The following is a 57,671-nucleotide window of genomic DNA, read 5'->3' on the forward strand; positions in this document are numbered from 1 at the left end:
TGTGTTTCCTTTCATAAGGAGACCCACCCCTTACACACACCATTTGACACGCTCCTGCACGAGGTCCTCGATCAGCTCCTCAAGCTCTTTCGCTTCCGCATCCAGCGCGAGCCAGCGCCGTGCCAACGCGCGGACAGAGTGACGCAAAGCATCGGCGGGAGCCTCCAGGCCGCGCGGGCGCAGGCTGGCGAGGTGGCGGGCGAGCTTGGGGCGCGACATGCGATTGGTCTCGCGACGCATCTCGTCCGAACTGTGGACGAGCATCGCTTTCATCATGATCATCGTCGAGGAACGGTTCACGACCGCGGAATCATGCACGACTTTCAACTGTCGGATCATCTCGACGGCGCCGTCGGCCGTCTTCGGGATCGCGGTTGCGAAGCCCGCGAGCACGGCTCTGGCTGCGTTCTCCGCGTCGAGAGTGTCGGACTTGCCGTTCGCTCGCCGAAGCCGACGGTCAGGCCTTCCCGCTTCGACCACCTTGATGTTGTTGCGTCGCAGGAACGATGTCAGGGTCGCTCCGTAGGACCCGGTGCCTTCGATCCCGAACGCGAGAATCCGGCCGAACCCTTCCGCCCAAGCAAGTAGCTGCCGAAACCCGCCGGTGTCGGTGGGGATCGTCAGCGTCGCCAGAATGCCGCCGAACGTGTCCATCACGGCCGCGACGTGGATGTGTTTGTGCGTGTCGACGCCGACCACGACATGGCCCGATCGCGTCGAGGTGAGATCTGTCATCGTGTCCTGTCCTTCTGCCCGTTAGCGTGGAATCACGCTGTCGCCGGCGGGTGGACAGGACTGTCACGGGGACGCTCTCAAAGTCTGCTCCAGGCTCCTATCAGGTCACGCCCGACCGACGGCAGCGCTCATTGCAAGCCCGGCCGGACGGTCGACAGATCAACGCAAAGGCACCACTCGGGCCGATCGTAAGCAAGGGTCAGACCGCGCCGGCCGGGACTACCGAATCAGTCTCGACCCGGCAGAATCAAACTGACAGTCGTAGCTGTCGCCGACCGTCCCGATGGAGGCGATCGCGCCGACGTCGGCGAGTCGTTCCGCGTAGCGAATCGCGGTGTATTGAGCGCCGGCGTCCGAATGTTGAATGAGCCCGGTGACGTCTTCACCCGCCCTGTCGCGAACCCAGAGGGCCATCTCAAGCGCGTCCAGCGGTAGCTCGGTGGGCATCCGGTCCATGGTCCGCCACCCAACGATCCGGCGGGAGAACACGTCGGTCACGAACGCGGTGAACGCCATCCCCGACCACGTTGGAACATACGTGAAGTCGACCACCCAGCGCTCGTTCGGCCGGTCCGCGGAAGCAGCGTTGCACGTGATCGGCCGGCCTGGTCGACGAGGAATCGGGACGGGTGGTCACGAACTGATTGCCGCGGCGCACCCCGCGCAGCCCTTGCTGGCGCATGAGGCGCTCGACCGTGCAACGGGCCACGACGATGCCCTCGCGGCGCAGCAGCCTCCAGATCTTCCGGACGCCGCTGATGCCTCGACCGAGTTTCTGATCCCAGAAGACACGCTCGATCTGCACGACCAACTCCGCATCCGCGGCCGCCCGCGCCGAGGCGGGGCGGGTCTTGAACGCGTAGTAACCGGACGGGGCGATCGGCACGGCGTGCTCGGTGAGCACCCGGCAGATCGGCTCGACCCCGAAACGGTCACGATGATCGTCGATGAACTGAACTACCACGGCAGTCGCGGGTCGAGCTCCCGCGCGAAGAACGAGGAGGCCGCCAACAGGATCTCGTTGGCACGCTTCAGTTCACGCACTTCGGCCTCAAGCGCCTTGATGCGCTGGGCTTCGCTCGTCGTGGTCCCGGGGCGTTCGCCCGCGTCGATCGCGGCCTGCTTACACCAGCCTCGCAGCGTATCGGGATTGACCCCGACACGCTGCCCGATCCGGACCACCGCCGCGTTCAACGACAACTCCGGATCCTCCTTACGGGCCTCGGCAACAAGCCGCATCGCACGCTCACGAAGCTCCGGCGGATACTTCCTCGGTGCTGGCATGGTCATCATCCTCTCGGGGATTCAGACCCTCCACGAGACCCGGGGCGATTCACTCCAGCACCGCCCGATCAGGCTGGAGGAGCTGTCCGACAGCCTCCAGGCCGAGCTCATCGAGTCGGCAGAACAGAGTGAGATCGAGAGTGGCGAAGGTAGCGTTGAACACGTCGAGGTCTTCCGGACGGTGAGTGTGAGAACTTCCATCCTGGAAGACCTCGACCCCTATCCGGCGACCGACCCGCGCACCCCGGCTACACCCTCAACTGCGAAGAGCCGTCAAGGCGCATTAACGCGAGTCACGGAGACCTCCGGTTCAACGATGCGAGTGTGGCAACCCACATCCTGGCCGGAGGTCTCCGCCTACCTCAACCGTTCACAACCTCCCGAGGAACTACAGCTAGCTCCTACGACGCCGTACCATGACGAAACCGCACGCGATGAGAGCCGCTGCCCCGAACCCGACCGCAAACAGCCAGACAGTGTCAGAGCCGGTCCGGGCAAGCGAACCGCTTCGGCTACTCGCGGCGCCTCCACCGTTCGCGTCTGAGGTCCCCGAGCCGGGGTCAGACGTTCCCGGCCCGGCCGACCCGGGAGCTCCCGGTCCACCGCTTCCAGGCGTTCCAGGTCCCGGGTTTCCCGGCTCGCCCGTGCCCGGCTCGCCCGTGCCCGGCTCACCGGTGCCGGGGTCGGCTGCGCCAACGAGACGGAGCGTGGCCCAACTGCTCTGCTCGTCACCCGTGCCAGCCCACATGATCTGGCCCCAATCACCGCCACCATCGTTGTCGGTACCGAGCAGCGTGAAGCCGTATTCCGTGCCGTCGGCGGGGGTCAGCTCGGTCACGCTGAGCGCAGACCACGGAATCGCGAGTTCTAACGTGTAACCATCCGATCGGATGGTAGACGCGATAGTGGCGGACGCCAACGGGTCAGTGAAATCGCCGGTGTTGTGCCCCTCGCGCAAGTACACCCGCGATTGCCCGACCGGGTCGCTCGCAGCCGCGAGAAGCGCATAATCCCCGTCGAGATATGTCGTCCCGGTCTTCTTTCCGTCCGTGTCGAGGAACAGCATGATGGCGTCGGAGACGTAAAGCGCCTCGCTGGATTCGGTGAAATTAACCACGTCGTCCTTGCGCTCCTCCGTGACGTACAGTGCCGACTCGTCCCATGTGACCCGGAAAGTCGAGGTGAGATCGGCGCGCGATTTGACTGACCCCCAGACCGTCCCGAAGGTCTTGACGTCCGCCGATTCGTCCGAAACCTCGACGGCACCCGCAGACGTCCACGCGCCTTCGTCGGCGACCCCGTCGATGACGATAGGTGACGAGGTTCTGTGAGCGGTGTAGGTTGCCGTCTCGGCTGCGCCCAGGTGGAGGTCGTCGGCACGCAGCACCTGCCCCGCTCCTTCGAAGATCAAGTCATACCGGAGCGAAGCTGCTCCGGCCGTGACCGTGACCGGAACGGCCAGCTCGGCCCAATCCGCGCCGACAGGCGCAGACTTGCGATCCTGCGACAAAACGGCTCCCGCACCGTCGAGCTGACTGAGCACGAGTGTGGCGCTGCCTGTACCGTCGCCACGGATCTTTCCCGATGCGATGAGCGAACTGCCCAGTGCAGGATCGACGGTGACCGTTTGAGAGATCGTCGCCGGCTCCGCTCCCGGGGTTACCGAAAGGCTCGGTGACGCGTCGGCGGTGAGGGACAGAACGCGTTCCGCAGCCCAGGCGGCACCCGCCGAAGTCGTGAAGTCGTCGAGCGTCGCTTTCCAGAAGTTGCCGTTCGAGAGGAGGTTCGTCTTCCAGCTCAACTTCAGCCAGACCACGGCGTTACGATCCGGATCGAGATCATCGAGGATTCCATACGAGAGATAGACCGCTCGCGATGTGGGATCTTCGAACACGGAGGGGTACACGATCTGACAAGGCTGGATCTTTCCGTCTTTACGGGGTTCCAAGGAGGAGTACAGGAATGGATTTCCCATCGGAAGACCCTCCCAGGCAGTGCTGGTCAGGTCGGCCGTGCGATAGATGCCGACGTCCCAGCGCTGGCCGACAGCGCAGGCGAGGTTGCGGTCAGCGGCCTCGACGATCTGATAGAAGTAGCCTTCCTGTTTGAGGATGCTCCCGTGGCCGACGCCGATCGACGATCCATTCCGCCACGTCTCACGCCATGTGTCGCTGTCCTTCCGATCGAAAGTGGCGTCCGCGGGCAAGCCTTCGGCTGTATCCCCCGCGATCCACGTCGTGAAGTCGGCGGTTTTTGCGATGCCACGGTAGCCGCGGATGCCGTCGAAGCCGTGGAAGGCGACCCAGTAGTAGGTGCCGTCGAATTGGAAGATGTCGAAAGTTCCCTCGTCGCGGACCGGACTGCCGGACGAGATCGATACGCAGTCATCCGTAGGGTCGTCACAGATCATCTTCCAGAGGTCGCCGCTCTTCACGACGGGACTTGTCGAGACTGGAACCCATCCGCCGCCACGGGGATCCGCGCCGTCCTTCGTCACGACGCACCCGGCCCATGTCGACCCGTTGTGACACTGGAAAAGGAAATACCACCGATTTTGATCTTGGTTGTAGAACGCACCCCCGTCGGTCGCATAGCACGACCACGCGGTGCCGGCCTCCGGCGCCACGACCGTTTCGGGCGCGCTCCACGTGGCTCCTTGGTCGCTTGACGCACGTACGACGGAGCTCAGCTGGCACGAGCCTCCCGTACCCCATGCTCGGCTGAAGCGGTACCAGGTGCCGTCCGGCGTGGCGACGATGCGCTGCCCGTCGGCCGCGTTCATGATTCCGCTATCCGTGGCGGAGGTCTTCTTGACGAGTGTCCAGTCCGCGTCGCCGTTCCAATAGTCCTGCAGAGTCGGCGGATCGGCGGTCGCGGCATCCCCGGGTGTCACCACCGCTGACGCACCGTTAGCGGGCGCCGCCACGAGCGCGCCTGAGAGTGCGACGGTCAACACTGCCAGGGCCGCCCAGACCCGGTGGCGACCTCGAGTTGTTCGGACAGATGGGTTCGACGCTATTCGTCGCATGCGTGCTCCCTTGCAGAGTGCGATAGAGATTGAGATCGTCAGTGATCAATCGAGACAACGTTATTCCCATGAAACATCGTTGTCTAGAGTGTGAATGAATCGAATCTTTTTCGAGCCCGATGCTGGACGCGCCTCGGTGAAGAGTTACATCACTGATCTCATCCAGGCGTCTGCATGAGGCGGCGGCCGAACGCTGTCGGGTTCACGTCGTCCGCGGCGACCGCGGCAGACCCCGCGTGCGCAAGTCGGCAGCGATCATCCGCACGAAGCCGTCGCCCTGCGACGCGCTCATTCAATTGCGCTGTGCCACTCGTTCCGCTTCAGCTACGACGCTCGTCAGCCGCCGCGCTGCATGGCGGTTGCGTGCGCAGCGCACCCGCGTCGGGCAGCGCCTTGAGCCACGTTTCGACGGGCTCCTCTGTGGTGGCGGCACATGAGTGGACGAGGGTCTCGTCGCTGCGTCGCACGGTGAATTGCGTGGGCGCGTCGAGCGCGAATCGTAGCTCGCCCTTCGTGCCCGTCACGTCGAGGGTGCAGGTGTTGTGTCCCGCATCCTCGACATGTGACGACGAGGCCGTTGCCACCACTCCGCTCTGGAACAACATCGAGATGATCGAATTCGTGTCCAGGTTTCGTCCGTGGGTTCGCCCATATGTGGCGGATATTGCGATCGGGTCTTCGTCGACGAGCTCGTTGATCAAGTAGACCGGATGGCACCCGAGGTCGCCCATCGTCCCCACCACAGCCTCATCCGGATCGTCGAAACGAGGCGGAAGCCAGCCGGCCGTGACGCCATCGATCGAGAGATTGGCCCGGATCGCGGTGATCTCTCCGACGGATCCCGCGCGGGCCGCAGCGATCATCTCGACAAGGGCGCGGCGGCCCAGGAACGGCATCGCGCACGACAGACTTGCGTGGTTCGCATCGGCGATCGAGGTCAGCGCGTCGAAACCGTCGACCGAGAGCGCGACGAGCTTTTCGCTGAGCACGTGCTTGCCTGCTCGAAGACATGTCGCGAGCGTCTCGTGCTTCCGACTGGGGGCTTCGGTGACGACGACCCCTTCGACCCCGGGGCTGTTCAGCAGGGCGGTGAGATCATCGACGAAGGCAACTCCGAGTGCGTGCGCGATGGCCGCTCCGCGCTCCCTGTCGTCATCCCATACCGCTTCCAGGCGCGCGCCGGAGGCCTCGCGCACCTGTCTTCCGTAGTCCTGGGCGTGAACGTGCCATCCGCCCACGACCGCGACACCCAGCGGGCGCTGATCGGCGTTCACAGCAGAACCGTCGTGCCGCTCGTATCGGCCTCGTATGCCGCGAGCACCACGCGCACCGCAGCGGCGCCTGCCTGCTCATCCTGGCGCGCGGGCCGACCCGCCGCAACCGCATCGCTGAAGTCGCGGATCAGATCAGTGAATGTGTCTGGGGGGCGAAGCTCGAAGCGCTCGGATGTGCCGTCATCGCGCAATAGGAGCACCCCTGCGTCCGAGGCGGAGAGTGCCCCATGACTGCCGGCGATGGTGATCAGCTCTGACCCCTCCGCGTCTTGCGATGCCCAGCTGGTCGAGACGTGGCCGACGGCGCCGCCGTCGAATCTGACGAGAACCTGGGCGGAATCTTCGCGGTCCATGAATCCCCGCCGGCCGTTCGACAGCATCGCAGACACGGCGCGTGGCTCGTCGCCCATAAGGTGCAGCAGCAGGTAGACCGGGTGGATTCCGCTGTCGATGAGCTCGCCGCCTCCCGTGTGACGAGCGTCGGCACGCCATCCGAGGTCGGTGGTTTCAATCTGCAGGCGAAAGGTGCAGGTCACAGAGATGCGGTGGATGTCGCCGATGATGCCGTCGTCCAGCAACGACTTGACGAGCTCGACGGCGGGCCGGAAGGCCTGATTGTGACCTGTGGCGACACGCACATCGGCGCGATCCGCCTCGGCCAGGATCGCCGCGAGATCTGCTTCGTCAGTGCCAGGGGTTTCTCGCACAGCACGTGCTTTCCGGCGTGCACCGCGGCGATCAATACTTCTGCGTGCAGATGGTGGGGCAGACAGATATCGATGGCGTCGATGTCGTCCGAGGCGAGCAGCTCGCGATAGTCCGTCCAGCCGGGCACGTCGAGTTCTTGCATGCGACGGCTCAGGGTCTCGGGGTTGACGTCGCTCACCGCCACAATCTGGCCGGCCCCCGACTTTCGGTAGGCCTCGATGTGGGCGAAGGCGATCCCGCCGCCTCCCACGAGGCCGACACGGAGCGGTGTGATCTCGCGCTGAGAGGATGCTTTGTCATCGGTGGTCGCAGACGCCGAGGCGTCCGCGGCGGGCAGGGGGGCGTGGGTCATCTCAGTCATCTCCGTTGATGAGTGCAAGGGTTTTATATGGTCAGGTTCGTTCCATAGGGCACGGAGGTCTCGACACCGTCGACGACTACGCGGTATTCCGACTGGTGGAGGAAGACATCGACCAGCCGCGATCCGTGGCGGTAACCCCGCAGCGCTGATCCGACCGAAGACGGATGCTGCGACAGGGCTACGGTCAGCCCACCGGACGCATCGGGGCGGATGCCGAAAAGACCGAAGATCACGGCCTGGATGCCCGCCCCCGCGGCGACCTCGACGGGCTGCTCGATGTTCGCGGTGCGAAGGCTGTCGGTGTAGATCTCCTGCGGAATGTAGGGAAACGCGCGGGTCCAGGTGATGCACCGGTTCAGAATCTGCCACGCGGCATCGGGCTCGCCCTGGCGCCACAGCGATTCGGCCACGCGCAACGGCATCCCGGTGTACTGCCCGCCGCCGCCCCAGTCTGCGTCGTCGAGATCCCAGTGCACCTCGTCGGTCTTCGCGATCGAGTACATGCCGTGCGGCCCGAGGAAGACACCGTCGACCAGGTGCGAGACGAGGGCGGCGCGCTGGTCGGGTGAGATCGCGTCCGTATCCAGCGCATCGAAGAGGTGGTAGCTCCACATCAGTTCGGTGCTGCCGTCTGCCAGACGGTTGGCGTACCATCCCTCGTCGGCGCGCCACAGGTGCTCATCGACGGCTGCGCGCACGCGGCGAGCCGAGTCGACGTGCCGTGAGGCGTCGTCGCCCCTGGCCCCGCAGAGTGCCGCCAGCCAGGTCAGGGCGTCGACGAGCATGAGGCTCGAGAGGGCGATCCGGCTCTGGTAGCCGTCGGTACGCGTCTCGAGGTAGTCGTTGCTGTTGCTGCCGAAATCCACGAGGCCGTCGTCGCCGATCCGCTGTTCGACCACTGAGGTGAGGTCGTCTCGAATGGTCTCGAACACCGAGCGGCCATCATCCAGTGCTCGATCGAGAAATGCCCGGTCGCCGGTCACCCGCAGGTAATCGCGCAGCAGGCGTACGCCGGCGAACACGGTGTAGGCGTAGTGATGCCCGAGCGTGCCGTTCCATCCGATGTAGCTGTGCTTCATGAGGCCGGCGGTCAAGAACCGCACGACCTCTTGTCGCAGCCCGGTGGGGTCCATGAGTGCGACGGCAGCCGATGAGAACGAGAGGTCCCACGCGAGGGTGAACAGCCACGATCCGGCGCAGTAGAACGGACTCAACTGCCAGTCGGGGCGATCCCATCGCGCTTCGAGCACCGTCGTGATGCAGCGGTTGTACAGCTCCTCAAGGCCCTCGACGGGCGAAGTCACGGTCGGCAGCGCAGAGGTCGCCGCGGCGAGCCGATCGATCGTGGCGATGCCGGCTGCGCGCGCCCGCGCGGCGACCGACGGATCGGTGGATGCCGGGGCCACCGCGTCGCCGGGTGCGAAGACGATTCCCACGGTGAAGGTGCGCTCCTCACCAGGGGGGACGACGAGCGACCAGCCGGTCTCGGTCTCGGGTAGGTCTGAGACAGCGGCCGAGCTGAAGCTCACGTGCTGCTCTTGGCGCCCGCCGGGCCACTGCCATACCGGGCCTGTGATGGCGCGATGCGAGACGTGGGCGGCGACGTCGTTCTCGGCGGGGTTGACGCGCTGAGGGTCGGCGATCGATTGATGGGCCTGCACGGTCAGGGCCAGTTCCTCGACGGCTCGGTTTCGGATCGTCACTTCGAGGTAAGCCTCATCGAGCGTATCGCTCACCCTCGCCTGCGAACGGATCGAGAAGCTGATCAGGCGGCCCGAGATACGCTTGTGAAACGTGCCCGTGCGGGTCAGCTGATTGGTCTGCCAGGTTGCGCTCTGCAGCACTAGGGCGCGGATCGGCTCGAACACGACCGGGTCGTACGAGGCCGTGCCCACGGCATCGGTGAAATTGAGACCCAAGGGGTGCGACCCCTCGCCCGTCCGCTCGTGGTACTCCCAGATGCGATCGACGGAGTCGAGGATGGTACAGCCGGTCTCGTCGTGCACGAACTGGAGATTGAAGTGCCAATCGGGCTGCTCGTACGGCGTGAACTGGAGAAACTGCAGGCCCGTCACGCTGTGATCGCTGAGCGAGACCGCTCCGCGCCCGCTGAACGCCCGAATCATACGATCAGGCAGGGCCATCTCGTGGCGGTTCATGGAGACCTGGGCGGGAGGGGTGGGCGGCATGAATCGGCTCCGATGGAGATTGCAGAAGAGGTATGCGAGGGTTATCACCCTAGCGTAAACAACGTTGTTCCACGGAGGAAACCTCATGTACGTCGACCTATCGGAAATGACCTGGCAACTCGAGGGGTGGCGCCCCTGGGAGTGGGCCCTGGTGCCGTTCGAAGCGAAGAAGGGCCTGGGTCCTGACGTCGGGCCAGTCCCCGCGAGGATCCCTGGTAGCGTGCGCGGAGCGCTGCTGGCCGCGGGCCTCCTGCCCGACCCGTATGTGCAAGACAACTCGCTGGCCGGCGAGTTCATCGAGCATCGCCACTGGATCTTTCGCACAGACCTGAGTTCGTACCTCGATCGCGCAGACGACGAGCTGCAGCTCGACCTCGACGTGATAGACGGACCCTGCATTGTGCGCTGGCGCGGTCAGCAGGTCGCCCGTCACGAGAACGCGTTCGTTCCGCTGTCGGTGCGGCTTCCGGCCGCCGAGCGCGCGGATGGGGCGGTGCTCGAGCTCATCTTTCTCGAAACCCCGCCCGGCCTCAGCCAGATCGGCCGGTCGTCGACGATCAGAGCCCTCAAGCCGAGGTTCTCGTCGGGATGGGACTGGATCCCGCGACTCGCTCACATCGGCGTGGCGAACGTGGCGCGCGTCGTTTCGCGCAGGCGCCCCCGCATCGTGGGGATCGGCGCGGACGCCGCACCACGAACGGGCGGCGGAGGCGAGGTAGAGGTTTCGGTCACCGTCGACGGCGGCGAAGGATGCGACGTCGTGGTGCGGATCAGCGGGCCTGATGGAGCATCCCTCGCAACCCGGACCCTCCACGCCACGGGTGACGAATCGACGGCCGACGTACGCTTCGAATTCGATTCCGTCGACCTGTGGTCATTGGATCATCCGGCGCTCTATCACGTCTCGGTCACGGTACAAGACGGCGAGCCCGGGCACGACACTGCAGAGCGCGCATTCGGTTTTCGATCGATCCGATGGGAGCATACGGTCAGCGCTGCCGCTGGCGCAGAGCCTTGGATCGCGATTTTGAATGAGAAAACTCTGTTTCTCGCGGGGGTGAATTGGGTACCGATTCGCGCGGACTTCTCCGATGTGCCCGACGAGGTCTACGGCGAACGGCTGCGCCTCTATCGAGACCTGGGGTTCAACACCGTGCGGGTGTGGGGCGGTGCCGCGCGAGAGCGCGACATCTTTTACGACCTCTGTGATTCGCTCGGGATGCTCGTCTGGCAAGATCTTCCGCTCAGCTCGTCAGGGTTGGACAACTACCCGCCCGATGACGGAGCGTTCTCGCGAGATTTCGGCGCGATCGCTGCCTCGTATCGCACGCGCCTATCGCACCACCCGAGCCTGATCGTGTGGGCGAGCGGAAATGAGCTGTCGGGCTCTCCCGAGTTGAAAGTGCAGCCGGGCGCGCCCCTCGACTTCGCGCATCCCGCCCTGGCTGCCGCGAGGTCGGTGCTCGAAGATCAGAGTCGATGGAAAGTGGTCGCCGCGACTCCGTCGGGGCCGAGCTATTCGGCCGAAGAGGCGGAGTACGGTCATGGCCTGCACCACGACGTGCACGGGCCGTGGGCGCACGAGGGCGACCTCGACTCGTGGCGTCGATACTGGCACTCCGACGATGCGATGCTGCGCAGCGAAGTCGGCATCGCCGGCGCCAGCCCCCACGACCTGCTGGTGAGCAGTGGCCTGCTTCCCCTCGATGAGCGGCGACGTCTCACGTTGTGGCGACATTCTTCGAAGTGGTGGTTGAACGGCACGGAGCAGCCGACGCCGGAATGGATGGCCGAGAGTCAGGCCCGACAGGCAGAACTGCTCGCGCTCGCGATGCAGGCGACCCTCGACCGCTTCCCGAGTTGCGCGGGGTTCTTCGTCTGGATGGGGCACGACGCCTTCCCGTGCGCGGTGAGCCTCTCCATTGTCGACTTCTGGGGTCGACCCAAGCCGGCGGCGATTGCGATCGGGCGCGTGCTGTCGGAATACCGCCCCCTGCTCGGGCGCGAGATGTCAAACTAGACAACGTTGTCCGACTTCGTCTATGCTCACTCGCAGAGGCGGACGATCTCTGTATCCACATTTAGCAAGGGAGCTACACAGTGAGAAATTCTGTGCTCAGATATGTAGGACTCGCCGTCGGCGCGGTTCTGGTGGCCAGCACGGCTGCGTGCAGCGCGTCGAGTGCGGACACCGGATCGATCCGGGTGGCCGTGACCTACCCGGACGTCTGGGGCGAGCCGATGAAAGCAGCAGCCAAGCTGTACGAAGAGGCCCACCCCGGCACCGAGATCAAGATCGAAGAGCTGCCCGCAGACTCTGCAGACGACTCGCTCCAGACCTCGTTCATCGGCGGGGCCGCACCGGACCTCGTGCAGCTATCGCCGCCGACCCTGACCGACTTCGGCGGACGAGGATTCCTCGAGCCGCTGACGACGATCCTCGATGAGAACGCCGAAGGCGGAGCGCCGTGGCGCGAGAGCTTCACCGGGACCACGCTGCCGTCGCTGCGGGCGCAGAACGGCGAGGAGTACGGCATCCCGTGGTCGCAGATCAACGTGCAGCTGCTGACGCGTGCCGACTCGCTCGCGGCGATCGGTCTCGACGCGCCGCCGGCTACCTGGGACGAGTCGCTGAAGGCCAACGACGCCTGGCTCGCGAAGGGGATCCAGCCGCTGTATGCCGGGTTCGCGGGCAACGACGGCGCACTCTGGTGGCGCACGACCCTGATGCTGAACGCGCTGTTCCGGCCGTACACCGAAGACATCAACCTGCTGCACGCCGACGGATGGACCTACGACTCGAGCAATCCAGACACCGTCGCCGGCGAGGTGTATTCCGCCGACGAACTCTATGTCGCGTTCAAGAAGGGCATCACCGACCCGGCGAAGTCGCCGGAGTACAGGAAGGCCATTGAGCTGATGCTTCAGCTGAAGCCCGCGGTGCAGTCCGACGTGGCGTCTTGGACGCCGGAAGAGTCGCACAACAAATTCGATCGCGGCGAGGTGGCGCAGGGCTACGGACTCGCATCCGACATCGCGGCTCGGGTCAAGGCATCCGAAGATGCGGGGCTGGGCACGCCCACGCTCGTGCAGTCCAACTTCCCGACTATCACCAAGGAGGACTGGCCCGGTTTGACCGAGGGCGGATCCAACCCCCTGGCCTCGGTGCGCTTCGCGTGGAGCGTCAACGCCGCCAGTAAGGACAAGACGCTCGCCGAGGACTTCCTCAAATTCATCACGCAGCCCGAAGTCACCACCAAGATCTATGCGGCCGGGTTCTTCCCCGAGGATGGCACGTACGGCATCGGTGACACCACCGCGATCGATGGCGTCGTCTACCCCGAGGGCTCGAACCTCGACCCCACGCCGGTCGAGACCATCCCCGAGCTCACCGTGTACGGATTCGGCCTGCCGCCCACGTACGATACCCAGGACTTCGACCAGTGGAACTCGCAGTTCCTCAACCTGTGGACGGGCGTCATCACCCTCGATGAATTCCTCGCTCAGCGCAGCGAATCCAACCTCGCGGCGCTCACGCGCAACCTGGACGTCTTCGCGGCCGACATCGACCAGAAGTTCATCGACGAGAACACCAAGTAGCACGAGGATCACTTTGTGCTACAGCATCCTCGTGTCGAATCCTCACGGAAGGTCAGGGAGTTGAGTGCTCCGACAACCTCTGGTTCCCAGAGAACGGCCCGCGAGGATTCGCCCGCCGGCACCGGTTCCGACGACTCCGTCGGAACCGGTGCTCCGGTGACGATCCGCAAGACCCCTCGATCGAAAGTCCGTCGCAGGCAGGCACTGTTCGCGTACGCGATGCTCATTCCGTCGGCGACCGCACTGCTGCTCTTCCTGGTGTGGCCATTCATCCAGGGGGCATCGAAGGCATTCTTCAAATACAACGGCGGCAACGTCGACATCTTCGTCGGGTTCGACAATTTCGTCCGGCTCTTCTCCGACCCGCTCTTTTTCCTGTCGCTGCGAAATGGGCTGCTCCTGACGGCGGTCTGGATGGTGCAGGCGGTCGTCGTGCCGCTGTGGTGCGCATGGATGGTGCACCACTTCACGTCCGAGCGGCTCAAGTACACGTTCCGCGTGCTCGTGATGCTGCCGGTCATGGTTCCGACGGTCGTCGTGTTCCTCCTGTGGATCCAGTTCCTCGCGACCGACGGGGCGGTCAACCGGGTCCTCGAAGGCGTCGGGCTGGGCGCCTTCACCCAGTCCTGGCTGGGGGACCCGAATACGGTGCTGGTCGGCCTCTTGCTCGTCGGTTTTCCCTGGCTCGGGGGAATCAACTGCCTGCTCTACCTCGCGGCATTCGGCAACATCCCCAAGGAGTTGTACGAGGCCGGTGCCTTGGATGGCGCCCGGGCGGGTGTGCTGTTCCGCAAGGTCGAGTATCCGTTCGTCGCCCCGCAGACCCGCATTATTCTCGTGATCACCCTCGTGGCGGGGCTCCAGAATTACGAGAACGTGTTCATCATGACCCACGGCGGACCCGCCGACGCGTCGGTCGTGCCCGGCATCCTGCTGTTCAGAAACGCGTTCGCCTATGGGCAGTTCGGCTACGCGACGGCCATCGGCCTCGCCACCGTCGCCGTCATCCTGCTGATCGTGGGTGCTGCACTGCTGGTGCGCCGACTCGTGGGAGGCCGCAATGCGGACTAACTTGCTCGGGCGCCTCAGCGCCGGGATGAAGATCGCCATCGTCTTCGCGCTGCTCGCGCTGGCGCTCTTCCCGCTCTACTTCATGTTCGTGACCTCGCTCAAGTCGAAAGAGGACTACACCTACAACTACTTCCTGCCTCCGCTGCAGGGCATCCAGTGGGGTAACTGGGCGCGGGTCATCCCTGGCGTGATCGCTCCGATCGGCAACTCGGCGATCGTGGCGGGCGGCGCAGTGCTCGTGGTGCTGCTCTGCGCGATTCCCGCGGCCTACGTTTTCGCGTGGCACCGCTTCCCCGGCAAAGAGCGCATCTACGCGGCCACGATCGTCACGATCATGTTCCCGGCGATCATCATCCTCGTTCCGCAGTTCGTGCTCGTGAAAGAGATGGGCCTGCTCGACACCCTTCCCGGTGCCTACTTGCCCATCGCGGCCGCGAACATCGGCGTAGCGGTCTTCCTGCTCCGATCGTTCTTCGTGGCGCTACCTCTCGAGTTGATCGAGGCGGCGCGCATCGACGGCGCGTCAGAGATGACGATTCTTCGGCGCATCGTGCTGCCGCTGAGTGTGCCGGCCGTCATCACGGTCTGCGTCTTCGTGGTCGTCGCGGCGTGGAACAACTTCCTGTGGCCACTAGTGGTGCTTCCGTCAGCGGCCAACCGCACGGCGTCCGTCGCCGCGACGTTCTTTGCGGGCGACCCCACCTATGGATCGTCCCTCCCCATCTTGATGGCCGCGTACATGGTGGTATCCCTGCCGCTCATGCTGATCTTGGCGGGACTGCTGCGCTACTTCATGGCCGGTCAGCTGCAGGGCGCGGTCAAGGGGTGACCGAGCACGACTACGAGATCGCCCCGACAGCCCGTTTCGCGATTGTCGAGCATCCCGCGGCGGGCCGCACGATCGAGGCGGGCGATCATCTCCAGTACCTGATCCGTCCGCGCCCCGAGGCCGATGTCGTGCGCTTCGCGGGCTGCGCGGTGAGCGTCGACATCGTCTTCGCCGACGGCGGGATGCTGTCGGCATCGGGCGCGACCGACCAGAACGGGTTCGTGGCAGAGCCCGAAGCGCAGGGCAAGAGCTCGACCGTCTATCCCGGGCAGTGGAACTACCGGAGGATCGACCTCGCCGCCCACGTCGGTCGCACGATCCAGACCCTCGGCGTGCGATTCGGTCTGCACGAGCGACCCGCCGACCACGTCGCGGTGGGCACGCTCGCGAACGTCAGCGTGGGTGTGCCGGCGTCGTATTCGTCCCCTCCGGCATGGGCAGACGGTGACGAGCCCACCCCGGCCGATTTCGTGCTCACCACGCGCGGAAGCAACTCGACATTCGAGTACTCGCGCGGCAATTGCTTTCCTGCGACCGCGGTGCCTCGCGGGGTGAATCACTACGGCCCGGTCACCAACGCCGATGCCCTCGACTGGACCTACGAATACTTCCAGGGCGAATCGGCGTCCGCCCCGCCGATTCAAGGGTTCGCCGCCTCGCACCTGCCCACCCCGTGGATCGGTGATCGCAACGTGGTGCGCATCATGCCGACCGCGGCGACGAGTTCGGCGGTGCTCCCCTCAGACCGTGAGTCGCGCTTCGATCACACTTCAGAGCGGGCCCGCCCCTACTCGTACGAGGTCGCGCTCGAGGACGGGATGGTCGTGCGCATCGCCCCGACCTCGACAGCTGCCCTGTTCGCCGTCACGTTTCCCGGTCCGGGCGCTCGGTTCATCGTCGAGGTGCCCGAGGAGGGGCACCATCGCCTGACGCAGTCAGGGCGCACGATCCTCGTCGAGACGACCGGTGCCAGCTCCGCGTCGGCCGGCGTGCCGAACTTCTACGCGGTGCTCGAGTTTGCGGACGACATCGTCGTGACGAGCACGGATGCTGCGCACCGCGTCGTGGTGCAGCTGCGTGCCGCATCCGCCGGCGAGGAGGTCGTGGTGCGGTTCGGCTCATCGTTCGTGAGCCACGCCGCGGCGGCCGACAACCTGGCCCGTGAGATCGCCCCTGGCCGGTCTGTCGAGCAGGTCGCCGCTGCGGCACGGGATCAGTGGAACGGCCTGCTCGGGCGAGTGCAGGTGCCGACTGCGACCGATGCGCAGAAGGTCTCGCTCTACTCGAGCGTCTATCGGATGTTCCTCTTCCCCTCGGCCATGCACGAGCTCGACGCGACCGGCCAGGTCGTGCATCCGAATCTCTCGGCCACACCTCCGGGCTCGACCCACAGCGGTGGGCCGCTGTATGTCAACAACGGATTCTGGGACACCTATCGCACGGTCTGGCCCGCGTACGCCCTGCTCGATCCGCACGGCGCAGAAGAGCTCGTCGAAGGTCTGGTCTCGCATTACCGCGACGCCGGATGGATGCCGCGCTGGGCCTCGCCCGCGGCCGTCGACATCATGGTGGGCACGAGCTCCGACGTGATCTTCGCCGATCTGCACCAGCGCGGGGTGCGTGTCGACACGTCGCACGCGCTCCTCGCCTCGATCAAGAACGCCACGGTCGTCTCGACCGAGTCATCGGTCGGTCGCAAGGGAGCGCGCTGGTCGATGTACCTCGGCTACACCCCATCCGAGATCACCGAGGGACTCTCATGGACGATGGAGAACTGCCTCGCCGACTTCGCGCTCGCGGCATGGATCGAGGAGGTTCTGGCGACCGAGCAGGATGCCCCGCAGCGGGAGCGCCTGGCCGCATATCAGCAGTACCTGCTGCGTCGCTCCACCTCGTTTCACCACCTCTTCGATCCGGACTCGGGATTCTTTCGGGGCAAGACGCGTCAGGGCGCGCTGCGAGAGGTCGAGGGCGGCTTCGACCCACTGGAGTGGGGCTTCGACTACACCGAGACGAACGCCTTCAACATGGCATTCAGCGCGCCGCACGATGCGCATGCTCTGGTCGCGTTGCATGGCGGCGACGCGGGATACCTCGCGAAGCTGACGGAGCTGTTCACCGAGGCCGAGGTGTCGCCGAACACCGGCTCATATGGCCGCGTGATCCACGAGATGTCCGAGGCCAGAGATGTTCGACTGGGGGCGGTGGGTATGTCGAACCAGCCCTCGCATCACCTGCCGTTCATGTTCGCGTACGCCGGCCGCCCCGATATCGGGCATGGCTACACCGCGACGATTCTGAGGTCGCTGTTCACCGGATCGGAGATCGGGCAGGGCTACCCGGGCGACGAAGACAACGGCGAGATGTCGGCGTGGTTCGTGCTGGCCAGCGTCGGGATCTACCCGCTCACCGTGGGATCGCCGTACTGGCTGCTGACTCCGCCGCTCTTCGATGACGTGTCGATCCGTTCAGGCGACCACACGACGCGGATCTCCACGACGGGCAGGGCGGGTCCCGATGCGCAGCTGCAGACGGTGCTGGTCGATGGTCAACCCTGGCGATCCGCCGCGATCGATCACCAGACGCTCACGCGTGCGGCATCCATCGTCTTCGTATTCGGCGACGAGCCGAGTGAGTGGGGGCGCGACCCTGCGTCGCTTGTCGGCGTGAGCCGGCGCGGAGCTGACCCCGTCCTGCCGTATCGCGACGCAGCCATCGCGCCAGCGGTGTTCCGGGATGCCGGTGGCACAGCGCTCGCGCAGCTCACGGACGATGATGCACTCGGGGGCAGCCACTCGCTCGCACCCGGTGAGGCCTGGGGCATCGACCTCGGCGAGCCTCGTCACATCGAGATGTACACGCTCACGTCGCAGCGATCGGCGACCGCGCCGCGCGCGTGGATCGTCGAGGGATCCGACGACACGGTCACCTGGCGCGTGCTCGACGAGCGAGACGAAGAGGAATTTCTCTGGGATCTGCAGCTCGTACCGTTCGCCGTGGCACACCCATTCCCCGCGAGGCATATCCGTGTCACGAACACTCACCCGGACCACGACTTCGAGCTCTCGCAGATCGAGCTGCTGGAGGGCACCCGGCCATGAGCCGTATGAAGACCTATCCGGCGCCCGACCTGATCGTGCGACAGCAGTGCCAGGTGGGCGAGAGCCCGATATGGCTGCCCGACGCGCAGAGCCTCGCGTGGGTCGACCTACTCGAGGGAACCATCACTTCGTATTCCGAGTCGACGGGGGTCGTCGCCGAACTCGCGAACGCGGGAACATCGATAGGGGCGATTGCCGCGTTGGACGGGGAACGCAGCGGATTCGCCGTCGCGAGCGGGCTCGGGTTCGGATATGCGATCGACGGTCGCCTGAAGATCGAGCACGACGTGCTCCCCTCGCGCCGCTTTCGAATGAACGACGCCAAGCCGGATGCCCGCGGCCGCCTGTGGGCGGGCAGCACCGAGCTGGACTTCGCTGAGGCGGCGGGCGCGCTGCACGTGTGGAGCGGCGCGGCTCCCGGCGAGCCCGTCGCCTCGGGCTGGACCCTGCCGAACGGACTCGGGTGGAACCCCGCGAATACGCGGATGTACGTGGTCGACAGCATGCGCGGGGCAGTCTTCTCCGCGGATTTCGACTTGGACGACGGCGTTCTCGGCGAGTTCGTCGAAGCGTTTCGCATCGACGGGGGATTACCCGACGGCATGGCGGTCGATGCGGATGGATGCCTGTGGATCGCCATGTGGGGCGGCTCTGCGGTGCGCCGATACACCCCGACCGGCGAGCTGATCGGCTCGATCGCGACGGCCGTGTCACAGCCGTCCAGTTGCGCCTTCGGCGACGACGGTGTTCTCTACATCACCTCGGCACGGGCAGGTCTGTCCGCAGACGCGCTGCCCCGCGAGCAGCTGGCCGGATCGGTGTTCGCCGTCGATGTCGGGGTGCCGGGGCTCACCGTGGGCGCGTTCGCCGGCACACCCGTGAACGACGTGGCACGCGAGGAGATCGAACGATGACGACGACAGAGAATTTCGGCCGAATCGTGGCCGTCACCGGCGCGACGAAGGGGATCGGCCGCGCGGTCGCCCACGACCTCGCGGCCCAGGGGGCGCGCGTAATCGTGCACGGACATACGACCGCGACCGCCGACGCGGTGGTGCGCGAGATCCGCGAACTCGGGCGAGAGGCGATCGCCGTCGCCGGACCGATCGAAGAACTCGAAACAGCCGATCGCATCGCGCGGCAGGCGATCGAGCACTTCGGCGGGCTCGACGGGCTGGTCACCAGCGCAGGCATCCAGCGGTACGGCGATGCCACGTCGACCTCGAGCGAGACCTGGGACGAAGTGCTGAACGTCAACGTCAAGGGCGTGTTCTTCGCGATCCAGCAGTGCCTGCCCGCCATCCGTCAGAGCGCGAACGGCAGCGTCGTGATCGTTGCATCGGTGCAGGCTACGGCGACGCAGACCGACGTGGTCGCCTACACCGCGAGCAAGGGCGCTCTCGTGGCGCTGGCGCGAGCGGTAGCGATGGATGAGGCGCGCCACGGCGTGCGCGTCAACTCGGTCAGCCCCGGGTCGGTCGACACCCCGATGCTGCGGACTGCGGCCGAGACCCACTCGGACGGATCACCCGGGTCGGCCGACCGACTGATCGAGCACTGGGGCTCGTCGCATCCGCTGGGTCGCGTCGGCCAAGATACCGAGGTCGCGGCCGCCGTCTCGTTCCTGCTCAGCGCGCGTGCCTCGTTCGTCACCGGCACCGACTTCAAGGTCGATGGCGGGCTCCTGGCCCGTCTTCCCGCACCCCTGCAGGACGCGTGAGCATGATCCTCAGCGACCTGCTCTCACCTCGAGTCGATGCCACGTGGCAGCTCATCAGGCAATGCGGGGTCGAACAGGTGACCTCGCTGCTCGACGGCGGCGAGCAGGATCAGCGCATGTTCCAGTCGGTGGGAGCGCACGGCGCAGGGTCGACTCTCCGGCCCACCTCCGGTGACCGCGCACCGTGGAGCGAGGCGTCGATCGCGGCTCACCTCGAGCTGTACGCCGACCACGGGTTCGGTGTTGTGGCGGTCGAAGACACCCCGCCCCTCGACTTGGTGCGACTGGGCCGTGCCGGTCGCGACGAGGAGCTCGAGCACGTCGCCGTGCAGATCGAGGCGATGGGACGCCTAGGTATCGGCATCCTCTGCTACAACTGGATGGCCCTCTCGAGCTGGGCGCGCACCGATATCGCGCGGTCGGCGCGCGGCGGGGCGTTGGTCACCGCCTATCGCGAGACTGACGCGGCGGGGCGCCTTGCGCCGGATGCCCCGGATGTCGACGATGACGAGCTCTGGCAGGGCCTCGAGTACTTTCTTTCTACGATGGTTCCGGTCGCGGAGCGCGCCGGAGTGCGGTTGGCGATGCATCCGGATGACCCGCCTCGCCCGCGCGTGCGCGGCGTCGCGCGCATCATGAGCAGCGTCGATGCGTTTCGTCGGCTGCGCCAGCTCGACGCGAGCTCAGCGAACGCGATCACTTTTTGTCAGGGAAACTTCGCGCTGATGGACGAGGATCTCCCCTCGCTCATCGAAGAGTTCGGCCCGGCGATCGCATTCGTCCACTTCAGAGATGTGCGCGGAACGGCGACCGACTTCGAAGAGACGTTCCATGACGACGGCCCGACCGATATGGCGGCATGCATGCGCGCCTACGCCCGGATCGGGTTCTCGGGGCCGATGCGCCCCGACCATGTACCCACGATGTTCGGCGAATCGAACGCGATGCCGGGGTATGGAACGCTGGGCCGGCTCTTCGCCCTCGGGTACATTCGCGGCCTCGAACAGGCCGCGTACTGAACTCTCGGAGCCTACTCGACCACCGGTGAAACGGGCCGGGTGGCCTCCTCGAGCAGTTCGAGCAAGTGCCGATAGTTCTGCCCGGTCGCCCGAGACATCCCGATCTCACACGTTCTGTTCGCAGACGCGTAGTGGTCGAACTCGCGCGAGGCGATCTCGTGCGCCTCGCGCTCCGTCGCGGCGGCGGTCAGTTCGGGGTGCAGCATCCCCCGGTCGCCGGCGAATGCACAGCATCCCCAGTCCACCGGGGTATAGACGTCGTCGGAGATGAAGCGGGCGATCGAATCCATCGAGCCGTTGATCCCCAGGTCGACGGTCGAGCACGTGTGGTGCAAGGCGACCGACCCGGCGGGCGCCGTGACCGTGAGCCGATCCAGCATCACCGTGTCGACGAACTCGACGGCATCCATGAAGACGAGATCGGTGAACGGCGAGCCGGGCTCTGCGGCGATGGCGCGCATCGTCTCGAGTCCTTCGGTGCAGGAGGCGGCGTCGCACACGATGGGCAGCTGCCCGTTGCGGCTCGCCTCCTGGAGTGCGGGGAGCACCTGCGATGCCATCTGCTCGTACCCCACCGAGTAGCCCTTGGACTTCCATGGCGTTCCGCAGCACAGCGACGGCAGGTCGTCCGGGATCGCGAGGCGAACCGATGCGCGTTCGCAGAGTTCGAGGAACGCGTGCGACACACCCCCAGAACCTTCTGCGGGCCCGAACATCGTGTTGATGCACGCCGCAAAGTAGACCGCCTGAGCGCTGTCATCGATTCGGCCCTTCGGCCGACGAGACCCACCGCCCGGCAGCGCCCGGTCGTACAAGGGCACCGTTTCGTGGCCCAGAATCGCGCGGCCGACCTTCGTCGCCATCGTGGGCAGCAGCGAGGGCATGACTTTCGCGGCAGTCATGGCCACGCCGCCCGCTACGGTCACCGCGCCCCACTGCCGGGCGGCAGCATCCCACACACCCTGCTCGAGGCGCCCGCGCGATTCCTGCCGCAACCGGCGCACCAGGTCGCCGGTGTTGATGTCGACGGGGCAGGCGTTCTTGCACATGCCGTCCACGGCACATGTCTCGACGCCGTCGTACTCGTAGTCGTCTTGCAGGTCTCGCAGCAGTTCGACGTTTCCCTCCGCCTCCGCAATCTGCATCTCGCGACGAAGAGCAATGCGCTGCCGCGGAGTCAAGGTGAGCGTCTTGCTGGGGCAGGCCGGTTCGCAGTAGCCGCACTCGACGCACCGATCGACTTCGTTCTCGACCGACGGCACCCGCTTGAGGTCGGCCAGGTACGAGTCGGGGTCATCAGAGAGCAGCACTCCCGGATTGAGCAGCCCGGTCGGATCGCACAGGGTCTTCACGGTCGTCATGACGTCATAAAGCTCGGCGCCGAACTGCCGCGCGACAAACGGTGCCATGATGCGGCCCGTGCCGTGCTCCGCTTTGAGTGAACCACCTGAACCGAGCACGAGGTCGACGAGGTCTTCGGTGAACTGTCGGTACCGGGCGGTCTGGTGCGGGTCGTCGAACCGCTCGTTCAGCATGAAATGGATGTTGCCATCCTTGGCGTGACCGAAGATCACGCTGTCTTCGTACCCGTGTTCGTCGAAGAGTGCGGTCAGCGACTCGCACGTGCCGAAGAGCTTCTCCACCGGCACGGCGATGTCTTCCAGCAGCGCCGTGGTTCCGCTCGGACGTGCTCCCGCGACGGTGGTGTAGAGCCCCTTTCGGGTGTGCCAAAGGGCCGCGCGCCGTGCGCTGTCCGAGGTCAGCACCGCCGGCGTCGACAGGTCGAGCTGGCGGAAGAGCTCACCGCCGAGCTCTTTCTTCTCGTCGAGATCGTGCGCCGTGCGGGCCTGGAACTCCACGAGCAGGGCGGCGTTGCCGTCGATATCGAGCGAGGCCACCTCGGTCGGGCAGTCCGGCTGCAGCTTCGCGACGGCCAGACTGGTCGCATCCATCAGCTCGACGGTTGCCAGGCCCACCGCGACCAGTTCGGGCAGCACCCGCGTCGCTTCGAGCAGCGAAGGGAACACGAGCAATCCCGTCGCGGCGTGGGGCAGGACCTCGACGGTGCGAAAGACCGCCTCGGCGACGAAGGCGAGCGTGCCCTCGCTGCCGATGATCAGGTGGGCCAGCATGTCGATCGGCCGCTCGAAGTCGACGAACGAGTTGAGCCCGTACCCCATCGTGTTCTTCATCGAGTACTGGCGGACGATCTCGGCGACCGACGTCGGATCATCGTGGATGCGGCGCCGCAGTGTCGCGAGACCTGAGTACAGGTCGGGCTCCAGTGTGCGCAGGACCTCGTCGGCGTCGGTCTCCGCGGTGTCGATGATGGTCCCGCTCGGGAGTACGAACGTCATCGATTCGAGCGTGCGGTAGGTGTTCTCGGTGATTCCGCACGCCATGCCGCTGGAGTTGTTCGCGATCACCCCGCCGATCGTGCAGGCGATCTCGCTGGCCGGGTCGGGTCCGAGGCGTCGGCCGTGACGAAGCAGATGGGCGTTCGTCTGGCGAACCGTGGCGCCCGGTTGCACCCGCACCCGCTCACCGCCATCGAGCACCGCGATCCGTTGGAACTTCGCGCGGGTGTCGACCAGGATGCTGTCGGAGATCGCCTGACCCGACAGGCTGGTGCCTCCCGACCGGAACGTCAGCGGCCGTCCGCTGGTGTGACTGGCGCGAAAGATCTCGGCCACGTCGCCGCCGGTGGCCGGAGTGGCGATCAGCTCGGGAATCTGCAGATAGTGCGATGCGTCGTGAGCCATGGCGAAGCGGTCGATCGACCTGGCCTTCACCGTGACATCGGCGGTCGACGACAATCCTTCGAGAGTGTTGCTGAGTACGGCGGGCATCAGATCTCCTGCTCGCGGCGAGCGGTGCGGGCGCCTTCGCCGCCGAAGGCGATGCGCAGCGCGTGGTGACGTGTCTCGCCCGGGTCGAGCATCGGGGCCCCGGCATGGGGCGCCTGCCTCTCATCGCCGAACAGCGGGGCGCCTGCCGGTTCGAGGGCGAGTGCCCAACGACCCCGGGTGGGGAAGACCCACTGGTAGAGGCGCGGCAGGGTGGCCGCGGTCCACGACAACTCGACCGACCGGCGGGCGTCGGGGCTGGTCACCACGGCCCGCGCGTATCCCTCAGCGTCGACGTTCGGCCCGACGTGCTCGAAGACCGCCTGCGTCACGAACGACGCCGGCTCGGGCATCCGGCGCCAGTCGGTCACCGCCGCACTGGGCAGACTGTCGAGCACCGCGTCAGCGTCCACGCGCACCTCGCTCTGTGGAACGACGAGCGGTGGCCCGAGATTGACGTGGTACATCAGGCTCAGCGGGGCAGGTTCGGGCCCGACGTTGGTGACGGCATCCGTCAGCGTCAGTACCGAACCCTCCGCGTGCTCCTGCGCGTCGATCGTGCGCTCGACCCGGAACGAGGGGCCGAACAGCGAGACGCTGTCGATCGTGGCCGAGAGCCGCGCGAAGGGACCGGCGTCGTTGATGCCGGTGCGAGTGTGGATGCTGTGGGCGGCCAGGTGGCTGTAGCTCCCGTGTTGCCCGGCACCGTGCGCCGGCTCGCCGATGTTGTCGAGACCGCACGTCGTGACCAGCCCGCCGTTGAACCGGGCGAGCCAGTCGAGGCCCTGGGGCACCGGCAGCGCCCGCGCATCCTGCACGGGCGAGAACCACGACATCGGGGTGCCGGCCCGAAAGGTGTCGCCGATGTCGAAGCCCCGGCTGGGCAGCACCTCGAACTCGAGACCATCCATCAGCCGCACCATGAGGGTGCGCTCCGGCGCGCCGCTGCCCGGTACGGCCAGTCGCTCGCGCACCGATGCGACTGCGACGGTGCTGCCGAGCAGGCCTCGGTCGACCAGGTCGCCGGCGGTCGTGCCGCTCAGGCGGTCGCTCTGCACGGTCATCACGGCAGCGGCGGGCGAGCCACGAGCACGCGGCCGTCGCCGTCCAGCCGCAGAGGACCCGCGGCGAACGGCACCAGCACCGTCATGCCCCGCACGAGCTCGATCGCCTCATCGTTCCAGCGCAGCGTGGCAGGCCCCTCGACGGCGATCAAGACGGCGAATCCCGCGGGCAGCTCGGCGGTCGTCGGGTTGCCCGGCAGCACGGAGTCGAGGCGGAAGAACGGCGCGGCACCATCGGCCAGCGCATCGCCGGCGCCCACATCCCGCCGCACGAGCGACTCGATATCGGCGTCCGACCGACCTGTCAGTTCGACCGCATCGAACGCCGTGTCGAAGCCGAGCCCGAGATGGCCGTCGATCGATCCGTCGATCTCGAACCCGTCCCATTCGAGCAGGATCGACAGGTCTTCGGGCTCTTGCACCTCGGCGAGCAGCACCCCGCTGCCGATGGCGTGCAGCAGACCGGGCGGCACGAACACGGTGTCGTTTCGGTGCACCTCGACGGCATGCATCCTCGCGAGCAGCTCGACGGTGTCTTGCCGGGCGACGATGTCGGCGACCTCCGCGCGACCGATGTCGTTGCGCAGTCCGAGGTGCACGGTCCCGGGTTCGAGGATGTACCAGGCTTCTGCCTTGCCGTGCGCGGCGCCGAGGAACGCGGCGGCGAAGGTCGAGTCGGGGTGCGCGTGTACAGGAAGCCGCTGCCCGGCATCCAACAGCTTGACCAGCAATCTGGTGTCGCTGCCGAAGCGAGCCACGTGCTCGGGGCCGAGCCACGAGAGGGGCGAGCGGGTCACCGCATCGGCGAGCAACTCGCCGTGGTCGAGCCGAGTCATGCCGACGCCGGGGTCGTTGCGCACGCTGGTCACCGACGCGACCCAGTCCTCGGGCGTGTGGGGCGGCGACGGGGGCGACGAGCGGAACTGCGAGATCTGCCCACCGCCCTGATAGAACCGCCCGGTGGGTTGATTGGACTGCAAGACGATCGGACGCGCGGCGACACCGGTGTGCGTGTGCGAGGTAGGGGTGTTCATGCGAATGTCCCGTCCAGAACGGTCGAAAGGTCAGGCGACAAGCCGAGCAGCACGTCGGGCGTCGGCCGCCTGCCACTGATCAGCGCGGCCGAACAGGTGCTCGCCAGGAGAAGGGCCTCTTCGAGGGTCGCCGAGCCGGCGACCGCGAACGCGAGCCCGGCCGACGAGGCGTCTCCGGCGCCGTTGGTCGTCACCGGATTCTCGACCGTGAGCGCAGGTTGGTGCAGTGAGCGATCGGCCCAGGAGTCGGCTAGCCCTCGCATCCCGCTCGACGCGCCGTGGAATCGCGACGCGTCCGCGGTGCGCACGAAGAGCCCGGATGCCCCGGCCGAGATGGCGACGATGCCCACACCAGCATCCACGAGCCACTGCGACAGCCTGTCGACGAGTGCGATCGAGAACCCCTCGTCGATCTGCAGGGCACTGGTCAGGTCGTCCAGGCTCGGACTGAGCAGGTCGATCGACGGGGCGAGGGTCTCGAGCGTGCGTCGCCAGTCGACGGCGCCCATCGGAGAGCGCGGGTCGACGACCGACAGATCGACCGACGTGGTCGCGCCGCGCTGCCGGGCACCGTGCAGCAGGGAACGCAGGGGGGATGCTCCGTCGGCCACCAGGGCGGGCAGCAGCGCGGGGTAGCCGACGTGCAGCAGGTCGACCGTGCTCGTCGCCAGAGAGGCGCCGTCGAACAGCGCATTCGCGCCCGTGTGATGCCAGAACGCCCGGTCGACGCCGGGCTGTTCGAGCACGAGGCTGTATGAGGTGGATGTGCCGCCATGGGCCTCGATGTGGGTGGTGTCGATGCCGGTGTCACCCAGCAGCGACGTGAGCAGGCCGCCGAGCCGGTCGTCGCCGACCCGTGCGTGGGCGTGCACCTCGGCGCCGAGGTTGGCTAGCGCCGTGCCGGTGTTGGCCACCGACCCACCGAGGGTGAGGGTGAGCTCGCCAACGTCGGTGAGCGTGCCGGGCACCATCGCTATCGCGTCGCCCAGGCGAGGTGCAAGATCGATGCAGAGGTGTCCTGCGACCGCAATGGATGGCACATTCGCCCCCTTCTTCAAGCTCGCGAACACCCGTGTGCGCGGCTAGACAACGTTATCCCATTGCGGCTACTCTGACACAGCCACGTCAGAAAGACCATCTCATTACGCACGAGGAGAGAACTCGAATGCACCACTTCCGATTGAACCGACTATTCAACGCCGACTCGGGGCGAGCCCTCGACGTCGCCGTCGACCACGGCTTCTTCGGCGAGTCCTCCTTCGTCACGGGCATCGAAGACATGCAATCGGTCGTCAGCACGCTGGTCGCCGCGAACCCCGACGCGATCCAGCTGACGATGGGGCAGGCGCGGCTGCTGCAGCAGATTCCCGGCAAGAGCAAGCCCGCCCTCGTGCTGCGCACCGATGTGGCCAACGTCTACGGCAATCCGCTGGACTCGCACATCTTCAGCCATCACGTGCCCAACGCCATCGAGGTGGCGGTGCGCATGGACGCGGTCGCCGTCTGCGCCAATCTCATGCACCTGCCGGGGCGCCCCGAGATCCGCGAAGCCAACATCCGCTCGATCATGGCGCTGCGCCAGGAGGCGACCCGCTACGGCATGCCACTGATGGTCGAGCCGCTCGTGATGCAGGACAACGCGAAGGCGGGCGGCGGCTACATGGTCGACGGCGATACCGACAAGGTGATCGCCCTGGTGCGGCAGGCCGTCGAGCTGGGCGCCGACCTGGTGAAGGCAGACCCGACCGACGACATCTCCGACTATCACCGGGTGATCGCCGTCGCCGGCGACATCCCCGTGCTCGTACGCGGAGGCGGGCGAGTGGACGACCGGACGCTGCTCGAGCGGACGGAGGCCGTGCTGAGTCAGGGAGCGCGAGGGATCGTCTACGGCCGCAACATCATCCAGCACGAGAAGCCGGGTGGCATCACCTCGGCGCTGATGTCGATGCTGCACGAAGGCGCTTCGGTCGAAGACGGGCTCCGCACGATCGCAGAGGCGGCATCATGAAGACCGTCAACGTCGCGATCATCGGCGCCGGACTGATGGGCAAAGAGATCGCCGCCGCGTTGCAGCGCTGGCCGGCACTAGTCGGTCATCCGGTGCGGCCGCGGCTGACCGCCGTCTGCGACATCAACCCCGACGCGCTGACCTGGTTCCGCGACATCGACACCGTCACGACCACCACGACCGACTATCACGAGCTGCTGACCGATCCTGACGTCGATGTCGTCTACGTCGCAGTGCGCCACGATCTGCACGAGCAGATCTACCGAGATGTCATCGCGGCGGGCAAGAGCCTGCTGGCCGAGAAGCCCTTCGGCATCGACGCGGCCGCGGCCGAACACATCATGGATGCGATCGCCGAGCATCCCGAGAGCTTCGTGCGCTGCTCGAGCGAGATGCCCTTCTTTCCGGGCGCGCAGTGGGCGATCGACTACGTGCGAAGCGGCGCGCTCGGCACGATCATCGAGGCCCGTAACAGCTTTCTGCACTCCAGCGACGTGGATGTCACGAAGCAGATCGGCTGGAAGCGGCAGAACGAGTTCTGCGGCGAAGCCGGCGTGATGAACGACCTGGGCCTGCACACGTGGCACGTTCCGCTGCGCCTGGGCTGGAAACCCGCGAGCGTCTACGCAGTCCTGCAGAACATCGTTCCCGAACGCCCCGATGCGCAAGGACGCATGGTGCCCTGCGACACGTGGGACAACGCGGTGCTGCACAGCTGGGCAGAACACGACGGTGTCGAATTTCCCCTCGCCACCGAGACCAAGCGCATCGATCCGGGCCAGAAGAACACGTGGGAGTTCGAGGCGATCGGGCTCGATGGCGGCGTGCGTTTCAGCACGAAGAACCCCAAGCGGGTCGAGGTGTTCACGTTCGCCGATGTGCCGGGAATCGGTCGTGAGCAGGTGTGGCAGCAGCTCGATGCGGGCAGCCAGTCGGCCTGGCCCACGGTCACGGGGGCGAACTTCGAGTTCGGCTTCTCGGACTCGATCCTGCAGATGTGGGCGGTCTTCCTGGCCGAGCGCGAGGGGCAGCTGGGCGAGAAGTTCGGTGCGGCGACTCCGTCCGAGGCGGCTCTGACACACTCCATCTATCGCGCGGCGATCGAATCGCACACCCAGCGCGCCGCGATCGAGCTGTGACTCCCGCCCGGTGAGCAGGCAGATGGAGACGAGATGAGACTGGCCAGGCTCGGCGACCGCGGACGCGAGAAGCCGGTGCTGATCACGGATGAGGCGGTCTACGATCTGAGCGGAATCGTCAGTGACCTCGATCCGACATCGATCGCCGACGGCGCCATCGATCGCATCCGAGCCGCCGCCGAGGCCGGTGGTCTACCGAAACTGCGCGACGCCACGGCAGCGCGCATCGGTTCGCCGATCGGGCGTCCAGCGACCATCCTGTGCATCGGGCTCAACTACGCCGCCCACGCCGCCGAGTCGGGCGCCGCGCCGCCATCCAGTCCTGTGCTGTTTCTCAAGACGCCCAACACGGTCGGCGGGCCGAACGACCGGGTGGATGTGCCCCGCACCAGCACGAAGACCGATTGGGAGGTCGAGCTCGGGGTCGTCATCGGAAAACGGGCGCTGTACCTCGACTCGCCGACCGACTCGGCCGCGCACATCGCGGGGTATGTCGCCGCGAACGATCTGTCCGAACGCGCATTCCAGCTCGAGGTCTCGGGCGGCCAATGGAGTAAGGGGAAGAGCGCGCCCGGATTCACCCCCCTCGGCCCGTGGCTCGTCACGCCTGACGAGGTGGATACCGGCAACCTGCGTCTGCGCAGCTGGGTCAATGGCGAGCCGCGCCAAGACTCGAGCACCTCAGATCTGATCTTCTCGGTCGAATACATCATCTGGCATCTGAGTCAGTTCCTCGCCCTCGAGCCCGGCGATGTCGTGCTCACCGGCACGCCCGAAGGTGTCGCTCTGTCGGGTCGCTTCCCCTACATCACCGCCGGTGACGTCGTAGAGATCGAGATCGAGGGGCTGGGTCGTCAGCGCCAGGAGTTCGGGCAGGCCTGAATTGCCCCGGAGAGCAGGAGACGTGCCGCAGGAGTTCGAGGGGCTCATCGCCATCGTGACGGGCGGGGCATCCGGAATCGGGGCCGCCGTCACCCGCCAGCTGCTCGATCGGGGCGCCCAGGTCGCGGTGCTCGACATCAACGTCGACGGTGCGAATGCCGGCGCCCTTGCAGTGGCGACGGACGTCGGCAACGACGCGTCGGTGCGCGCTGCGGTCGAGGCGGTCGCCGCGCGCTTCGGGGGCATCGACATCCTGATCAACAATGCCGGCATCGGTGCCCAGGGCACGGTCGAAGACAATCCGGATGACGAGTGGGCGCGAGTGTTCAACGTCAATGTGACGGGTATGGCGCGGCTCAGCCGCGCCGCGCTTCCGCATTTGCGCGCCTCGTCGCACGCGGCCATCGTCAACACCTGCTCGGTCGCAGCGACGGCCGGCCTGCCGCAGCGCGCGCTCTACAGCGCCTCGAAGGGTGCCGTACTCGCGCTCACCAGAGCCATGGCCGCCGACCATCTGCGCGAGGGGGTGCGCGTGAACTGCGTGAATCCCGGAACGGCCGACACCCCGTGGGTGGCCCGCCTGCTCGATAGCGCAGCCGATCCCGCCGCCGAACGGGCCGCCCTCGAGGCACGTCAGCCGCACGGGCGCCTGGTGTCGATGGACGAGATCGCCGATGCGATCCTCTATCTGGCGAGCCCGCGCTCGTCATCCACCACGGGTGCGAGCATTGCGGTCGATGGCGGCATGCAGAATCTCAGGCTTCGCCCGCAGGAGCCGGCGGCCTCGTAGTTCCGCAGCAGCTTTCGAACGATCTGTGCGGCGGCGACCCTTTTTCGCGACGGGTTGCCGGGTCCGCGTCTGGGTGCCGGCTGGAACACTGAGAAGACGTGGCTCGACCTCCCCCGACATCGGCCGCGCGTCTGCTGCCCGCGCTCAAAGGAGTGATCCATGTCTCTCATCCGTCATCACATCGGGGGTGTCGAATCCGGCGCTGCTGAGCGGAGCGGACCAGTGTTCGATCCGGCGACCGGGCAGTCCCACCGCCGTGTCGCTTTCGCGAGCCCCGTCGAGGTCGACGACGCGGTCAGAGCCGCCAAGGCGGCGCTCCCCGCCTGGCGAGCGACCGGTCTGATCAAGCGCGCCGATGTGTTCTTCCGGCTGCGCCAACTGCTCGTCGAGCGGCAGGACGAACTCGCGCAGATCATCACCAGTGAGCACGGAAAGGTGCTCTCCGACGCCAAGGGCGAGATCAGCCGGGGCATCGAGAATGTCGAGTTCGCCGCCGGGCTTGCCCACCTCTTGAAGAGCGAGCACTCCGAGCAGGTCGCTCGAGGTGTGGATGTCCACTCCGTCAAGCAGCCCGTCGGAGTCGTCGCCGCGGTCACACCATTCAATTTCCCCGTGATGGTGCCGTTGTGGATGACGGCGACCGCAATCGCCTGCGGCAACACCGTGATCCTCAAACCCAGTGAGAAGACGCCGAGCGCCGCGATCTTCCTGGCTCGGCTGTACGAAGAGGCAGGACTCCCGCCCGGAGTGCTGAACGTCGTCCACGGCGACCGGGTCGCGGTGGACACACTCCTGGAGAGCCCGGACGTGCGCGCGATCAGCTTCGTGGGTTCCACGCCGGTGGCTCGCGACCTCTACCAGCGGGCCGCGGCGAAAGGCAAGCGCGTCCAGGCACTCGGCGGCGCCAAGAACCACATGGTCGTCATGCCGGATGCCGAAATCGCCCAGGCGGCCGACGCCGCGGTCTCGGCCGCGTACGGCTCGGCCGGCGAGCGGTGCATGGCAGTCTCGGTGCTCGTCGCCGTCGGCGCCCAGACCGCGGACGATCTCGTCGCAGCAATTGCGGAACGGGTCGCGGTGCTGCAGATCGGGCCCGGGACGGATGCCGCGTCCGACATGGGACCGCTCATCACGGCCGAGCACCGCGATCGGGTGGCGGGCTACGTGACAGGCGCCGAAGCGGAGGGCGCGACCGTCGTGATCGACGGCACGACCGAGCAGTTCGACGGCGATGGATTCTTCCTCGGGGCGAGCCTCATCGATCACGTGCGCCCCGGCACGAAGGTCTACGACGATGAGATCTTCGGGCCGGTGCTCGCGGTCGTGCGGGTCGAGTCGTACGACGAGGCCGTCGCGCTCGTCAACGCGAGCCCGTACGCCAACGGGACCGCGCTGTTCACGCGCGACGGTGCCACAGCCCGAAACTTCGAGTTCGACATCGAGGTCGGGATGGTGGGTGTCAACGTCGCGATTCCCGTGCCGGTCGGGTCGTACTCGTTCGGCGGCTGGCGGAATTCACTCTTCGGTGACACCCATATCTACGGGCCGGAATCGATCAACTTCTACACCCGATCCAAGGTCGTCACCTCGCGGTGGCCCGACCGCTCACCCTCCGCCGTCTCGCTCGGCTTTCCCAGCAACCACTGAGGCACACATGAACTCCACTGTCATCGACGCCTTCGCCGTCATCGACCCCGAAGCGGAGGTGAGGATCAGGTCTGACGACCGTCGCCATGTCTTCCACTCGTGGAGCGCGCAGGGTGCGATCGACCCGCTTCCCGTCGCTTCTGGTCGTGGCGCGACCTTCTGGGACTACGCGGGCAATTCCTACCTGGACTTCTCGTCGCAGCTGGTCAACCTGAACCTCGGGCACCAGCATCCTGATCTGGTCCGCGCGATCCAGGACCAGGCGGGCCGGCTCGCCACCATTCAGCCGTCGGTGGCCAACGACGTCCGCGGTGAGCTCGCCCGCCTCATCTCGGGCGTTGCCGGCGACGGATTCACGAAGGTGTTCTTCACCAACGGCGGCGCCGACGCGAACGAGAACGCCGTGCGGATGGCTCGCCTGGTGACCGGCAAGCGCAAAGTGCTGTCGGCATACCGCAGCTACCACGGCAACACCACGACGGCCATTTCGCTGACCGGTGACCCCCGCCGGTGGGCGAACGAACCCGGCGATGGTTCGGTCGCGCACTTCTTCGGGCCCTACCTGTATCGATCGGCATTCCATGCGACCACGCCCGAGGAAGAGTCCGAGCGCGCGCTGGCGCACCTCGAGCAGGTCATCGTGCTGGAGGGGGCCTCGACGATCGGGGCCATCGTGTTGGAGACGATCGTCGGCACGAACGGAGTGCTCATCCCGCCGCCTGGTTACCTCGAGGGTGTGCGCGCACTCTGCGACAAGTACGGGATCATCTGGATCGCCGACGAAGTGATGGTCGGGTTCGGACGCGTGGGGGAGTGGTTCGCCTTCCAGGCGTTCGGCGCGACCCCCGACCTCATCACCTTCGCCAAGGGCGTCAATTCGGGCTATGTGCCGCTGGGCGGAGTCGTGATCTCCGACCGGATCGCCGCGCACTTCGACGCGGTCCCGTTTCCGGGGGGCCTGACCTACTCGGGTCATCCGCTTGCCTGTGCGGCAGGCGTCGCCACCTTCGGCGTCTTCGAGCGCGAGAACATCCTCGAGCGGGTGCGCGATCTCGGCACTCGGGTCGTCGCCCCGCGTCTGGCGGCGATCGCCGAGCGCCATGAGTCGGTGGGCGAGACACGGGGGATGGGGCTGTTCTGGGCGATCGAACTCGTCAAAGACCGAACCACCAGAGAGCCGCTGGTGCCGTTCAACGCGAGCGGAGCCGACGCTGCCCCGGTCGCGGCAGTCGCGGCAGCGTGCCGGAAGGCCGGGCTGTCTCCATTCACGCACTTCAACCGCGTGCACGTGGCGCCACCTCTCGTCATCTCGGAATCCGACCTCAGCGATGGCTTGGACATCATCGACGACGCACTGGACGAAGCAGACAAATACCTCGCGTGAGAAACCGACCCGCCCCGTGCGGGGTCTGCACCTGAGACAATCGAGCCACAAGGAGAACGACATGGGATCCATCGTCTTCGAGCGAGAGCGCCCGGCAGCTTCCGAGGTGGCGCACAGCCTCGCCGACACCGCGCAAAGAGTGTTCTGGCTCGACGACCTCGGCACAGTCGCTCGCTACCCCACCCTGCACGGCGAGGTCGTGGCAGACCTCGTGATCGTGGGGGGCGGGTACACCGGCCTGTGGACGGCACTGCTCGCCAAGCGACGAAATCCTGACGCCCGGGTCATCGTCGTCGAGGCCGCCACCATCGGGTGGGCGGCGTCCGGGCGCAACGGCGGGTTCGTCGAGGCCAGCGTGACGCACGGTCGCGACAACGGGCTCTCGCGCTGGCCCGACGAGATCGAGCTCCTCGACGAACTCGGACTGCGGAATCTCGACGGCATCGAGGCGGATGTCGCGTCGTGGGGCATCGACGCGGATTTCGAGCGCGTGGGCTCGCTCACCGTAGCGATCGAGCCGCACCAGCTCGAATGGCTCGATGAGGCGGCGAAGGATGCTGCGGCCCGCGGGGATGACACGCTCGTCTCCCTGGACCGATCCGCCGTGCGCGCTTCTGTCGCCTCTCCCACGTACCTCGGCGCCCTGTGGGACACCCGCGGCTGCGCCCTCGTCCACCCGGCGAAACTCGCCGCCGAGCTTGCCCGAGTGGCCACGGAGCAGGGGGTGCAGATCTTCGAGCGATCGCTCGTGAAGGGGATCGAGACTCGGCAGAAGAGTGGTCCGCTACGCGTGAGGACCGCAGACGGCGTCGTCAGCGCAGCATCCGTCGCCCTGGCGACGAACGTGTTCCCGTCGCTGCTTCGCCGCAACGCCCTCATGACCGTGCCGGTCTACGACTACGTCCTGATGACCGAGCCGCTCTCCGCTGAGCAGCTCGCCGACATCGGATGGCGCGATCGCCAGGGGATTTCCGATATGGCGAATCAGTTCCACTACTACCGGCTCACGCGCGACAACCGCATCCTGTGGGGCGGATATGACGCGGTGTACCGGTACGGGCGCAAGGTGCGGGCGCAGTACGAGGATCGGCCGCAGACCTTCCAGACCCTCGCCAGTCACTTCTTCACGACGTTCCCTCAGCTGGCAGGGCTCAGGTTCAGCCACAAATGGGCGGGCGCGATCGACACCTCCACGCAGTTCAGCGCGTTCTTCGGCGCGGCGCGTGGCGGCCGGGTCGCGTACGCGACCGGGTTCACCGGGCTCGGTGTGGGCGCCAGCCGGTTTGCCGGCGACGTCATGCTCGATCTGCTCGACGGCGCGGACACCGAGCGCACCCGGCTCGAAATGGTGCGCAAACGCCCGCTGCCGTTCCCGCCCGAACCCGCCGCCGCGATCGGCGTCACCGTCACGAAATGGTCGCTCGATCGCGCGGACCACAACGAGGGCAGGCGCAACGTTCTGCTGAAGACGCTCGACGCTCTCGGCCTCGGGTTCGACTCGTGAGCGCCGAACTCGTTGCGGGCGTCGCCATCGACGCGAGTTCCATCGATGCCGCGTTCGAAGCTCTGCCTCCGGAGCAGGTCGTGAACGGAGCGCCACTCGCCCGCGCGCACGACCTCCTGGCGCTCCCTGGCGGCGCGATCGGCGTCTGGGAGATGACGGCCGGGGTGGCCACCTCGATCGAAGAAGACGAAGTCTTCGTCGTTCTCGGGGGATCCGCCACGATCGAGTTCGACGAACCGCCGCTTCCGCCCGTGGACCTGGGCCCCGGAGTGATCGTGCGGCTGGCGGCGGGCATGCGCACCACCTGGACGGTGCGCGAGACCATCTCGAAGGTCTACATCACCCTCTGACGCGCGGGCCCGCGACGTTGCGTGCGAGCAGCGCCAGATGCAGCGCGGTCAGTGTCTCGCCGTCGTCGAGGTCGACGTCGAGGAGGTCGCTGATGAGCGCGAGGCGCTGGTAGAACACCGAGCGCGAGAGATGCGATCGGGATGCCGCGGCGGTGCGGTTGCCCGGATGCGCCAGCAACGCGGCCAGCACGGTGAGCAGATCGCCTCCGTGTGCGATGTCGTAGTCGACCAGGGGGGCCAGGGTGCGCTCCGCGTGCTCGCGAAGGCGATGATCATCGCGCAGGCTCGTGACGACGCGCGCCATCGGCCGGTCGCCGGTGCGGCGGATCCGGTCACCTGCGTGCGACTCGCCGGCCAAAAGGATCGCCTGCTGGAGGGAGGCGATGGCGCCATCGACATCGCGAGCGCTGTCGCCGACAGAGATCGTCGCCGTGTCGGCGGCGCCGACGGCGTCGGAGAATCGCCGCGCCGCAGCATCGTCGAAGACGATGTGCTCGGGAAGCGACAGCAGGATGATGGTGGCCGGAGATGCGAGCTCGGGCGGTGCCGGCGCGCTCAAGGCCCGTCCGGTGAGCGCTCGCGCTGCAGCATCCGTCCGTGCCGCCGAGATGGTCGCTCCCGCGATGACGATCCCGTACAACCGCGCACCCCGGACCGGAAGCCCCGACGCACGAAGTCGCTCCGCCGCGCTCGCCGCATCCGAATAGCGCCCGTCGAGCAGACTCCCGAGCAGGCGTCGCCGGCCCATCTGCGCCCATTCGTCGTTGCCTCCTCCGGCGAGGCGGCCCAGCGCGAGGGCGATGGCGCCTTGTTCGAGCACGGCGAGTCGTCCCGCGGCGTGGGGCGGTCCGGGCAGCGCGATGAGGGTTGCCCACCGCGTTCCCTGTGCCTCCACGGGAACGAGCAGCCACCCGGGGGAGGGATCGGCCCGAGTCTGCGCGCGATGCGCGAGCCGTGATCGCGCCTCCCAGTCGGCGAAGAGCCCCTCGTGGGCGAGTGGGACGTGCGCGGCGATGATCTCGTGCGAGAGATCCTCGAGGATCACAGGGGAGGCGAGGGTCGCGCCCAACTGCTCGACGACGAAATCCGCGGGAGAGCCTCGGAGAGCGAGCGCGGTGAAGCGCTCGCGCACCTCATCGCGGGCGCGGAGGGCCGCCATCTGCTCGGCGATGATGCGACTGTGCACCGCTTCGGTGATGGTGACGAACTTCACTTCGCGGTGCAGCGCGATCACAGCGAGCCGGGCGGTCTGCGCGGTCTGCACGATGACCGGGGGGACGGCGCTGTAGTGCGTGCCCAGTTCCAGGACGATGCCCGAGAGGCCGGCGGTCACCAGGTCTTCGACGAACGACGTGAGCAGGTCAGGATCGGCAGGCCAGCCCGACCCGGTCGATAGGAGCAGTTCTCCGCCGACGAGCAGGCGGGCAACGCCCGGGCTGTCCGAGGCGTGCACCCAGCGCACTCGCGCCTCGAGTGCGTCTGCTCCGACGAGCACTTCGGCGAGGCCGTCGGCGAAAGCCGGGAGGTCGAGCACTTCGCGCACGGAAGGGAGCCCTGCCGTCCAGGGCGGCCGTGAGTCGGCAGTGGCGGGCGAACTCATTCGAAGCCCGGGCGGTAGACCCACTTGACCGTACGGACGAAGGACAGGGTCTCGGTGCTGACGACCCCTTCGATAGCGCGGATGGTCTCGGTCACCGCGAGCAGATCCGAGCGATCGTGGGCCATGAGTTCGACGACGACGTCATAGCGTCCGGTCGTCGTGACGACGTAGTAGACCTGGGCGATCTCGGCGATCCGCTCACTCACCTCGCGAATGCGGGAGTCGGTACGCACGCCCAGAATGGCGGACTCGCCGAAGCCGTGCGTCTGCGGGTGAGTCATGGCGCTGATCGCGAGTATGCGCTCACTCAACAGGCGGTTCAGCCGCTGCCTCGTTGCGGGGTGGGAAAGGCCGACGCTGCGAGCCATGTCGGAGACCGACTGGCGCCCGTCGGCCTGCAGAAGCCGCACCAACGCCTTGTCGACCTCATCCAAGTCGCTCGGCGTCAGACCGTGAAATTCTCCGCTGCTCACGTACCCATCTTTCGTCATCGCGCCCCGATCTCGTTCTCGCCACTGGTGCGTTTCTACCACCAGCTACCAGAAAGGCCGTCGCGGTGGGTCAAATTTTACAAGAATGAAACTTCAAACTCTTGTACACCTCTATTTGTGTGGGATACGGTGCTTTCAAGCTACGAGAGTGAAAGCAGGCAATGATGCAGAGCATCACTACGGTCGTCAACGCAGGACGCCTCCTTGATGGCAGAGGCGGCGTGCTGGATGACGCGACGATGGTCATCCGCGACGGCGTCATCGTCGGTGTCGGCCCACGCGGGACGGTCGACGAACCCCGTGACGCGAGGGTCATCGCCGCGGACGGGTTCACGGTGATGCCCGGCATCATCGACTGCCACACGCACCTGGGTGGGGCCTCCAGCGCGGACTACTCGACGTGGGTCATCGAAGACGATCTCCGTCAGGCGGTGCTCTCGACCACGCAGATGCGCGACCTCATGGACTGGGGCGTCACGACCATCAGAGACATCTCGCGAAACGGCATCCGACTGAAGTGGGCCGTGAACAACGGCCATCTCGATGGGCCGCGGATCATCGCGTGCGGCCCAGGACTCTCCCGCACCGGCGGCCACGGCGACGCACACAACCTCAGCATCGATATGGTGCAGCGAAGCCACCCGTGGGGGATGATCGCCGACGGCCCGGAAGAGCTCCGCAAGGCGGTGCGCACGCTCAGCCGGATGGGAGCGGACGCCATCAAGGTGTGGGCCACCGGTGGAGGCATGTGGGACAAAGAACTCGAGACCGACCAGCACTACGACCTCGAGGAGTTGACCGCGATCGTTCGAGAGGCCGATCACCTGAAGATCCCGGTGCTCGTTCACGCCGAGTCGATGCCCGCGGCCAAAGACAGCATCCGTGCAGGGATCGCGACGCTCGAACACGGCGAAGAACTCGATGACGAGTGCCGATCGATGATGCTCGAGAAGGGCATCATCCACGTTCCCACGCTGCAGCTGTTCATCGGTCCCTGGTTCGACCAGTACCCGCCGCCTCCGCGCGTGGGTCTCGAAGATTGGCCAGGCGAGACCATGGCCCAGAAGGAGAAGAACCGAGTGATCGCCAACTTCACCGCATCCCGAGAGGCGGGCATCACGATCGCCGTCGGCAGCGACAGCTTCTCGAGCATCGAGGTTCCCTACGGGGCATCGACGATCGAGGAGATCCATGCCATGGTCAGAGTCGGGATGCCGGCTCTGGAGGCGATCACCGCCGCCACGTGGAACGGCGCCCGAGCGCTTCGGATCGACGGTGTCACCGGCACGCTGCAGGAGGGTTTCGCCAGCGACTTCCTCATCATCGACGGTGACCCGCTCGCCGACATCACGCACCTGACCCGCGACCGGATGGTGCACATCCAGCGCGGCACCCAGGTATGGCACGATGAGCTTTCGCCCAAGCCCGCCTACGCAAGACGCAACGACACCGGTCGTACGGCGGGGAGCGTGCAGTGATGTCGCGCACAGCATCCGAGCCCGCTCAGGGCGGGCTCCGCCGCTCCGGGCTCGGCACCTTCGATCTGGTCTTCTTCGTCGTCGCGGCGGCCGCGCCCTTGACAGTCGTGGCGGGGGTCGTTCCGCTGGCGATCCGCACCGGCGGACTCTCTGCCGCGTACGGATACATCGTTCCGGCGGTCGTGCTCGTCCTCTTCGCGATCGGGTTCACCGCGATGAGTCCGTTCATCCGCAACGCCGGCGCGTTCTACTCGTATATCTCGCAGGGGCTCGGCAAACCCATCGGCGTCGGCGGCAGCATCCTGGCCGTCGTCTCGTACAACGCCATGACGATCTGCCTCATCGCGGCGTTCGCCGTGTACGGCCAGGGGGTGCTGGCCAACTTCTTCGGCATCGATGTGCCTTGGTGGGTGATCGCCGGGATCGGCCTGGCGGGTGTCGCGCTACTCGGCTACTTCAAAGTGACGCTCGGCGCCAAGGTTCTGGGCATCGCCCTTCTTCTGGAGGTCGTCGTTCTGGTCATCTACGAGATCGCAGTGTTGACCTCTGGCGATCGGGCTTCGGTCGGCGCCGAGATCTTCTCTCCTACGGTGATGTTCGAACCGGGTTTCGGCGCGATGCTGGTGCTGACGGCGGGGGGCTTCATCGGCTTCGAGGCCACGGCGATCTACGCGGAGGAAGTGCGCGATCCCGCACGGACCGTGCCGCGAGCGACCTATATCGCGATCGGATTCCTCGCGATCTTCTACACGTTCTCGGTGTGGTGCGTTTTCATGGCGTTCGGCTCGCAGGGTGCTCTCGAATACGCCGCGAGCGACGACGTGGCCCAGATGGTGTTCACGTCGATGTCGCAGTTCGTCGGGGCATGGCTCTCGGATGTCGGGCAGGTGCTGCTGTGCACGAGCGCCTTCGCGGCGTCGCTCGCGTTTCACAATGCCGCAGCGCGCTACCACTACACCCTCGGTCGGGAGGGGATCTTCCCCGCTTCGATCGGGCGAGTGAGCGTCCGGCACGGATCACCGGTGGGTGGAGTCCTTCTCCAGGTCGTCATCACCGCCGTCGTGCTGGCGTTCGCCGCGATCGTCGGTGCAGACCCCTACCTCGTGGTCTTCCTGTGGTCCGCGGCGCCGGGAGTCCTCGGCATCCTGCTCCTGGAAGGCATCGCTGCGGTCGCAGTCGTCGCGTACTTCCGACGCGACACTCGGGGTCACAGCCGCTGGCGGGTCACCGTGGCGCCGGCCGCGGCGGCGATCGGCCTCTTCGCGCTGGTCGCTCTCAGCCTCGGGCAGCTCGATCTGCTCACGGCGGCGAGCCCTCTGGTCAACACCCTTCTGATCCTGCCGCTGCCCATCGCGATTCTGGCGGGAATCGGCGTGGCGATCTATCTGCGCCGCCGGCGCCCGGCCGTGTATGCGAACCTCAACTCGCTCGACGTGGACGAGCCGGTCGAATCCCCGCACTAGGGGCGATCAGTCGGCGGCGCGCGTCTGTCGGTGTGCGGCGCCCTCGGCGGATTCGATGATGAGTTCGACGCCGTCGAGGTAGGCCGCGACATCCGTGAGTGTGTTCAGTTCATCCCGAGCAGAGTGCACGCGCGGATATTGCGACGCATCGACATCGAGGTCGCGATCCACCCACAGAGTCTCCGACTGCGGATCGACCGAGTGCATCCGGTCTTGGGCGGCGCCCGCAGAGAACGACAGGGCGTAGATCGACCAGATGCCGTAATAGCGCACGACCTGGCGCTCATCCAGTCCGGCCGCCTCGAACGCCGCGAGGATGCCTTCCATCTGGCGCAGCTCCTGCGACCCCTTCGAGCTGAGGTGTGTCGCCTGCGAGCCGATCGCCGGATAGCGCAGGAATACGTCGAGAGTTCCGGTCGCCGATTCGCGCAGGTACGCCTTCCAGTCCGACGGCGGCACGGTGATGCGGTCGGCGGAGAGCCCGATGAGGCGGTCGATGAGCAGCCGGATGAGGTCATCCTTGTTGTCGACGTGGCGGTAGATCGCCGTCGGGTCGGCCTTCAGATGGGCGCCGAGCTCGCGTACCGAGAGAGTCTTGGCGCCGGGACGAGCCGCGATCTCCAGACCCGCCGCGACGATGGTCTCGAGGTCCAGTCGCCCGACCGGACCGCGCGATCCTGACCTGGCGCGCACTGGTGTGGGCATCTGCGCCCCTCCCTCTCGTTGGTCCGAACATATCGAACATATCTCGACCATGTTGCAATCAGTCAACACTGTTGACCAATCCAGTCAACAGTGTTGACTAATTATGCACGGGATGCGTATTCTCTCCCTCAAGCTCCAGCGACTGGGGCGCTGGCGCTTCAAGGAGGAAAGCCGTGGCAGTTGCCGATGTGGTCTTCACCGGTGGGTCGGTGTTCAGTGCCGGCGACGAGTCGTCGTCGCCCGCTGACGTGGCGATCGCCGGTGGTCGGATCATTGCGATCGGATCGCCGGAGGCGGTAGCCGAGACCATCGGCCCCGACACACGGATGATCGATACCGCCCGGCGCCTCATCGTCTCCGGCTTCCAGGATGCCCACGTGCATCCGATCATCGCGGGGCTGGAACTGCTGCGGTGCGACCTGAGCACCGCGACGAGCGCCGATGAGTGTCTGCAGATGATCTCGACGTACGCCCACACCCATCCGGACGAGCCGTGGATCACCGGCGGCGGATGGTCGATGGGGTACTTCGAGGGCGGCACGCCCACTGCAGCCGCGCTCGATGCGGTCGTCTCCGACCGCCCGGTCATCATCGTCAATCGCGATCACCACGGCGCCTGGGTCAACTCGCGGGCGCTCGAGATCGCGGGGATCACCGCCGAGACGCCCGATCCGGCCGACGGGCGCATCGAGCGACTCGCCGACGGCTCACCCTCGGGGACGCTGCACGAGGGTGCCATGGCTCTCGTCCAGCAGCATCAACCTGCGGTTGACGCTGATCTCGCCTATCAGAGCCTCCTGCGGGCGCAGGATGAGTTGCTCAGGTTCGGCATCACCAGCTGGCAGGACGCGATGGTCGGCGACGCCTTCGGGGTGTCCGACATCCTCGCGGTGTATCTGCGGGCGCAGTCGGAGGGCACCCTGAAGGTCCGCGTCACCGCCGCTCTGTGGTGGGAGCGCGACCGGGGCCTCGAGCAGGTCGAGGAGATGGCCGCACGCCGCGCGGAGATCTCGGCGCTCGGCACGCCGGAGCGGCTGCGTGCCGACACCGTGAAGATCATGGTCGACGGGGTCGCCGAGAACTTCACCGCTGCCATGTCGACTCCCTATCTCGATGGTCACGGTCACCCCACCGGCAACTCCGGCCACTCGTTCCTCGACCCGGCCGTGCTCTCTGACACGGTTGTCGCGCTCGATGCGGCCGAGTTCCAGGTCCACTTCCACGCCCTGGGCGACCGGGCGGTCACCGAAGCGCTCGACGCGCTCGAAGCCGCCGCCGCCGCCAACGCGCCGCACGAGCGCCGCCACCACCTCGCCCACCTGCAAGTGGTCGGCGAGGCCGACGTCGCGCGCTTCGCCGAACTCGGCGTGACCGCAAACCTCCAGGCGCTGTGGGCGGCCCACGAGGACCAACTGGATGAGCTCACCATTCCGTTCCTCGATCCCGCGCTGGTCGAGCGGCACTACCCGTTCGGCGACCTGGAGCGCGCCGGGGTGCGCCTCGCGGCCGGGAGTGATTGGCCCGTGACCTCGCCCGATCCGGTCGCGGCCATCCACGTCGCGGTCGGCCGGGTCGCGCATGGCTCGACGGCCGAGCCGCTCGGCCCGGAGCAGAGCCTCAGCCTCGCGAGCGCTCTTACCGCGTATACGGCGGGCAGTGCGTACGTGAACGGACGCGAGGACTCAACCGGCCGACTCGCCGTCGGCCTGCTGGCCGACCTCGTGGTCTTGGACCGCGATCCGTTCGCGCTGCCCAGTGAAGCCATCGCCGAGACCCAGGTCGTCAGCACCTGGATCGACGGCATCCCCGTCTACCAACGCGCATCAACCGACTGATCCCGTCACCCGCACCCGTCTGGAATCGAGTACACATGTTCACTGCACACCCGTCCTCCCCGAGGCGGAAGGCACGCATCGTCGCCTCCGTCGGAGCCCTCGCCGTCGCGGTGACGATGCTCTCCGCGTGCACGTCACCCGACCCGAATGCGACGGCGAAGGCCGTCGACTTCGAGCTCACCGCCCAGACCGCGCAGCCGTCGGGCGACCTCGACTCGTTCACGTGGTCGCTGTCCGCCGAGCCGACGAGCCTCGCGTACACGTACGCCTTCGACTACCCGCCGAACCAGATCCTGGCGAACGTGTGCGAGTCGCTGCTGCGCTGGAATCCCGATCTCTCCGTCTCGCCCGGGCTTGCGACCGCGTTCTCGAACCCGACTCCGACGACCTGGGTCTACGACATCCGCGAGGGCGTCACGTTCCACGATGGCACTGCCCTGACAGCTGCGGATGTCGTCGCCTCGTTGAAGCGCAACCTCGATCCGGAGGTGGGATCGTACTGGGCCAGCGCCTACCAGAACGTCGCCTCGATCGATCAGACGGGGCCGATGCAGGTCACCGTCACCACGACCGTGCCCGACTCGCAGTTCAACAGCTACATGGCGGCCACCCCCGGCGTGGTCGAGTCGGCGGCGACCCTTGCGAAGGACGGGGCCGACTACGGCAACCCGACCACGGGCGTCAACTGCACGGGCCCGTTCTCGTTCGGCAGCTGGAGCCCTGGCTCTTCCATCACGCTGGAACGATACGACGGCTATTGGGATGCCGATCTCGCCGCCCATTCGAAAGAAGTGAAGTTCGTATTCCTCGGCGATCCGAGCGCCCGCGTCACCGCGTTCCAGTCCGGCGACGTCGACGGCGGATGGCAGGTGCCGACGAGCGGAATCGAGCAGCTGAAGGCATCCGGGGCGGGCGGAGTGTATTTCGGCGTGAACACCGCCGTCAGCAGCGAGATCGTCAGCGATCTCAATGGGCCCCTCGGCGACAAGAACGTCCGCCAGGCGCTCCTCATGGCCACCGATCGCAAGGGTCTCATCTCCGCCGCCGAGAACGGCTACGCGTCCCTAACCGACGCCTTCACCACACCGACCGTGTGGACCGATGCCGGAGCGGATGCCAAGGCGAAGGCCTTCGATGACCTGAAGACCTACGGCTACGACGTGGCGGCCGCCAAGAAGCTCGTCACCGACGCCGGCGTGTCGGGCCAGAAGATCGTCATCGCGATGTCGCCGGCTTCGGTCGCGGAGAGCATCATCGCGCAAGCGGTGTCGTCTGCGGCCACGGCGATCGGGCTCGTTCCCGAGATCAAGACCATCTCACCCGACAAGTACGGTGCGCTCTTCGTCGATCCCGCGGCTCGGGAGGGGATCGACCTCTTCTTCACCAACTTCTACAACTCCACGTCCGATCCGCTCGACACCCTGGCCGTGCTGCAGTCCGACAACTTCAGCAACTACGGCGGCTGGTCCAACAGTGAGTACGACGCCGCGTTCGCGACTGCGACATCCGAGCTCGACCCGATCGCTCGCGGAACCAGCGAAGCGCAGATGCAGGTGATCGCGAACGAGGAGCTGCCCTGGCTGCCGCTCTACTCATCGCCGACCACCGTCTGGCTGAACAAGCGCATCACCGGCGTCGCGCCGTCCATCGCGTTCCTCTACTACCCGTGGGCCGCAATGATCGGCGCGGCCTGACCATGTCGCTGCTCTGGAGGATCGCGCGCCAGCTGGGAACACTGCTGCTCACCCTCGTGGTGGCATCGTTCCTCGTGTACTACTCGCTCTACCTGATCCCCGGTGACCCCGTCAGCTACCTGATCCAGGGCCGCGATGTCGATCCCGCGGCGATCGCGTCGATCCGCGCTTCATATGGCCTCGACCAGCCGGTCGTGGTGCAATACGTGAACTGGCTGGGGGGCGTGCTGCACGGGGATTTCGGTCGGTCACTCCAGTTCCGCGACAGCGTGGCCACTCTCATCGGCGCCCGCCTGCCCACCACGCTCGGGCTGGTCGCGCTGTCGGGGATCATCATCGGCGTCGTAGGGCTCGCTGCGGGCATCATCGCGTCGCTCCGGCGCAACCGCCTCACCGATCGTGGAATCCTCGTCACCCTCAGCGGCTTCTCGGCGATCCCTTCGTTCGTGGCGGCGATCGCGCTGATCTCGGTCTTCGCGGTGCAGCTGGGGTGGTTCCCCGCCTTCGGGGCGGGAGTCGGGTTCGTCGACGGGCTGTACCACCTGACGCTGCCGTCGATCGCGCTGGCCATCACCTTCATCGCCCTCGTCGGACGGGTCACCCGATCGTCGATGATCGAGCAGTTCCACCGTGAGCACGTCGAGGTGGCCACCAGCCGCGGCATCCCCCAGCCCGTCGTGGTGCGCCGTCACGTCCTGCGCAACGCTCTCGGTCCGATCGTGACCGTCAGCGGACTGGTGGTCGCGGGTCTGCTGGTCTCCAGTTCCATCGTCGAGGAGAGCTTCGGGCTCTCCGGCATCGGATCCCTCCTCATCGAGGCGGTCGACCGAAAGGACTTCCCCGTCGTGCAAGCCATCGTGCTCATCGTCGTGGTGGCATTCGTCGTGGTCAACGCGATCGTCGACCTGCTCATGCCGTTGCTGGATCCGCGGGCCGCAGCGGGCGAGGCCGCCCGATGACCGCCGGAAGCGCCCTGGCACCCCGCACCCGCTTCTCCGGGCTGCGGATCGGCAGCGGACTGTACTGGTTCGCCGTGATCGTCCTCGTACTCGTCGTGGCCGGGGCCATCCTCGCGCCCTTCATCGCTCCGTACGACCCCGATGCCCTCGACCTCGCCAACCCGTACGCGGGGCCATCTCCGGTCCACTGGCTCGGAACGGATGCCTCGGGTCGCGACACCCTCTCCCGCCTCCTCTACGGTGGTCGGATCTCGCTCACCGGGCCGGCTGTCACCGTCGTCATCACGACCGTCGTCGGAATGCTGCTGGGCCTGGTCGCAGCGTGGATCGGCGGCCCGGTCGACTGGGTGCTGACGCGCATCTTCGACATCCTGTTCAGCTTCCCCGGGCTGCTGCTGGCCATCCTCTTCGTGGCGATCTTCGGTGCCGGCGGTGTTTCCCCGGTCATCGCCATGTGCATCGCCTACATCCCGTATGTCGCCCGGCTCGTGCGCTCGCTCGTCCTTTCAGAGCGGTCTCGCCCCTATGTCGCCGCGTACCGCGTGCAAGGCTTCAGCGGGCCGTGGGTCGCGCTTCGCCGCGTGCTCCCGAACGTGTCGCCGACGGTGCTCGGCCAGTCCGGTCTCAACTTCGGGTATGTGCTCATGGATCTCGCGGCGCTCAGCTTCCTGGGCATCGGGGTTCAGCCGCCTACCTCCGACTGGGGCTCGATGGTCAGGGACGGCGCGGCCGGCGTTCTCTCGGGGCATCCTCTGCCCTCGCTCGTGCCGGCCGTCGCGGTCGTCGTCGTGGTGGTATGCGTCAACATCGTCGGCCAAGAATTCGCCGACCGCATCTCAGGAGGGAAGCGCGCGTGACACTTCTGCGTATGAACGACGTCGGGATGCGGCTGGGTGAACTCCGCCTGCTCGACGGGATCTCGCTCGAGGTCGCCGAGGGTGAGACCGTCGCCATCGTCGGAGAGAGCGGATCCGGCAAGTCGCTCACCGCCCGTATCGCGCTCGGCCTGTTTCCCGATCGCGTGCAGATGTCGGGATCGGCGCTGCTGGATGGCGTGGAGATGATCGGCGCGTCGCCGAGCGTGCTCCGCCGGCAGCGCAGCACCGTGGCATCGATGATCTTCCAAGACCCGCGATCCGGCATCAATCCGCTGCGCCGCGTCGGCGACTTCCTCACCGAGTCGCTCCGCAACACCGGCGTCGCGGCGACCGAGGCATCGGGCCGCGCGCGCCGGCTGCTCGCGTCCGTGGGCCTGCCTGACACCGATGAGACTCTGCATCGGCATCCGCACGAGTTCTCCGGCGGCATGCTGCAGCGCATCATGATCGCCGCAGCACTTTCGACCGAGCCTCGGCTGCTGCTCTGCGACGAACCGACCACAGCGCTCGACGTGACGACGCAGGCCGAGATCATCAGCATCCTGCGCGAACAGAAAGCGGCGCGGAGGATGGGGATGCTCTTCATCACCCACGACCTCAACCTCGCCTCCGACTTCTGCGATCGCGTGTACGTGATGAAAGCCGGCCGCTTTCTGGAGGACGGCCCGGTGCGGCGCGTGTTCGGACAGCCGTCGGCCGAGTACACCAAAGCGCTGCTCGCCGCGACGCCCTCGCTCGACGGCCCGACACCGGCCCGGACGCAGGAGAGGTCGGCCCCGGAATCCGAGCCTGTTCCCATCGTGAAGGTCACCGGCATCAGCAAGCGCTATCGGCTGGGAACGACCGATGTGCAGGCGCTCGATGATGTGTCGTTCACCGTGCAGCGCGGTGAGAGTCTCGGCATCGTCGGTGAATCAGGCTCGGGCAAGTCCACCATCGCGCGGATGCTGGTCGCGCTCGAGGCTCCCGATTCCGGCGAGATCGTGGTCGACGGACTCACCATCGGTCGGCGTCGTCGCCTGCGCTCGGCGGAGCGGCTGCTGCGGGCGCGGTCGACCCAGATCGTCTTCCAGGATCCGTACCTCTCGCTCGACCCTCGCATCCCGGTCGGCGCGGCTATCGCCGACATGATCCGCCTTCACGACCAGGGCAGGGGAGTGGATGTCGCGTCGCGCGTCGCAGATCTCCTCAGCGACGTCGGGCTGGCTCCGAACATGGCGCGTCTCGTTCCGCGCGCCCTCTCCGGAGGGCAGCGGCAGCGGGTGGCGATCGCGAAGGCGCTCGCCGTAGAACCCGAGCTGCTGGTGCTCGATGAGGCCACGAGCGCGCTCGATGTCTCGGTGCAGGCTCAGCTTCTGGAGACGCTGCGCCGCATTCGCGCAGAGCGTTCCCTTTCGATGGTGTTCGTGAGCCACAACCTCGCGGTCATTCGCGAGACCTGTGAACGCACGCTCGTGCTCAAGAGCGGTCGGGTCATCGAGCAGGGGGAGACGGCGCGGATGCTGCGGGCTCCGGTTGAGGCGTATACCCGGCAGCTCATCGCGGCGGTGCCGCGGGACTACTGGGCGGCAGAGCGCCCGCCGGCCTGAGGCGCTTCGCCGGCGAGTTGCAGGGTGGCGCCGGTCTGTTCGGCCAGCGCGGTCGCGGTGTCGGTGATGGTGCGCTGCATGACTCGGACTGCCGCAGTGGGAGACAGATCGGCGGGCCGAGCGACACTGATCGTGCGCGTGAACGGTTGTTCGGTGAGTCGCACCGATTGCAGCCCCGGTCGGTCGATGAGCACCATGGCCGGAACGATGGCGACACCCATTCCTCGCTCGACGAAGCGGAGTGCCGCGTCCATCTCCACACCCTCGATCACGGTGTGGGGGTGAAGCCCGGCGGCCTCGAACGCGGCATCCGTGGCGATGCGGAGGTCGTAGGTCGAGTGGAGGGCGATCTGCGGGAGGCGCGCGATGTCGACCAGGTCGACGGTGGGATGCGTGGTCACCGGCTCAGCGCTGCGTGAGGAGATCAGCACGAGCTCTTCGACCAGCAGCGGGGTCACGGTGAAGTGCTCCGTCGACGTCGCAGCAGATGTCGTGATGAGCGCGAGATCGAGCTCGCCACCTGCCAGTTCTTCGAGCAGACGGCGGGATCCGTGCTCGGACACCTGCAACTCGATCGCCGGATGGGCGGCGCGGAAGGCGCTGAGCACCTCGGCGACGAGGCTGATGCACAGAGTCGGTGTTGCTCCCAACCGCACGCGCCCCCGTCGGAGTCCCGCGATTTCGGCGAGGTCGCGGCGGATCGAATCCGCGTCGGCCAGCATTCGCCGAGCCATCGGCAGGAGCGACTCGCCGGCGAACGTCAGTGTGCTCCCGCCGCGCGAGCGGTGGAACAGCTCGGCGCCCAAGTCGTTCTCGAGGGTGGAGATCTGACGGCTGAGCGACGGTTGCGCGAGGTGGAGGTGCTCGGCGGCGCGCGTGAAACTGCGCAACTGCGCAACGGCAACGAAGCTTCGCATCTGCTCGAGGTTCACGCTGTATAGCGTATCGCTATCGAAGCGATTGTAACTATGCATTGGACAGATGCAATCCGGCGCACGAGGCTGGACGCGTGACCATTTCAGAACGCCAGCTGTCCACCACTGTCCTCGTGATCGGCGCCGGAGGCTCGGGCCTGCGGGCAGCGATCGAACTCGCCGAGGGCGGCGTCGATGTGCTCGTGCTCGGCAAGCGTGCCAAATCGGACGCGCACACCTCCCTCGCAGCCGGCGGCATCAACGCGGCCCTGGGCACGATGGACGCCGACGATACCTGGCAGCAGCATGCTGCGGACACCCTGAAAGAGAGCTACCTGCTCGCCAATCCCCACACGGTGGAGATCGTGACCTCTGGCGCGGCGCGCGGCATCGACGACCTGGAACGTTATGGCATGCCGTTCGCGCGCGAGGAGGACGGGCGCATCTCGCAGCGCTTCTTCGGCGCACACACCTACCGGCGGACGGCGTTCGCGGGCGACTACACCGGTCTCGAGATCCAGCGCACCCTCGTCAATCGAGCAGCCCAGCTCGACGTCCGCATCCTCGACACGATCTATGTCACGCGCATCCTGGTCAACGATGACGGGGCCGTCTTCGGCGCCTACGGCTTCGACCTCGAAGACGGGACGCGCTATCTGATCCACGCCGACGCCGTCATCCTCGCCGCCGGCGGCCACAACCGCATCTGGCGTCGCACATCGTCGCGCCGCGACGAGAACACCGGAGACTCGTTCCGACTTGCGGTCGAAGCCGGTGGCCGACTCCGTGACCCCGAGCTCGTGCAATTCCACCCGAGCGGCATCATCGAACCCGAGAACGCCGCCGGCACCCTCATCTCGGAAGCCGCGCGGGGTGAGGGCGGCATCCTGCGCAACGGCATCGGCGAGCGCTTCATGCACCGGTACGACCCGGAGCGGCTCGAACTCTCCACTCGCGATCGCGTCGCGCTGGCCTGCTACACCGAGATCAAAGAAGGTCGAGGGACGCCGAACGGCGGCGTGTGGCTGGACGTGTCGCACCTGCCCCGCGAGACCATCATGACGAGGCTGCCGCGCGTCTACCAGACGATGCTCGAACTGCAGATGCTCGACATCACCACCGACCCCATCGAGATCGCGCCGACCGCGCACTACTCGATGGGTGGGGTGTGGGTGCGCTCATCCGATCACGCGACCGACGTGCCCGGCCTCTACGCCATCGGCGAGGCGTCCTCCGGCCTGCACGGAGCCAACCGGCTCGGCGGCAACTCGTTGATCGAACTCCTGGTCTTCGGGCGCATCGTCGGGCAGGCGGCCGCCGCCTACGCCGCGTCGCTGCCCGCGCAGACTCGGTCGGCCGCCGCAGTCGCGACGGCCCGAGCCGACATCGCAGACCTGCTCGCAGCCGACGGCACGGAGAACGTCCGGGCATTGCAGCGTGCCATCAGGAACACGATGACCGAGCACGCCGGTGTCGTGCGAGATGAAGAGGGCCTGCTGGCGGGCCTGGCAGAACTCGACCGGATCGAGTCGCGGATGGCGGGCATCGGCGTGCACCCCGATATCGCGGGGTACCACGATCTCGCCCACGCATTCGACCTGAAATCCGCGGCACTGGCCGCACGGGCCACGCTCGAAGCCGCCCTCGAACGACGTGAGACACGCGGATGCCACAACCGCAGTGACTATCCCGAGCTCGACCCCGCGCTGCAGGTCAACCTCGTCTGGTCGCCGAGCACCGGCATCCAGCGCGAAGAGATCCCGCCGATCCCCGCCGAAATCAGCGACCTGATGCGCGAGGTGTCGGTCGTCGGAAAGCTCGTGGAGTAGCCGCGTCGCGGGTCACCGGGTGCTCACACCGCCGCGATCGTGACGACCGCCGCGTGCAACGAGGGTGAGGCGTTTTCGGCCGACCACCAGTGATCGCCCGTCGGCAGATGCACGACGAGCGCGGGCGCCGAACCGGCGGATGCCGCGGGCGCCGAACTCCCCGCGACGTGCTCGCCGATGCGGAGCGCCCCCGTGACCACACCGCGCCGCAGGAACAGATTGAGATCGCGCGATGATCCGCTCGAGTGTGAACTCACAATCGCTTCGCCCGGGAACGCGATCGGCACATCCGGCTCGGCGATGACCAGGCTGCCGTCGATCAGGAGCTCTACCGGGTCGTCCTCGAGAACGACGAAGACCCGGTCGAACCCCGGCAGCACCGAGAAGGCCGACGGTCCGTCGATCCGCGCGATGCTGAGCCGCCAGTCGGCGGCGAACGACCGCGCTCCGTCCAACGCGAACACGTCGCCGCGCGCGAAGTCCGATGCAGAACCCGCGGCAAGAGTCGTCGTGACCCCGCCGCCGTTGACCCATCGCACGGCTGCGAGGGAAGTGAAGCGGCGGGGGGATGCTGGTGTTCCGACGGTCATCGGGGGCTCCTAGTGAAATCCGCCGCGCAAGAACGGAAGCGCCGGTGCGCGGTATTCGAGTGATGGCGGGTGACTCGGCTCGAGGACGAACTCCGCCTGACCGAATCGCCATAGCCGGTTGAAGAGGAACACACCGATCACCACCGCCTCATCCGCCGGCACCTGCCACGTGCCGAGACCCCACTGCACGGGCTGTCCGCGCCCGCCGATCACCAGCGTCGGCCTGACCCCGCCGTAGAGCGCGAACCAGGGCTTGTGCAGCGTGAGCTCGATGCGCCGATTCACGTGCTCGCCCCGCTCGCTCCGTCACCCGCAATGTGATGCTCGCTGAATCCTATGCGGACTCTCGCTCAGAGGTCGACGCGGACGAAGTAACGTTGATCGCATGCGGATCACGCGCGTTCAGGTCTTCACCTACGATGCCGCCTACCGCGATGGTGTGTACGGCATCTCCGGCGGACGGGCGGCGAGTTCACAGCGCTCGTTGGTCGTGCGGATCGACACCGACCGAGGCATCACCGGGTGGGGTGAGATCTGTCCCCACGGGCGCACGTATCTTCCGTCGTTCTTCGAGGGCGAGTTGGCGGCCTTGGGCGTTCTCGCTCCGGCGCTGATCGGGCAGGATCCTCGCAATCTCGGCGCCGTCGGCCGAATCATGGACCATCAACTGCTGGCGAACAATCCCGCGAAAGCCGCCCTCGACTCCGCGTGTTGGGACATCTTCGGGAAGGTGGTCGACCTGCCGGTCAGCGAGTTGCTCGGCGGGCGGCTCACCGACACGCTGCCGCTGTTCACGTCATTGCCCGTTGCGGGTGCCGAGACCCAGGCGCGGCACGCGGTTGACGAGCTTCGCGCTGGTTTTCGCGTCTTCCAGGTCAAGGTCGGCGACGACCCGGTCGAAGACTCTGACCGCGTCCGCGCGGTCGTCGACGCGGTCGGACCGAATTGCACCGTGCTGGTCGACGCGAACGGCGGGTGGACCCTCACCTCAGCGCTGATCGCGGCGAACCGGCTCGCCGATCTGCCCGTGCGGCTCGAGCAGCCGTGCCGCTCCATGGCGGATTGCGCCGAGCTGCGCGCGCACACGAACCTCCCGCTCATCCTCGACGAGAGCGTCGTGACCTTCGCCGACCTCGTGCACGCCCGACACGTCGTTGGTGCCACCGGGATCAATCTCAAGCCGAGCCGGGTGGGCGGTCTCACTAAGGCGCGGCTCATGCGTGATGCGGCGCAAGCTCTCGGCATGACCTTCACGGTCGATGACACCTGGGGCAGTTCGCTGGCGACGGCTCAGATAGCCGCCGTCGGCGCCGGGGCGCAGCCGGAGTTGCTCACCGGTGTCACGAACTTCGCAACCGTCACCACCCCGCAGTTGGGCGCAGGGGTGGACCAACTCCAGGGCGGCCGGTCGACGGTTCCCACGGCCAGTGGCTTGGGCGTAGACATCGACGCCGAGCGTTTCACCGATGCGCTGGTGGACACCGCGGCCTGCATCCAGAGCCCTAGGGGCTAGGCGAGGTCGAAGATCGCCGTCCCCTCGCCCAGACGTCGTAGGTGAGGTCCATTCCGGGGCGGTATGCGAAGTGTGACACCGACGGCGCGTCGATCGCGTGCAGATCGGCACGGTGGCCGGGGATGATCGCGCCGATCGGCGAATCTCCGCCATCACGGCGAAGAGCCCGTGCGCCCCCAGCGGTGGCCGCCCAGATCGCCTCCTCGATCGTCAGGTGCATCTGCAGCACAGCCGTCGCCACGCAGAACGCCATCGACGTGGTGTTCGAGGTACCCGGGTTGCCGTTGCTCGCCAGCGCGATCGTCGCTCCGGCATCCAGCAGTGCACGAGCGGGCGGAAACGGCTCACGCGTGCTGAGATCGCACGCGGGCAGCAGCGTGGCAACCGTGCCGCCCGAGCCGAGTGCCTCGATGTCGCGCGGACCGAGGTGGTTGCAGTGGTCGACGGATGCCGCGCCCAATTCCACCGCCAGCCTCACGCCATCGCCCTCGCCGAGCTGATTGCCATGAACGCGCAGCCCCAGACCCGCCGCTCTGCCTGCCTCCAAGACGGTCCGCGACTGGTCGGGATCGAACGCGCCGCGCTCGCAGAACACGTCGATCCACGCGACGTAGGGCAGGACCGCGGCGAGCATGTCGCCCACCACGAGGGCGACGTAGTCGTCGGCATGCGTGTCGGGAGGAACGACATGTGCACCGAGGAATGTGACATCGGACGTCACCTCGGCCGCGAGGCGCGCGAGTCGCGTCTCTTGGGCGACATCGAGTCCGTAGCCGGTCTTCACTTCCATCCACGTCGTGCCGTTGCGCTGTGCCGTGCGACGGCGCGCGGCGAGGCCCGCGCGCAACTGCTCGTCGGATGCTTCCGTCGTCGCGCGGACGGTCGTGCGGATGCCGCCGGCCTGGTAGGCGTTGCCCGCCATCCGGTATTCGAACTCCTCGGACCGGTCGCCGGAGAAGATGAGGTGCGTGTGGGAATCGACCCAGCCGGGCAGCAGGGCGCGGCCGCCGAGATCGGTGCGCGTATCGGCTGCGGGGGCATCGGCGGCAGGCCCCACCCACGCGATGGTGTCGCCATCGATCACGACGGCGGCGTTCTTCACCCGCCCGAGTAGGCCCCCGCGTTCCGGATCGTTCGTGGTCAGTTCGCTGATGCCGGTGACAAGTTCTGTGGTCATCTATCCTCCTCGAACAGTGCGGTGATGCCGCGCTGGAGGCGCTCGGCGATGCTGGTCTGATCGTGCGTGATGACGCGGCCGCCCACGATCGTACGGCGGACGTCTGCGCCGGTGGCGGTCAGCGGCAGCTGCTCGCTCCTGCTGCCGGCCGTGCGAAGGGAACCCGCATCGAGTTCGACCAGATCCAGCGGACCACTGACCCGCGCGGGCGCGGCAAGACCGAGCGATGCGTATCCGTGGGCCGATCCGATGCGCCAGAGTCGTTCGGGCGCGATGCGGCCGCGTCGGAGCGACCGCAGCCTCTCGCCCGCTTCGAGGCCGCGCAACTCCAGCAGCGGATCGATGACGGCGTTCTGGTCGGATCCGATGGCGATGTCGACTCCCGCATCCATCAGCTCGATCGCCGGCCCGATACCGTCGCCGAGATCGGCCTCGGTGGTGGGGCAGAAGACCGCGTGCACCCCCGCCTCGCCGAGCAGACGGATGTCGTTCTCGGTGAGATGGGTGGCATGCACGACCGATAACCGCGGCGCAAGGACTCCTTCTGCGGCGAGTAGCTCGGTAGGCGTGTGACCGAACGCCGCGACGCAGTCCTCATTCTCGGCGGGCTGCTCGGACAGGTGGATGTGAAGCGGAATGTCGCTGGGCAGTTCCCGGGCGACACGGGCCAGCGCCTCTCGCGGAACCGCGCGCACGGAGTGCAGCGCGGCGCCGAGCGTCACGAGCGGTGAACGGCCGTCGAGAGCCTCGTGCAGCGAGCGCCAGCGACTCAGCCACTCGTCGACATCGGCATCGCCGAAGCGGGTCTGCTCCTTCGACAGGGGTCTGCCGATTCCCCCCGCGAGGTAGCAGGTGTCCAGCAGCACGAGCCGGATGCCCGCCTCGGCCGCCGCGTCCGCGAGCGCGATCTCCATCGCGTGGTCGGGGTAGGCACTGCCGTCGGGGCGGTGGTGGACGTAATGGAACTCGCCGACGCTCGTCCATCCCGTTGCGACCATCTCCGAGAACACCGCGGCCGCAAGAGCGCGATAGGAGTCTGGGGTGAGACGGCCGGCGGCGCGGTACATGAGCTCGCGCCAGGTCCAGAACGAGCCGGACTGGTGGGTGCGTCCGCGCAGGGCGCGATGGAAGGCGTGGGAGTGCGCGTTCGCGAAACCGGGAGTCGCCAGATCGAGCGACGCGGCGTCGGGGGGCGCGTCGACAGCGGAGTCTTCGGATACCACCAGGCCCGCAGCATCCGCTTCGAACAGCACGCCTCGCTCCACCACTCCCTCACGAAGCAGACGGTCGACCCAGATCTTCACGCGAGATCCTCGATGGTGCGCACGAGGGCGTCGACGCCGGCGTGCACGGCCGCGTCATCCGCGCCCTCTTCCGGAGCGTGCGAGATCCCCGACGGATTTCGGACGAACAGCATGGCGGTCGGCACGTGCGCGGCGAGCACTCCGGCGTCGTGACCGGCACCGGTGGGCAGCACCGGGACGGCGCCGAGGGTGGCGGCGATGCGGTCGCGCAGCTGCGGGTCGAACCGCACTTCGCCGCTGTACGATTCCTCGACGACGGATGCGTCGCAGCCTTCGGCGGCGGCGGCGTCGGCGACAGCGGCCTGAACCTCGGCCACGATGTCGCGAGTGTCCTTCTCGGTCTCGGCCCGCACATCCATCCACGCCGATACCCGCGACGCGATCACGTTCGTGCCGCCGGGCACCGGCTCGAGCCGGCCGATCGTGGCGCGCGAGCCGCTGCGGAGGCCCGCGGCACGGCGGGCGGCGAGCACGGCGGCCGCGGCCGGAAGCATCGGGTCGCGTCGATCGGCGATCTCGGTCGTTCCCGCGTGATTGCCCTGGCCGCGCACGTCGATGCGCCAGCGCCCGTGCTCGAGGATCGATGAACCGACCGCGACGGGCGCGCCGAGATCGATCAGGCCCTTGCCCTGTTCGACGTGCAATTCGACGTACACGCCGATGCGCGCGAGCGATTCGGCGTCATAGCCCGGGTCGGGGAGAGATGCGTCACGTGCCACATCGACGAAGCGCCGGCCCGCAGCATCCGTCAGTTCTCCGAAGCGGGAGGGGGTGATCGCGCCCGACAGGAGCCTGGACCCGAGACAGGCGATGCCGAAGCGAGAGCCCTCCTCTTCGGCGAACACGACCACGGCGATCGGTCGGGTGGGCACGAACCCTTGGGCCTGCAAGCGTTCGACTGCGGCCAGCGCGCTGACGACACCGAGTGGTCCGTCGTGGGCTCCTCCGCCGGGCACCGAATCCAGGTGACTGCCGGTCACGAACGCGTCGGGGCCGGGCGTGCCCCACCACGCCCAGAGATTGGCGTTGCGGTCGATCGTGACCTCGAGCCCGAGGCGCACCGCACGTTCGATGAACCAGTCGCGCAGATCGCGGTCGGCGTCATCGAGAAGATGCCGCGAATAGCCGCCCCGCCGCGGATCGCGCCCGATGTCCTCGATCTCCCGAAGGAGCCCGAGGGCGTCGAACTCGGTCACCGGCTCAGTCACTCGCCCTCCCACATCGGTACCCGAAGGCCCCGTTCCCTTGCGATGTCGGCGGCGTGCTCGTAGCCGGCGTCGACGTGACGCATCACACCCGTGCCGGGGTCGTTGGTGAGCACGCGCTCGAGCTTCTGCGCAGCCAGAGCGGTGCCGTCGGCGACGGTGACCTGGCCGGCGTGGATGCTGCGACCGATGCCGACACCGCCTCCGTGGTGAATGGACACCCAGGTCGCGCCGGAGGCGGTGTTCAGCAGCGCGTTCAGCAGCGGCCAGTCGGCGATCGCGTCGGAACCGTCTTTCATGGCTTCGGTCTCGCGGTAGGGCGAGGCCACCGAGCCGGAATCGAGGTGGTCGCGGCCGATCACGATCGGGGCCGAGATCTCACCCGAGGCGACCATCTCATTGAACTTGAGCCCCGCAATATGACGCTCCTTGTAGCCAAGCCAGCAGATTCGCGCGGGCAGTCCTTCGAAGTGCACCTTCTCGGATGCCTGCGTGATCCATCGTGCGAGGGCCTTGTCTTCGGGGAAGAGTTCGAGCACGGCGCGATCGGTCGCAGCGATGTCTGCGGGGTCTCCCGACAGGGCCGCCCAGCGGAAGGGACCGCGACCCTCTTCGAACTGCGGGCGGATGTAGGCCGGGACGAAGCCGGGGAATGCGAACGCGCGGTCGTAACCGGCGAGCTGCGCCTCGGCGCGGATCGAGTTGCCGTAGTCGAAGACGGCGGCACCGGCATCCTGGAACCCGACCATCGCCTCGACCTGCTTGGCCATGCTGCGACGCGACCGCGTGGTGAATCCCTCGGGGTCTGCGTCGGCGGCGGCCTTCCACTCCTCGAAGGCGATGCCTTCGGGCAGGTAGGCGAGCGGATCGTGCGCGC

General features: G+C 67.0%; 47 protein-coding genes, 1 pseudogene and 1 other annotated feature (1 of these 49 running past the window's edge). Of the genes and pseudogenes, 25 read left to right on the forward strand and 23 right to left on the reverse strand.

Features of this window, described 5'->3' with window-relative positions; genetic code table 11:
- Nucleotides 1-30: 30 nt before the first annotated feature.
- The 9 genes and pseudogenes from ACFE6Z_RS13750 to ACFE6Z_RS13790 all read right to left on the reverse strand — a co-directional run bounded on the left by ACFE6Z_RS13750 (nucleotide 31) and on the right by ACFE6Z_RS13790 (nucleotide 9,579).
- Nucleotides 31-699 (reverse strand): transposase, encoded by a 669-nt coding sequence (locus ACFE6Z_RS13750; RefSeq protein ID WP_375386260.1) that lies wholly within the window; start codon nucleotides 697-699, stop codon nucleotides 31-33.
- A gap of 255 nt (nucleotides 700-954) precedes the next feature.
- Nucleotides 955-1,356 carry a DDE-type integrase/transposase/recombinase gene (locus ACFE6Z_RS13755; protein ID WP_375386356.1) on the reverse strand — a complete coding sequence of 134 codons (402 nt, stop codon included), beginning with the start codon at nucleotides 1,354-1,356 and terminating at the stop codon, nucleotides 955-957.
- 37 nt (nucleotides 1,357-1,393) lie between these two features.
- Nucleotides 1,394-1,699: pseudogene (locus ACFE6Z_RS13760) on the reverse strand (IS3 family transposase); the annotation flags it as partial.
- Nucleotides 1,607-1,735, reverse strand: a sequence feature (AL1L pseudoknot). It overlaps the preceding pseudogene by 93 nt.
- Nucleotides 1,693-2,019 (reverse strand): transposase, encoded by a 327-nt coding sequence (locus ACFE6Z_RS13765; RefSeq protein ID WP_375386261.1) that lies wholly within the window; start codon nucleotides 2,017-2,019, stop codon nucleotides 1,693-1,695. Its footprint overlaps the feature before it by 43 nt. The gene ACFE6Z_RS13765 and the pseudogene ACFE6Z_RS13760, both read right to left, overlap by 7 nt.
- 394 nt (nucleotides 2,020-2,413) lie before the next feature.
- Nucleotides 2,414-4,945, reverse strand: coding sequence for a sugar-binding protein (locus tag ACFE6Z_RS13770; RefSeq protein WP_375386262.1), 2,532 nt, complete (start codon nucleotides 4,943-4,945; stop codon nucleotides 2,414-2,416).
- A 422-nt stretch (nucleotides 4,946-5,367) separates the two neighbouring features.
- Nucleotides 5,368-6,321: a Gfo/Idh/MocA family protein gene (locus tag ACFE6Z_RS13775; protein WP_375386263.1), complete on the reverse strand. Its 954-nt coding sequence runs from the start codon at nucleotides 6,319-6,321 to the stop codon at nucleotides 5,368-5,370.
- Complete coding sequence (locus ACFE6Z_RS13780) at nucleotides 6,318-6,959, reverse strand: Gfo/Idh/MocA family protein (protein WP_375386264.1); 642 nt, start codon at nucleotides 6,957-6,959, stop codon at nucleotides 6,318-6,320. Before ACFE6Z_RS13780 ends, ACFE6Z_RS13775 begins: the two co-directional genes overlap by 4 nt.
- The gene (locus ACFE6Z_RS13785; protein WP_375386265.1) at nucleotides 6,854-7,381 is read right to left on the reverse strand and encodes a Gfo/Idh/MocA family protein; all 528 of its coding nucleotides are present in this window, start codon (nucleotides 7,379-7,381) and stop codon (nucleotides 6,854-6,856) included. The genes ACFE6Z_RS13780 and ACFE6Z_RS13785 overlap by 106 nt, the downstream gene beginning before the upstream one ends.
- Nucleotides 7,382-7,413: 32 nt before the next feature.
- Nucleotides 7,414-9,579, reverse strand: coding sequence for a hypothetical protein (locus tag ACFE6Z_RS13790; RefSeq protein ID WP_375386266.1), 2,166 nt, complete (start codon nucleotides 9,577-9,579; stop codon nucleotides 7,414-7,416).
- Nucleotides 9,580-9,685: 106 nt separating this feature from the next.
- Between ACFE6Z_RS13790 and ACFE6Z_RS13795 the strand changes: the two genes are divergently transcribed.
- The 8 genes from ACFE6Z_RS13795 to ACFE6Z_RS13830 all read left to right on the forward strand — a co-directional run bounded on the left by ACFE6Z_RS13795 (nucleotide 9,686) and on the right by ACFE6Z_RS13830 (nucleotide 20,919).
- Complete coding sequence (locus ACFE6Z_RS13795; RefSeq protein WP_375386267.1) at nucleotides 9,686-11,599, forward strand: hypothetical protein; 1,914 nt, start codon at nucleotides 9,686-9,688, stop codon at nucleotides 11,597-11,599.
- 92 nt (nucleotides 11,600-11,691) lie between these two features.
- Entirely contained in the window at nucleotides 11,692-13,179 is a 1,488-nt protein-coding gene (locus ACFE6Z_RS13800) for an ABC transporter substrate-binding protein (RefSeq protein ID WP_375386268.1), read from the forward strand.
- A 156-nt stretch (nucleotides 13,180-13,335) separates the two neighbouring features.
- Nucleotides 13,336-14,250, forward strand: a complete 915-nt coding sequence (locus ACFE6Z_RS13805; RefSeq protein WP_375386269.1) for a carbohydrate ABC transporter permease — start codon at nucleotides 13,336-13,338, stop codon at nucleotides 14,248-14,250.
- Entirely contained in the window at nucleotides 14,240-15,079 is an 840-nt protein-coding gene (locus tag ACFE6Z_RS13810) for a carbohydrate ABC transporter permease (protein ID WP_375386270.1), read from the forward strand. Before ACFE6Z_RS13805 ends, ACFE6Z_RS13810 begins: the two co-directional genes overlap by 11 nt.
- Nucleotides 15,076-18,180, forward strand: coding sequence for a GH92 family glycosyl hydrolase (locus ACFE6Z_RS13815; RefSeq protein WP_375386271.1), 3,105 nt, complete (start codon nucleotides 15,076-15,078; stop codon nucleotides 18,178-18,180). The genes ACFE6Z_RS13810 and ACFE6Z_RS13815 overlap by 4 nt, the downstream gene beginning before the upstream one ends.
- A complete protein-coding gene (locus ACFE6Z_RS13820) occupies nucleotides 18,177-19,094 on the forward strand; it encodes an SMP-30/gluconolactonase/LRE family protein (protein ID WP_375386272.1) in 918 nt (305 codons plus the stop codon). The genes ACFE6Z_RS13815 and ACFE6Z_RS13820 overlap by 4 nt, the downstream gene beginning before the upstream one ends.
- Nucleotides 19,091-19,900: an SDR family NAD(P)-dependent oxidoreductase gene (locus ACFE6Z_RS13825; protein WP_375386273.1), complete on the forward strand. Its 810-nt coding sequence runs from the start codon at nucleotides 19,091-19,093 to the stop codon at nucleotides 19,898-19,900. The genes ACFE6Z_RS13820 and ACFE6Z_RS13825 overlap by 4 nt, the downstream gene beginning before the upstream one ends.
- Nucleotides 19,901-19,902: 2 nt before the next feature.
- On the forward strand, nucleotides 19,903-20,919 hold the full coding sequence (locus ACFE6Z_RS13830) for a mannonate dehydratase (protein ID WP_375386274.1): 1,017 nt from the start codon (nucleotides 19,903-19,905) through the stop codon (nucleotides 20,917-20,919).
- Nucleotides 20,920-20,930: 11 nt separating this feature from the next.
- Here ACFE6Z_RS13830 and ACFE6Z_RS13835 read toward each other — a convergent pair whose 3' ends face one another.
- From ACFE6Z_RS13835 to ACFE6Z_RS13850, 4 genes are read right to left on the reverse strand one after another with little or no spacing between them, the layout of a single operon-like run.
- Nucleotides 20,931-23,768, reverse strand: a complete 2,838-nt coding sequence (locus ACFE6Z_RS13835; protein ID WP_375386275.1) for an FAD-binding and (Fe-S)-binding domain-containing protein — start codon at nucleotides 23,766-23,768, stop codon at nucleotides 20,931-20,933.
- Nucleotides 23,768-24,829 carry a DUF4432 family protein gene (locus tag ACFE6Z_RS13840; RefSeq protein ID WP_375386276.1) on the reverse strand — a complete coding sequence of 354 codons (1,062 nt, stop codon included), beginning with the start codon at nucleotides 24,827-24,829 and terminating at the stop codon, nucleotides 23,768-23,770. The genes ACFE6Z_RS13835 and ACFE6Z_RS13840 overlap by 1 nt, the downstream gene beginning before the upstream one ends.
- Complete coding sequence (locus ACFE6Z_RS13845) at nucleotides 24,829-25,863, reverse strand: class I mannose-6-phosphate isomerase (protein ID WP_375386277.1); 1,035 nt, start codon at nucleotides 25,861-25,863, stop codon at nucleotides 24,829-24,831. The genes ACFE6Z_RS13840 and ACFE6Z_RS13845 overlap by 1 nt, the downstream gene beginning before the upstream one ends.
- A complete protein-coding gene (locus ACFE6Z_RS13850; RefSeq protein ID WP_375386278.1) occupies nucleotides 25,860-26,903 on the reverse strand; it encodes a carbohydrate kinase family protein in 1,044 nt (347 codons plus the stop codon). The genes ACFE6Z_RS13845 and ACFE6Z_RS13850 overlap by 4 nt, the downstream gene beginning before the upstream one ends.
- A 125-nt stretch (nucleotides 26,904-27,028) precedes the next feature.
- On the opposite strand from ACFE6Z_RS13850, the gene ACFE6Z_RS13855 reads away from it, so the two are divergent.
- The 8 genes from ACFE6Z_RS13855 (at nucleotide 27,029) to ACFE6Z_RS13890 (ending at nucleotide 35,570) form a co-directional block, all read left to right on the forward strand.
- Nucleotides 27,029-27,874 carry a class I fructose-bisphosphate aldolase gene (locus tag ACFE6Z_RS13855; protein WP_375386279.1) on the forward strand — a complete coding sequence of 282 codons (846 nt, stop codon included), beginning with the start codon at nucleotides 27,029-27,031 and terminating at the stop codon, nucleotides 27,872-27,874.
- Nucleotides 27,871-29,013: a Gfo/Idh/MocA family protein gene (locus tag ACFE6Z_RS13860; protein WP_375386280.1), complete on the forward strand. Its 1,143-nt coding sequence runs from the start codon at nucleotides 27,871-27,873 to the stop codon at nucleotides 29,011-29,013. The genes ACFE6Z_RS13855 and ACFE6Z_RS13860 overlap by 4 nt, the downstream gene beginning before the upstream one ends.
- A 33-nt stretch (nucleotides 29,014-29,046) precedes the next feature.
- On the forward strand, nucleotides 29,047-29,895 hold the full coding sequence (locus ACFE6Z_RS13865) for a fumarylacetoacetate hydrolase family protein (protein WP_375386281.1): 849 nt from the start codon (nucleotides 29,047-29,049) through the stop codon (nucleotides 29,893-29,895).
- 22 nt (nucleotides 29,896-29,917) lie between these two features.
- A complete protein-coding gene (locus tag ACFE6Z_RS13870; protein ID WP_375386282.1) occupies nucleotides 29,918-30,685 on the forward strand; it encodes an SDR family NAD(P)-dependent oxidoreductase in 768 nt (255 codons plus the stop codon).
- 159 nt (nucleotides 30,686-30,844) lie between these two features.
- The gene (locus ACFE6Z_RS13875) at nucleotides 30,845-32,332 is read left to right on the forward strand and encodes a CoA-acylating methylmalonate-semialdehyde dehydrogenase (protein ID WP_375386283.1); all 1,488 of its coding nucleotides are present in this window, start codon (nucleotides 30,845-30,847) and stop codon (nucleotides 32,330-32,332) included.
- A 7-nt stretch (nucleotides 32,333-32,339) separates the two neighbouring features.
- Entirely contained in the window at nucleotides 32,340-33,716 is a 1,377-nt protein-coding gene (locus tag ACFE6Z_RS13880) for an aspartate aminotransferase family protein (protein ID WP_375386284.1), read from the forward strand.
- Between the two features lie 61 nt (nucleotides 33,717-33,777).
- Nucleotides 33,778-35,220 (forward strand): NAD(P)/FAD-dependent oxidoreductase, encoded by a 1,443-nt coding sequence (locus ACFE6Z_RS13885; protein ID WP_375386285.1) that lies wholly within the window; start codon nucleotides 33,778-33,780, stop codon nucleotides 35,218-35,220.
- Nucleotides 35,217-35,570, forward strand: a complete 354-nt coding sequence (locus ACFE6Z_RS13890) for a cupin domain-containing protein (RefSeq protein ID WP_375386286.1) — start codon at nucleotides 35,217-35,219, stop codon at nucleotides 35,568-35,570. Before ACFE6Z_RS13885 ends, ACFE6Z_RS13890 begins: the two co-directional genes overlap by 4 nt.
- Here ACFE6Z_RS13890 and ACFE6Z_RS13895 read toward each other — a convergent pair.
- Complete coding sequence (locus tag ACFE6Z_RS13895) at nucleotides 35,560-37,113, reverse strand: PucR family transcriptional regulator ligand-binding domain-containing protein (RefSeq protein ID WP_375386287.1); 1,554 nt, start codon at nucleotides 37,111-37,113, stop codon at nucleotides 35,560-35,562. The two genes, ACFE6Z_RS13890 and ACFE6Z_RS13895, sit on opposite strands and share 11 nt — an antisense overlap.
- Before the next feature lie 53 nt (nucleotides 37,114-37,166).
- Nucleotides 37,167-37,604: an Lrp/AsnC family transcriptional regulator gene (locus ACFE6Z_RS13900; protein WP_375386288.1), complete on the reverse strand. Its 438-nt coding sequence runs from the start codon at nucleotides 37,602-37,604 to the stop codon at nucleotides 37,167-37,169.
- Between the two features lie 221 nt (nucleotides 37,605-37,825).
- Between ACFE6Z_RS13900 and ACFE6Z_RS13905 the strand changes: the two genes are divergently transcribed.
- Both ACFE6Z_RS13905 and ACFE6Z_RS13910 read left to right on the forward strand, forming a co-directional pair.
- Nucleotides 37,826-39,139, forward strand: a complete 1,314-nt coding sequence (locus ACFE6Z_RS13905; RefSeq protein WP_375386289.1) for an amidohydrolase family protein — start codon at nucleotides 37,826-37,828, stop codon at nucleotides 39,137-39,139.
- A complete protein-coding gene (locus tag ACFE6Z_RS13910; RefSeq protein ID WP_375386290.1) occupies nucleotides 39,139-40,602 on the forward strand; it encodes an APC family permease in 1,464 nt (487 codons plus the stop codon). Before ACFE6Z_RS13905 ends, ACFE6Z_RS13910 begins: the two co-directional genes overlap by 1 nt.
- Before the next feature lie 6 nt (nucleotides 40,603-40,608).
- Here ACFE6Z_RS13910 and ACFE6Z_RS13915 read toward each other — a convergent pair whose 3' ends face one another.
- Nucleotides 40,609-41,307, reverse strand: coding sequence for a TetR/AcrR family transcriptional regulator (locus tag ACFE6Z_RS13915; RefSeq protein WP_375386291.1), 699 nt, complete (start codon nucleotides 41,305-41,307; stop codon nucleotides 40,609-40,611).
- A 173-nt stretch (nucleotides 41,308-41,480) separates the two neighbouring features.
- Here ACFE6Z_RS13915 and ACFE6Z_RS13920 point away from each other — a divergent pair, with 173 nt between their 5' ends.
- The 5 genes from ACFE6Z_RS13920 to ACFE6Z_RS13940 are packed head-to-tail and all read left to right on the forward strand — an operon-like array spanning nucleotide 41,481 to nucleotide 48,262.
- Nucleotides 41,481-43,142: an amidohydrolase gene (locus ACFE6Z_RS13920; protein WP_375386292.1), complete on the forward strand. Its 1,662-nt coding sequence runs from the start codon at nucleotides 41,481-41,483 to the stop codon at nucleotides 43,140-43,142.
- Between the two features lie 35 nt (nucleotides 43,143-43,177).
- Entirely contained in the window at nucleotides 43,178-44,836 is a 1,659-nt protein-coding gene (locus ACFE6Z_RS13925) for an ABC transporter substrate-binding protein (protein ID WP_375386293.1), read from the forward strand.
- Complete coding sequence (locus ACFE6Z_RS13930; RefSeq protein WP_375386294.1) at nucleotides 44,809-45,795, forward strand: ABC transporter permease; 987 nt, start codon at nucleotides 44,809-44,811, stop codon at nucleotides 45,793-45,795. Before ACFE6Z_RS13925 ends, ACFE6Z_RS13930 begins: the two co-directional genes overlap by 28 nt.
- Complete coding sequence (locus tag ACFE6Z_RS13935; RefSeq protein WP_375386295.1) at nucleotides 45,792-46,652, forward strand: ABC transporter permease; 861 nt, start codon at nucleotides 45,792-45,794, stop codon at nucleotides 46,650-46,652. Before ACFE6Z_RS13930 ends, ACFE6Z_RS13935 begins: the two co-directional genes overlap by 4 nt.
- Nucleotides 46,649-48,262, forward strand: coding sequence for a dipeptide ABC transporter ATP-binding protein (locus ACFE6Z_RS13940; RefSeq protein ID WP_375386296.1), 1,614 nt, complete (start codon nucleotides 46,649-46,651; stop codon nucleotides 48,260-48,262). Before ACFE6Z_RS13935 ends, ACFE6Z_RS13940 begins: the two co-directional genes overlap by 4 nt.
- On the opposite strand, the gene ACFE6Z_RS13945 is transcribed toward ACFE6Z_RS13940, so the two are convergent.
- Nucleotides 48,232-49,194 carry a LysR family transcriptional regulator gene (locus tag ACFE6Z_RS13945; RefSeq protein WP_375386297.1) on the reverse strand — a complete coding sequence of 321 codons (963 nt, stop codon included), beginning with the start codon at nucleotides 49,192-49,194 and terminating at the stop codon, nucleotides 48,232-48,234. The genes ACFE6Z_RS13940 and ACFE6Z_RS13945 overlap by 31 nt on opposite strands.
- Before the next feature lie 77 nt (nucleotides 49,195-49,271).
- Between ACFE6Z_RS13945 and ACFE6Z_RS13950 the strand changes: the two genes are divergently transcribed.
- Complete coding sequence (locus tag ACFE6Z_RS13950) at nucleotides 49,272-51,005, forward strand: L-aspartate oxidase (protein ID WP_375386298.1); 1,734 nt, start codon at nucleotides 49,272-49,274, stop codon at nucleotides 51,003-51,005.
- Between the two features lie 23 nt (nucleotides 51,006-51,028).
- Here the strand turns inward: ACFE6Z_RS13950 and ACFE6Z_RS13955 are convergent, their stop codons facing one another.
- Complete coding sequence (locus ACFE6Z_RS13955; RefSeq protein ID WP_375386299.1) at nucleotides 51,029-51,595, reverse strand: HutD family protein; 567 nt, start codon at nucleotides 51,593-51,595, stop codon at nucleotides 51,029-51,031.
- 9 nt (nucleotides 51,596-51,604) lie between these two features.
- Nucleotides 51,605-51,880 (reverse strand): hypothetical protein, encoded by a 276-nt coding sequence (locus ACFE6Z_RS13960; protein WP_375386300.1) that lies wholly within the window; start codon nucleotides 51,878-51,880, stop codon nucleotides 51,605-51,607.
- Nucleotides 51,881-51,980: 100 nt separating this feature from the next.
- Between ACFE6Z_RS13960 and ACFE6Z_RS13965 the strand changes: the two genes are divergently transcribed.
- Nucleotides 51,981-53,108 carry a mandelate racemase/muconate lactonizing enzyme family protein gene (locus ACFE6Z_RS13965; protein WP_375386301.1) on the forward strand — a complete coding sequence of 376 codons (1,128 nt, stop codon included), beginning with the start codon at nucleotides 51,981-51,983 and terminating at the stop codon, nucleotides 53,106-53,108.
- On the opposite strand, the gene hutI is transcribed toward ACFE6Z_RS13965, so the two are convergent.
- The 4 genes in view from hutI to hutU are tightly spaced (each overlapping or abutting the next) and all read right to left on the reverse strand, a layout consistent with a single transcriptional unit that may run on beyond the window.
- Entirely contained in the window at nucleotides 53,098-54,285 is a 1,188-nt protein-coding gene (hutI, locus tag ACFE6Z_RS13970; RefSeq protein WP_375386302.1) for an imidazolonepropionase, read from the reverse strand. The two genes, ACFE6Z_RS13965 and hutI, sit on opposite strands and share 11 nt — an antisense overlap.
- A complete protein-coding gene (locus ACFE6Z_RS13975; protein ID WP_375386303.1) occupies nucleotides 54,282-55,589 on the reverse strand; it encodes a formimidoylglutamate deiminase in 1,308 nt (435 codons plus the stop codon). The genes hutI and ACFE6Z_RS13975 overlap by 4 nt, the downstream gene beginning before the upstream one ends.
- The gene (locus ACFE6Z_RS13980; protein WP_375386304.1) at nucleotides 55,586-56,797 is read right to left on the reverse strand and encodes an allantoate amidohydrolase; all 1,212 of its coding nucleotides are present in this window, start codon (nucleotides 56,795-56,797) and stop codon (nucleotides 55,586-55,588) included. Before ACFE6Z_RS13980 ends, ACFE6Z_RS13975 begins: the two co-directional genes overlap by 4 nt.
- Nucleotides 56,794-57,671 carry the 3' portion of a urocanate hydratase gene (gene hutU, locus ACFE6Z_RS13985; RefSeq protein WP_375386305.1) on the reverse strand. It continues 775 nt past the right edge of the window, so 878 of the gene's 1,653 nt are visible here — the last part of the coding sequence; its start codon lies beyond the right edge, outside the window; the stop codon is at nucleotides 56,794-56,796. Before hutU ends, ACFE6Z_RS13980 begins: the two co-directional genes overlap by 4 nt.

This window comes from uncultured Microbacterium sp., assembly GCF_964244775.1.
GTDB lineage: Bacteria > Actinomycetota > Actinomycetes > Actinomycetales > Microbacteriaceae > Microbacterium.

Coding starts and splice junctions, on each gene's coding strand:
- ACFE6Z_RS13765 (WP_375386261.1), bottom strand. CDS start 2,019: ATGCCAGCACCGAGGAAGTATCCGCCGGAGCTTCGTGAGCGTGCGATG.
- ACFE6Z_RS13785 (WP_375386265.1), bottom strand. CDS start 7,381: ATGACCCACGCCCCCCTGCCCGCCGCGGACGCCTCGGCGTCTGCGACC.
- ACFE6Z_RS13790 (WP_375386266.1), bottom strand. CDS start 9,579: ATGCCGCCCACCCCTCCCGCCCAGGTCTCCATGAACCGCCACGAGATG.
- ACFE6Z_RS13795 (WP_375386267.1), top strand. CDS start 9,686: ATGACCTGGCAACTCGAGGGGTGGCGCCCCTGGGAGTGGGCCCTGGTG.
- ACFE6Z_RS13810 (WP_375386270.1), top strand. CDS start 14,240: ATGCGGACTAACTTGCTCGGGCGCCTCAGCGCCGGGATGAAGATCGCC.
- ACFE6Z_RS13820 (WP_375386272.1), top strand. CDS start 18,177: ATGAGCCGTATGAAGACCTATCCGGCGCCCGACCTGATCGTGCGACAG.
- ACFE6Z_RS13825 (WP_375386273.1), top strand. CDS start 19,091: ATGACGACGACAGAGAATTTCGGCCGAATCGTGGCCGTCACCGGCGCG.
- ACFE6Z_RS13830 (WP_375386274.1), top strand. CDS start 19,903: ATGATCCTCAGCGACCTGCTCTCACCTCGAGTCGATGCCACGTGGCAG.
- ACFE6Z_RS13835 (WP_375386275.1), bottom strand. CDS start 23,768: ATGCCCGCCGTACTCAGCAACACTCTCGAAGGATTGTCGTCGACCGCC.
- ACFE6Z_RS13840 (WP_375386276.1), bottom strand. CDS start 24,829: ATGACCGTGCAGAGCGACCGCCTGAGCGGCACGACCGCCGGCGACCTG.
- ACFE6Z_RS13845 (WP_375386277.1), bottom strand. CDS start 25,863: ATGAACACCCCTACCTCGCACACGCACACCGGTGTCGCCGCGCGTCCG.
- ACFE6Z_RS13855 (WP_375386279.1), top strand. CDS start 27,029: ATGCACCACTTCCGATTGAACCGACTATTCAACGCCGACTCGGGGCGA.
- ACFE6Z_RS13860 (WP_375386280.1), top strand. CDS start 27,871: ATGAAGACCGTCAACGTCGCGATCATCGGCGCCGGACTGATGGGCAAA.
- ACFE6Z_RS13865 (WP_375386281.1), top strand. CDS start 29,047: ATGAGACTGGCCAGGCTCGGCGACCGCGGACGCGAGAAGCCGGTGCTG.
- ACFE6Z_RS13875 (WP_375386283.1), top strand. CDS start 30,845: ATGTCTCTCATCCGTCATCACATCGGGGGTGTCGAATCCGGCGCTGCT.
- ACFE6Z_RS13880 (WP_375386284.1), top strand. CDS start 32,340: ATGAACTCCACTGTCATCGACGCCTTCGCCGTCATCGACCCCGAAGCG.
- ACFE6Z_RS13885 (WP_375386285.1), top strand. CDS start 33,778: ATGGGATCCATCGTCTTCGAGCGAGAGCGCCCGGCAGCTTCCGAGGTG.
- ACFE6Z_RS13905 (WP_375386289.1), top strand. CDS start 37,826: ATGCAGAGCATCACTACGGTCGTCAACGCAGGACGCCTCCTTGATGGC.
- ACFE6Z_RS13910 (WP_375386290.1), top strand. CDS start 39,139: ATGTCGCGCACAGCATCCGAGCCCGCTCAGGGCGGGCTCCGCCGCTCC.
- ACFE6Z_RS13915 (WP_375386291.1), bottom strand. CDS start 41,307: ATGCCCACACCAGTGCGCGCCAGGTCAGGATCGCGCGGTCCGGTCGGG.
- ACFE6Z_RS13925 (WP_375386293.1), top strand. CDS start 43,178: ATGTTCACTGCACACCCGTCCTCCCCGAGGCGGAAGGCACGCATCGTC.
- ACFE6Z_RS13935 (WP_375386295.1), top strand. CDS start 45,792: ATGACCGCCGGAAGCGCCCTGGCACCCCGCACCCGCTTCTCCGGGCTG.
- ACFE6Z_RS13955 (WP_375386299.1), bottom strand. CDS start 51,595: ATGACCGTCGGAACACCAGCATCCCCCCGCCGCTTCACTTCCCTCGCA.
- ACFE6Z_RS13965 (WP_375386301.1), top strand. CDS start 51,981: ATGCGGATCACGCGCGTTCAGGTCTTCACCTACGATGCCGCCTACCGC.
- hutI (WP_375386302.1), bottom strand. CDS start 54,285: ATGACCACAGAACTTGTCACCGGCATCAGCGAACTGACCACGAACGAT.